The organism is Cupriavidus sp. 01L45 (genome assembly GCF_056399885.1).
Genome location: NZ_JBFTSG010000069.1, coordinates 1 through 42,786 on the forward strand (window position 1 = coordinate 1; position 42,786 = coordinate 42,786).

Below are 42,786 nucleotides of genomic sequence, written 5' to 3' on the forward strand. Positions count from 1 at the left end.
CAAGCCTCGGGCTGGCGCCGCTGATCGTGAAGGAAATCTTCCACATCATCAACGACCTGCGCAAGACCGGTGTGGCGACACTGCTGATCGAGCAGAACGCACGCGCGGCGCTGCAGGTGGCGGACTATGGGTATGTGATCGAGACGGGGACATGGCGATGGAGGTGGCCTGACGACGCAAATGCCGACAACACGAGTTTGCCAATGACTATCTGGACCGTACCCGACTGGACCACCTACGCAAATGAGAAGGCGCACGGCACATTGAATGCCGCGCTGGGAATCGAACAGACCGAACTGGGGCCCGACTACGTGAAGGCGCGCATGCCGGTGGATCACCGGACCTTCCAGCCGGCAGGAGTTCTGCATGGCGGCGCGTCCGTGGTGCTCGCGGAAACGCTGGCGTCATGGGCCGGGAGCTTTGCGGTGGACCGCAACCGCTTTCACTGCGTGGGGCAGGAGATCAATGCGAACCACGTCAGGCCGGTCAGCGCCGGCTTTGTGGAGGCTGTGGCGATGCCCGAGGCTCTCGGCCGGAGATCTCATGTATGGAGCGTCCGCTTCTACGATGCGCAACGCAAGCTGGCCTGCGTGTCACGCGTCACGCCCGCGGTACTGGAGCGGCCGTCTGAATACCAAGCGCGACGGCCTGCCCAGGGCACGGGGCGGCGCGGGATCGCCGGGTGCGCTCAATGCAAGCGCGTCCCCGCCGCCAGCAGCCGCTCCAGACCCTGCGCCAGCGTCATCCCCAGCGCCCGTCCCCAACCGTGGATGTCGAGCACGTGCCGGCGATAGACGGCATGGTGGAGCAGGGCGGCGAGCCTGCCCTCGATATGCCAGCCGTTGTCCTTGCCTGGCGTAGCGCTCAGGTTGGCGATGGCACTGCTGCCCGCCAGGGAGACCAGGGAACCATAGTCGCGATACCTGAACCCCGGCGGCTGCTTGCCTGCCAGGCGCCGTGGCAAGGCCTCCGAGAGATATAGCGCTTGCTGGTAAGCAACCTGCGCGCGGGTCGGGAGTTCCGCATCGAGGTCCTGCGGCCGGCAGCTGGCGCAGTCGCCGATGGCGTAGATATGCTCGTCATCGATGCTTTGCAGTGTCGGCAACACGCGAATCTGCCCTTTGGCATTCACCGGAAGCTGGAAGGTGCCCAGCAGGGCAGGCGCCGTGATGCCGGCCGCCCACACCACCACATCCGCCTGCATCGGCGCCTGGCCGGCAATGGTCAGGCCGTTTTCGCTGACGGACGTCACCCGTGCGCTGCATTGGACGCCGATATGCAGGCGCGCAAGCTGCTCGCCGACGCGCGCCGCGAGCCGGGCGCCCATGCCAGGGACGACCGCGGCGGACGCTTCAATGACGCAAATATCCACGCCGGTCACCGGGTCCAGCCGGTGTATGCCATAGCGATTCAGCACGCTAGAGGTCCGGCGCAACTGCGCGGCGAGCTGCACGCCGGTCGCACCTGCGCCGACGATGGCCACGCGGACCTTTGCCGGCGATGCCTGCCGCTCGACATCGGCCTGGGCAGTCCTGCGGCGCAGGGCGGTGAACACGCGGTCCCGCACCTGTTCCGCGCTGGCGACGCTGTCCAGCGTCAAGGCGTGCTCGCGCGCACCGGGCACGCCAAAGTACTGGGTGACACCGCCGACGGCAAGAACCAGCTTGTCGTAAGCAATGGACCGGACCTGGTCGCCTTCGCCGTGGCATGTGCCGGCAATCGCCACGGAGACGGTCCGGTTGATGCGATCCGCCGCGAGCAGCTCGCCTTGCACAAAGCGAAAATGATGGCGCTCGGCCTGCAAGGCGAACGAAGTATGGTGAACGACGGGCTCGATCCGGCCCGCGGCCACTTCATGGAGCAGAGGCTTCCACAGATGCGTGGGGCTGCGATCGATCAGGATGATCTCGGCGAGACCGCGCCTGCCAAGGCGCCGGCCCAGGCGAGTGGCCACCTGCAGGCCCGCGGCGCCGCCGCCGACGATAACGATTCTTCTCATGGGAACCTCCGCGATGTGTGTCTGATGCGTGGGTGGCGCCACGGTGGGCGCATCAGTTCGTCACAGGCTCGGCCATGGCGCGGCTTGCGCTGTGGCCACGATGCTGGCCGGCCACGATCGACTCCAGTACGTGGAAGTCCGGCCAGGCCGCCTGCGCTGTGCCCGAAAGCGTTACCGATACATCCGCATGGCGCGGCGTATCGCTGCCCTGCGGCAGTACAGCGGCTGTATGCATGCCGATGCCGCTTGCGGCGCGCAGGCTGCCTTGCGTGGCGCCAACCAGCAAGGCCCGGTGCGCCGGCGCCTCGGCGGTGCGCAGCACCAGGCGGTAGAGATCGGCCTCGGTCTCGCGGGCGGATAGCGCGTCCGCCGTGGCGACCACGGCAAAGCGATCGGTCCAGTCCGGCCCGATGGCGCCATCGAGCAATGCGCACAGCATGCGCGACGAGACCGGGGCGGCCAGCGCCAGGCGCGCACCGCCTGACTCGGCGCTGCGCATGAGTGCCAGGGCCTGGGGGCGGACGGGGATCGCCTGCTGGCCGCAAGCCGTGACGAAAGCGTCTTCGTGCGCGCGGAGAGTGCCGCGTTCCCGCGGTGCCAGATCGATGCCGGCCCGGCGCAGTTCGTCAGTCCGGATAAGCACATCGTCCAGGGTAAGCACCAGCAATTCAAGCGACATTCTCCGTCTCCATTAGCACCGCGTTGCGACACGCGGAGGTGATTGCGTTTCCGATCCAGGCACTATAAGGTAGGCCCTTCATATTGAAAAATTGGTTTATAAAACCGACTGATAGGTTTTCTACTATGAATCGCACCACCACCTTCCGCCAGCTGAACGCCATCGATGCGATCGCCCGCCTGGGCGGTGTTTCCCGCGCGGCGGAGGAGCTGCATATCACCCAGCCAACGGTGTCGCTGCAACTGAAGCTGCTGGAGGAAGCGATCGGGGCGCCACTGGTGCAGCGCGCGGGCAGGGGCACGCAGCTCACGCCGGCGGGCGAGGTGATGGCGGGCTACGCCGGGCAGATCCTGCGGCTCTGGCGCGATGCCACCGAAGAAGTCGCGGCGCTCAAGGGCAACCTGGCGGGAACGCTCCGGGTCGGTGCCATCACGACGGCGGAGTATTTGCTGCCGTCGATGCTGGTGGCATTCACGGCGGACCGGCCGGAGGTCAAGATCAAGCTTCACGTGGGCAACCGCGAGGAGATTGTCCGGATGCTGGCCATGCATGAGATCGATCTGGCCATCATTGGCCGGCCACCCACGGATATGCGCACCCAGGCGACGTCGTTCGCCAAGCACCCCATGGCGTTTATCGCGGCGCCGGACCATCCATTGATGACGCGCCGCCATCTGACGCTGCAAGACCTGGTGGAGGCGAACCTGCTGGTGCGCGAGCGCGGCTCGGGCACGCGCAATACCGTGGAGCGGCTGTTCAGGGAGGCTGGCCTGCGGCTGCCGCTGGGTTCCGAGCTGTCCAGCAACGCGGCGATCAAGCGGATGGTGTCCGCCGGGCTGGGCGTGGCGTTTCTCTCGCTGCACGCCTGCACCCTGGAGTTCCAGGCCGGGCTGATCGGGCTGCTGCCGCTGCAGGGCAATCCCATCGAGCGCGACTGGTACGTGCTGAACTTGCCGGGCGTGCGCCTGCCGCGCGTGGCGGTGGCCTTCCGTGCCTATCTGGTGGAGCAGGGCCAGGCGGAAATCAACCGGCAGCTGGAGTCCTTCGACGTGATATTGCGCCGGCTGCATGCCCGTGCGCGGCGTTTGCGCAAGGCAAAGCCCGACGCGGCGGAGCATTCATGAAGACGAGGCCGGATCGCTGGGAGGCGTTCGTCCCCGGTTGCCCGGCCGTCCGGTTCTAGCTGAGGGCCGTATCGCCGCTGGCCTGCGCCCATTCCCGGAACCTGGCATCGCGCGCCAGCAGCCTGCGCGCGGTGTTGTAGTCCGGCGGATCCACCCGCGTGCCTCCGGCGGGTTTGCCGTCACGGGCCGCCTCGTATCTGCCGATCATGTCCTGCGCTTGCGCGACCTGCTGCGCGGAGGGCGTGAAGGCCGCGTGGATGGCGGCGACCTGATGCGGATACACCGTGCATTTCGCTTTCAGTCCGATCCGGCGTGCCCAGGCCAGGTCGGCCGCCAGCGCCGTTGCGTCCTGGTAATTGAACGGGCAGTCGACCGGCACGCAGCCCGCCGCGATGCATTCGACCAGGAAGCGCGCGCGCACAGGGTGCAGCTCGATGCCATCCGGCCCGCGCACCGCGTCCAGATCCGCGCTCAGGTCTTCGGCCGCCAGCAGGCAGGCACTGACGCGCGTACTGGCCGACAGGATGGCGGCGGTGGCGACGATGCCGCGCGCGGACTCCAGCGTCGGCACGATTTCGGTTTGCCGGGGCGCCAGGCCGAACTCGCGCTCCAGCGCGGTGATTTGCTGGTCGAGCGCCTGGATTTGCGCGGCCGTTTCGGTGTGCGGCAGGAAGATGGCCGCGGGCGCGCCCGGCATGACGCCGCGAAGATCGTCCAGTCCGTCGCCATCCAGCTTGTTGATGCGCACGGCGCCGACAATGCCGCGCGCCCGGCATTCAGCCATCAGCGTGACAATCCGCGCGCGCGCGGCGGGGCGGTCTGCGGGACTGGTGAACTCTTCCAGGTCGGCGACGATGACATCCGGGCCGCTTTCAAGCGCCGCCTGCTGGCGGACGGTGTCCAGTCCTGGCGCGAACATCCAGCTGCGCCGGAGCGCTGGCGGGCGTCTTGAGGCGTGTCGGGGCTGCGTGTTCATCGCATATCTCTCATAGGGGGCCAGTGAGGCAAGGCAATCGATCCGGCTGGCGTCCGGCGCCCTGGAACAGCACCGAGGCAACCGGCTCGCCCGCTTGCAGGCGGGCGAGGATGGCCGGCTCGGCCTCGTCGGAAGCCAGCGCCCGGGCAATGACGCCAGCCGCGGCATCCGCCGACAGGAACAGCACGCCGTTGTCGTCGGCCAGCACGATGTCCCCCGGATTGACGGTGACGCCGCCGCAGATCACCGGCTCGTTGACGGCGCTGCCGCCTTCGTCGATCCGTTTGGTGGTGAGGACGCTGGTGCCGCGTGCAAACACCGGTATCCCCATGGCGCGCAGTTCCAGGATGTCCGTGACCACGCCGTCGACGATGATCCCTTTTGCGCCCGCGCACAAGGCAGCGGTGCCGGTGACGGCGCCGACAGGCGCGTGGGCGTGGTCACCGCAGGCATCGATGACCAGCACATCGCCGGCGGTGAGGCAGGCCAGCGCGCGGTTCACCGCAATGGCGTTGGGCGTGGCCAGCCGCAGCGTGACGGCGCGGCCGGCCACCTTGACGTTGGGGACGAGCGCGCGAATGCCGTGGCTGGCGAAGCCGTCCTCGAGAAAGTGCCCGAGCGTGGGGAAACTCACGCGTTCCAGCTGGCTCAGCAGGGTGGGGTCGATGTTCGTTTGCATGATCGGTATCAGGTATGACGACGTCGTCCCGGGCCGGCAGCAGGCATCAAGGCCGCAACCCGGGACGACGATCTGGCAGTGGCGCGGTATCCGCGGCTCAGGACAGCGAAGCCGTGGCGTTGCCCGCGGCGCTTGCCGCCGGCGCATCCTTGCGCAGGGTTTCTGCCAGCAGCAACAGCGCAACGGCGGAAATCAGCGCGGACCCGATCATGTACCAGGCCACCGACGAACCGCGGCCCGTGGCGGACAGCAGCGCGGTCGTGATGATCGGCGTGGCCGCGCTGCCCAGCAGCCCGGACAGCATGTAGCTGATCGACAGGCCCGAGTAGCGCACCTTGGTGCCGAACAGCTCGGCCAGGAAGGTGGCGATGGGACCGTAGTTTGCCGCGAAGGCGCTCATCATCAGCAGGTAGCCGAGCAGGGCAAAGGCAAACACCTTGGTGTCGAGCAGCCAGAACAGCGGGAAGGCGAGCAGCGCCTCGGCAAGGATCCCGCCGATGATCACCGGCTTGCGGCCGATCTTGTCGGACAGCAGCCCGAACAGCGGCAGCAGCACCACGCACAGCGCGCAGGCGATCAGCGCGATCGACAGCATCTGGTTGCGCGAGAAGCCCAGCGTCTGGGTGCCGTAGGTCAGGCCGAACGCCACGATCAGGTTGAAGGCAGTGCCGGTCGACATCGTCGCGATGCCGCCCAGCAGGACCTGCTTCCAGGATTTGGTCAGCACTTCCGCCAGGGGAATCTTGACCTGCGCGGCACTGGCCTTGACCTTGCTGAACGACGGCGTTTCCGACGTGTTCAGGCGAATATACATGCCCACGCCGACCAGCAATACGCTGGCCAGGAACGGAATGCGCCAGCCCCAGGACAGCAGCGCCTCATTGGACATCACCGCATTGCTGAGCAGGAATGCCAGGTTGGCGATGAGCGTGCCCGCGGGAACGCCGATCTGCACCCACGAGCCGTAGAGGCCGCGCCGGTTGGCCGGTGCATGTTCCACCGCCATCAGTACAGCGCCGCCCCATTCGCCGCCTAGCGCAAGCCCCTGGATGACGCGCAGCGTCAGCAGCAGGATGGGCGCCCAGATGCCGATCGAGCGGTAGTCGGGCAGCAGGCCGATGGCGAACGTGGCCGAGCCCATCATGATGAGCGATACCAGCAGCATGGACTTGCGGCCGACCTTGTCGCCGAAATGCCCGAACAGCGCGGCGCCGACCATGCGGGCGACATAGGCCGATGCAAAGGTGCCGAAGGCGAGCAAGGTCCCGGTCAGGGGATCGAAGGCGGGGAAGAAGACCTTGTTGAAGACCAGGGCCGAAGCCGTGGCGAAGATGAACAGGTCATACCATTCGACTGTTGTGCCGATGACGCTGGCGGCGGCGATCTTCTTCATGTTGCGAGGAGGATGACCGGTTTCCGGCTGGGTAGTGGAGGCGTGGTCAGTGTTCATGAGGCGTTCCTGGATGGCGAGGCGTAGTGCATCTGTGTTCTGGTGGTCAGGCCAATATATCGTAGGCGAGCCCGAATGGCAGTGTAATAGGTAGTTGTTCTAGGTCTGGTGTTCTGGTGGTCAGGCCAATTATGGCAAAAGGCTACGTTCTTTCTCATTCACGCAAGCCGCGTGCCAGCGGAAAGATGCGAATGCGGCACGTCATGTCCGGGTCGATGCGTGGGAATGGTGCGTGCCACTGCCGCTGACGAAGCGGGGGCGGGAACCGGTTTGCACCAGTTGTGTGCGGATGCGCGATGGCAGCCGGCGATGTGGGCGGGGAGGCGGGAGCCGGGACCCGGCCCGCCGGGTGATCTACTCGGCGATTTCCTCTGACAGGCGGGAGACAATTGCCAGCAAGTGGAAGGACATGGCGTGGCGCGCCCGGATCGGGTCCCGGGCCACGATGGCTGTCACGATGCGATCGTGCTCGCCTACCGCAGCGCGCCAGGCCGACGCGCCCACAAAGTGCTTGTCAAGGCGCTTGTACACGGGGCTGGCCTCGCACAAGTCCCAGACATGGGCGACCACCGACGCAAGCGCCGCATTTCCACAGGCCGCGGCAATGGCCTCATGGAAGGCCCGGTCATGGGCGAAATCTCCGGCTTCCGGCGACTGGTCGGGATTCATGCCCCGGTGGGCCTCTTCGATGGCGGCGATCTGCTCCGGCGTCCCGTGCTGGGCCGCCAGGGCAGCGCATTCCGGCTCGAACAGCGTGCGCGTCTCGAGCAGTTCGAACGGGCTGGCTTCCAGGGCCGCGCCAAGGCGGCGGTCGATATCGGCTTCAAGATCGGTTTCGATAGCGGTTCCGATGCCGGGCTCGGCGCCATTGGCTGCGGCAATCCCGTTCTCCTTGGGCTCCAGCACGAAGACGCCGCTGCCGACGCGCACCTCGATGTAGCCGCCGATCTCAAGGGCAATCAACGCCTCGCGCAACGTCGAGCGCGCCACGTTGAGCTGCTCGGCAAGTTCGCGCTCGGCCGGCAGGCGCTCGCCCGGCGCGAATTCCCCGGCGCTGATTTTCTTAGCGATCTGGTCCGCGATCAGGCGGTAGAGGCGCTGCGCTGTAACTGCTTGAAGAGATGACATGGGTAGGCGCCGCTGCAAATTGCAAATTGACTGGTGGTCAGATCAATACCGCAAAACAGGCTCTCAATTCAAGGGTGTAGGCGGGTTTCGCTCTGTCTGCGGATAACCGTGGGCAGTGGTCCGGCCAATATAGTAGCGTATGAGGCGCTTGCATATCGGCCTGGCGAAAAGCGGGGTCTCGGTCCGCCGGCGCCGTTCGGGCTGCCGTCAGGCTCCAGTCTCCTGATGATAAGTATCTTATACGACGCTTATCCGCGAAATGTCTTGTGAAAAACGTAAGCTATTCGCTACTAGTGGCCGGACCACCAGTCAAATAATCGAAATTGCTTGGCATTTTTCTGGCATGAATCATAGAATTGGTCCGGCCACCAGTTGATGCCCAATGATCGCCATGTAAGAAAGCGATCCGGGGAGCGCACGAGACACGGCGGAAAGGGGTCAGGACCCCGCCGCACAAGTAAATCCAAAGGAGGACGCAATGAAGAACGCAGACCTGGTACGCCGCAAGGATGCCGCCACGCCCCGTGGCGTCGGCGTGATGTGCAATTTCTACGCCGAGCGCGCCGAGAACGCGGAGTTGTGGGATGTCGAAGGCCATCGTTATATCGACTTCGCGGCCGGCATTGCCGTGCTCAATACCGGTCACCGTCACCCGCGCCTGATGCAAGCCATGCAGGCGCAGATGGAGCGCTTCACCCACACGGCCTACCAGATCGTGCCTTACGCCAGCTACATCGAGCTGGCCGAGAAGATCAATGCCCGCGCGCCCGGCGCCTTCGCCAAGAAGACCGCCTTCTTTACCACCGGCGCCGAAGCGGTGGAGAACGCCATCAAGATCGCGCGTGCCGCCACCGGGCGCCCCGGCGTGATCGCCTTCGCGGGCGGCTTCCACGGGCGCACCATGATGGGCATGGCCCTGACCGGCAAGGTCGTGCCGTACAAGGTGGGATTCGGCCCGTTCCCGGCCGATGTGTTCCACGCCCCATATCCGAATGCCCTGCATGGCGTGAGCGTGCAGGAGTCGATCAACGCGCTGCAGCAGCTGTTCAAGACGGATATCGATCCGAGGCGCGTTGCCGCCATCATCTTCGAACCGGTCCAGGGGGAGGGCGGCTTCAACGTAGCGCCCGCGGAATTCGTGCGCGCGCTGCGCGGCATCTGCGACGAGCACGGCATCCTGCTGATCGCCGACGAAGTGCAGACCGGATTCGGCCGCACCGGCAAGCTCTTCGCCATGGAGCACTATGACGCGGCGCCGGACCTGACCACCATGGCCAAGAGCCTGGCGGGCGGCATGCCGCTGTCGGCCGTGTGCGGGCGGGCCGAGATCATGGATGCACCAGCCCCCGGCGGCCTGGGTGGCACCTATGCCGGCAATCCGCTGGCGGTGGCGTCGGCGCTGGCGGTACTGGACGTGCTGGAGAGCGAGAAGCTGATCGAGCGAGGCGCGGCGCTGGGCCGCCGGCTACAGGACAAGCTCGAAGGCCTGAAGTCGCGCGTGACGGCGATCGGCGAAGTCCGGGGACTTGGCGCGATGATCGCCGTGGAGTTCCGCAAGGCGGATGGCAGCCCAAACCCGGAGTTCACACGGCAAGTGCAGGACCACGCCCTGGAGAAAGGCCTGCTGCTGCTCACCTGCGGCGTGCATGGCAATGTCATTCGCTTCCTGTTCCCCCTGACCATCCAGGACGCCGTGATGGACGAGGGCCTGGGCATCCTGGAAGCCGCGCTGCTGCAGTGACCGCCAGGCAGCAAGCCAGTCGACATCGAATTCAAGCAAATGAAGGATTGCCGCGGTAGTGCCGCGGCAATCGCGCAACGGAACCCACGACATGAATCATCCCTCGCCCCGTGCCTTGCCGGCGCTGTCAGAGCGCAACGGCGGCCAGATCCTGATCGACCAACTGATTATCCAGGGCGTGAAGCGCGTCTTCCTGGTGCCGGGCGAGAGCTACCTGCCTTGCATCGATGCGCTGTATGACCACCAGGACAAGATCCAGCCCATCGTCTGCCGGCAGGAGAGCGGGGCCGGCTACATGGCGGAAGCGCACGGCAAGCTGACCGGCGAGCCCGGCATCTGCTTCGTCACGCGCGGGCCCGGCGCGACCAATGCCAGCATCGCCGTGCATACCGCCTACCAGGACTCCACGCCCATGATCCTGTTCGTCGGCCAGGTCGGCAACGACTTCTACGAGCGCGAAGCGTTCCAGGAGATCGACTACCGCCGCATGTTCGGCCAGATGACCAAATGGGTGGCGCAGATCGACCGCACCGAGCGCATTCCTGAATTCATTGCGCGCGCCTTCGCGGTGGCGACCAGCGGCCGGCCCGGCCCGGTCGTGCTGGCCCTGCCCGAGGACACGCTGTGGGGCAAGGCCAGCGTGGCCGATGTGCCGCGCTATCGCCGTGCGCATAGCGCGCCGACCCCCGACGCCATGGCCTCGCTCGCGCAGATGCTGGAGCAGGCCGAGCGCCCGTTCCTGCTGGTAGGCGGCTCCGGCTGGACGCCGGCCGCATCCCGGCAGCTGGAAGGCTTTGCTGAGCGCTTCGCGCTGCCGGTCGGGGTGGCCTGGCGGCGCCTGGAATGTTTCGATAACCATCATCCCAATTTTGCCGGGCATGTGGGTTGGGCCATGCCCGACTCCCTGCGCAAGCGCGTGCAGGAAAGCGACCTGCTGATCGCCGTGGGCACGCGCATGGGCGAGGCAACCAGCGAGGGCTATACGGTTGTGGAAAGCCCGCTGCCGAAACAGCGCCTGGTCCATGTGTACCCCGACGCGAACGAACTCGGGCGCGTGTTCCATCCCACGCTGCCGATCGCCGCCGATGTCGTTTCGTTCGCCGCCGCGGTCAGCGCGCTTGCGCCATCTAGCCCCCGTGGCGCGCGCAACGCCGGCCATGAAGCCCATCGGGTCTATCTGTCCGAACAGGAGCCCAAGGCAGCGCCCGGCGCGCTCAACCTCAATGTGGCGGCCTGCCACGTTCGCGACAACGTGCCCGAGGACACCTGCATCACCGTCGGCGCCGGCAACTACGCCTTGTACCCGCACGCCTACTACCGCTTCAAGGGCGTCGGCACGAGCCTGGCGCCGACGGTGGGGTCGATGGGCTACGGCCTGCCCGCCGCCATCGCCGCCAAGCTGGAGAATCCCCAACGCACCGTGATCTGCTATGCGGGCGATGGCTGCTTCCAGATGAACCTGCAGGAACTGGGCGTCGCCATGCAGTACCGGGCGGGCATTGTGGTGCTGGTGTTCAACAACGGCATCTGGGGCACCATCCGCGCCCACCAGGAGCGCGAGTTTCCGGGCCGCACCGTGGCGCTTGGTTTCGATAATCCGGAATTCAGCGAACTGATCCGCGCCTATCGCGGCTACGGCGAGGTTGTCGCCAGCGACGCCGAGTTCGGCCCCGCCTTTGCACGCGCGCTGGCATTCGCCAACAGCCAGCAGCTGCCCGCCTTGCTCGAACTGCGCTATGACGCCGATGGCATCGCGCCGGGCATGACCTTGTCGCAGATCCGGTCGGAAGCCTTCGCCCGGCAGGCCGAGGCCAAGTAAAGCCACGACGGCGCAAGGAGATAAGAGATGACGACACTCGCAATCAATGGCGACCGGCTGTGGAAGTCGCTGATGGATCTCGCCGCGATCGGTGCCACGCCCAAGGGCGGCAACGCGCGCCTGGCGCTGACGGCGCTGGACGGACAAGGCCGCGACCTCGTGACCGGATGGATGCGCGACGCCGGCCTGAGCGTGACGGTGGACAAGCTCGGCAATATCTTTGGCCGCCGGGCAGGGCGCAACAACGGCCTCGCGCCGGTCATGACGGGCAGCCATATCGACACGCAACCCACCGGCGGCAAGTTCGACGGCTGCTATGGCGTGCTGGCGGGGCTGGAAGTCATGCGCACGCTGAACGACCACGGCATCACCACCGAGGCGCCGCTGGAAGTCGCCATCTGGACCAACGAGGAGGGCTCGCGCTTTGTCCCGGTGATGATGGGCTCCGGCGTGTTCGCCGGCGTCTTCCCGCTGGAGACCGCGCTATCGGCCACGGACGTGGCGGGCAAGCGCGTGGCGGATGAACTGGCGGCCATCGGCTACGCCGGCGACACCGAGGTGGGCCGCGAGGTAGGCGCGTATTTCGAGGCCCATATCGAACAGGGGCCGGTGCTGGAAGCCGAAGACAAGGTGATCGGCGTCGTGACCGGGTCGCTGGGTTTGCGCTGGTACGACGTCACCGTGACCGGCATGGAGGCGCATGCCGGCCCCACGCCGATGCCGCTGCGCAAGGATGCGCTCTATGGCGCCACGTTCCTGATGCAGGCCGTGATCCGGATCGCCAACGATTTCGCGCCGCACGGGCGCGGTACGGTGGGCGTGGTCAATGTGCATCCGTCGTCGCGCAATGTCATCCCCGGCGCGGTGAAGTTCACGGTGGATCTGCGCCACCTCGATCCGGCGCGGCTTGCGGAAATGGATGCCCGCTTTCGCGCGGCCTGCGCGGCCGTGGCGGATGGCAGCACCACCGGCGCGGCACTGGATGTGGCGGTGGAGGACGTGCAGTACTTCGCGCCGACGCCGTTCGCCCCCGAACTGATTGGCCACGTGCGCCAGGAAGCCGCCGCGAGGGGCTATACCCACCAGGACATCGTGACGGGCGCCGGCCACGATGCCGTCTATATCGCCGGCATCGCGCCGACAGCGATGATCTTCGTGCCCTGCAAGGACGGCATCAGTCACAACGAAATCGAAGACGCCAAGCCAGAGCACCTGGAAGCAGGGGCCAATGTGCTGCTGGGCGCGATGGTGGCGCAGGCGAACGCCTGAGCGGCCCGGACACAACGAATACAGGAACGCATGATGAGCGATTTGCGAGATCTCGCCTACTGGCGCAAGCAGGCGGAAACGGTGCCCATCCGTACACAGGCCTATATCGGTGGCCGCTGGGCCGACGCCGTCGACGGCGCCACCTTCGAGACCATCAACCCCGCCACCGGCAAGGTGCTGGCCAGCGTCGCGGCTTGCGGTGCCGAAGACGTGGACCGTGCCGTGGCCGCGGCGCGCAAGGCTTTCCAGTCAGGCGTGTGGTCGGACCTGCCGCGCAGCGCCCGCAAGGCCGTGCTGCTCAGGCTGTCGCACCTGATCGACGCGCATCGCGAAGAGCTGGCGTTGCTGGAAACGCTGGACATGGGCAAGCCCATCGCCGAAACGCTGCAATACGATATTCCCGAAGCCGGGCGCACTTACGCGTGGTACGGCGAAGCCATCGACAAGATCTATGACGAGATCGCGCCGACGGCGCCCGGCGTACTGGCCACCATCACGCGCGAACCGCTCGGCGTGGTCGCGGCGGTGGTTCCCTGGAACTATCCGCTGCTGATGGCCAGCTGGAAGGTGGCGCCCGCGCTGGCCGCGGGCAACAGCGTGGTGCTGAAGCCGGCGGAGCAGTCCCCGCTTACCGCGCTGCGGCTGGCGGAGCTCGCCGAGGAGGCCGGCATTCCGGCGGGTGTCTTCAACGTGGTGCCGGGACTTGGCGCCGCCGCGGGCCAGGCGCTGGGCCGCCATCCGGACGTGGACTGCATCGCCTTCACCGGGTCCACCGCGACGGGCAAGCGCTTCATGGAATATTCCGGCCAGTCGAACCTCAAGCGCGTCTGGCTGGAGTGCGGCGGCAAGTCCCCGCACATCGTCTTCGACGACTGCCCGGACCTGGACCGCGCCGCGCAGGCGGCGGCCATCGGCATCTTCAGCAACCAGGGCGAGATCTGCATCGCCGGCTCGCGTCTCTATGTGCAGAGCGGCGTCTACGATGCGTTCCTGGAAAAGCTGGAAGCGCACGCCGCGCGGATGCAGCCGGGCGACCCGCTGGATCCGGCGTCCGCCATGGGCGCCATCGTCGACGGCGYGCAATTGCAGCGGGTGATGTCCTACGTGCGGAGCGGCGAGGACGAAGGCGCAAGGCTGCTTGCCGGCGGCAAGCGCGCGCATTCGGACAGCGGCGGCTTTTACATGCAGCCGACCATCTTCGAATGCCAGACGCAGTCGCTGACCATCGTGCGGGAAGAGATCTTCGGCCCGGTGCTGGCGGTGACCCGCTTCGATACGGAGGAGGAGGCCATCCGCATGGCTAACGATTCCCCCTATGGACTTGGCTCGGGGCTCTGGACATCCAGTCTCTCCCGTGCCCACCGGGTCTCGCGCAAGCTGCAGGCAGGGCTGGTATGGGTCAACTGCTATATGGACAGCGACGTGACGGTACCCTTTGGCGGCGTGAAGCAGTCGGGTTCGGGGCGAGACAAGTCATTGCACGCACTGGACAAGTACACGGACCTGAAGACGACGTGGATCAGCCTGGCATGACAGGGCGGCGCGCGTACCGCAGGCTTCCCCCGCGCTGACCGGGTGCGAGGCCCGGTTCAGATCAGGTCCTCCTGCCGCATGGTGGGGGCGTTGCCGCCGGCCAGGGCCAGCGGTGCTGCGCCACCGCGCGGCGTGCTGCCACCGCCTGCCCCCCGTGCCAGGTTAAGGCCCCGCTCCCGTGCCTTGTAGACGGCTTCTTCCTTCCCGCCCGCCTGCAGGTGCTTGTAGATGGTGCGGGCGTGGGTCTTGACGGTGGGCACGGAGATATTCAGCAAGCGGCCCACGGTCTTGAACGCATGGCCCCGGGCAATCAATACCAGCACATCGTACTGGCGCTGGGTCAGTCCCAGCATCATGGCCTCTGCACCGGGCCGTTCACTGCCAACGGCGGGTTGCGATGCCTGCTTCGCCGCGGGCAGGGCCGGGAACAGTGGCAGCTGGCCAATGCCGGAATGCCTCGCATGACCGGTGGCGATGCGCCGCACAGCCGACTCGATCACGTCGAGCGGCGCCGATTTCGCGAGACAGCCGCAAAAACCCGTCGTGATCCCGCCCTGGGGCAATTCCAGGGGAACGGTATCGGATAGCAACAGCAAGCGCGGTGCCGGCCATATCCTGCGTACCATGCCGAGCCACTGCCAGCCCGTGTCCGGATTGCCGGGCATGCCGAAGACAATCAGGTCAACGTCGCCTCCGGCATGACAAGCGGCGGGGAATTCCGTGGGGTCGATGGCAAGGACATGATCGATGCCCGCAACACGCTGCAACAGCGTGAGCATGGCGATGCGGAGCAACGGATGGCTTTCGACGAGCAGCGCGTTCATGCCTTACCTCCCCGTACAGATGCAATGGAGCAGGCTGAACCCGCAGGCATGGCGCGGCGCCGCCAGCGCGGACCAGCGCTATGGCAGCACCCACCACCTTCGGATTTCGACCCCCATCCTGGCTGTGCCGCCAGGGTGGTTCGGCGTCATGGACGCCCGCCCGGATATTTGATGTTTTTTCTTGTTCCGGGTGATCTTATGTGCGGAATATAACGAAATCAAGAAATTGTTGTTGCGGTAGTGAAACAACAACCTGTCCCGCGGTATCCGTTTCGCGCCGGTGCCGCCTCCTCGCACCGCGTCGCGATCTTGCTGAGGGCGTTGCCCCAGCCGACGCGCAGGTCCGGATTCCCGTACCTGCGGCGGACTCCGGGCTTAGCCTCCGCTCTCCTTTTCCAGCACCTCGCCCAGCGCGTCATCCACCGTTTCCAACATCACGAAACGCAACTGGCTGCGCGCGTCCGCCGGCAGGTCGTCAAGGTCGGGGGCGTTGCGCGCGGGCAGCAGCACGGTCTTGATACCGCCGCGCAGGGCAGCCAGCACCTTCTCCTTGATGCCGCCGACCGGCAGCACGATGCCGCGCAGGCTGATCTCGCCGGTCATGGCGCAGTCGCTGCGCACCGGCCGGCCCATCAGCAGCGAGGCCGTGGCGATGAACATGGCTACGCCGGCGCTGGGCCCATCCTTGGGAACGGCGCCGGCGGGCACGTGGACATGAATGTCGTGCTTGTCGAAGCTGCCGCAATCGATGTGCAGGGACGCGCAGCGCGACTTGACCAGCGTCAGCGCCGCCTGCGCGCTTTCCTTCATCACGTCGCCAAGCTGGCCGGTCAGCAGCAGCCTGCCGCCGCCCGGCGTGCTGCCCGCTTCAATGAAGAGCAGGTCGCCGCCAACCGGGGTCCATGCCAGGCCGGTTGCCACACCAGGCAGGCTGGTACGCAAAGCCGATTCGCTCTCGAAGCGGCGATGCCCCAGGATGGACGGCAGGTCGTCAGGCCCGATGCGCTTGCGGATGGCCGGATCCTCGGCCACCAGCATTGCCACATGGCGCAGGACCGCGCCGATCTGCCGTTCGAGACTGCGCACGCCGGCCTCGCGCGTGTAGTCGCGGATGATGGCGGCCAAGGCCTCCTCGGTCAGTTCGCATTGCGCCGGCGCCAGGCCGCACGCTTCGAGCTGGCGGGGCAGCAGGTAGCGCCGCGCGATCTGCGCCTTCTCGGCCTCTGTGTAGCCGGCCAGTTCCAGCATTTCCATGCGATCGCGCAGGGGGCCCGGGATGCTTTCCAACTGGTTCGCGGTGGCAATGAAGACAATGGCCGACAGGTCGAAGGTCACGCCCAGGTAGTTATCGCGAAAACTCGCGTTCTGGCCGGGATCCAGGATTTCGAGCATGGCGGCTGCCGGATCGCCGTGCACGCCCTGGCCAAGCTTGTCGAGTTCGTCGAGCAGCATCACGCAGTTGCGCGCGCCGGCCTTGCGGATTGCCTGGATGATGTTGCCTGGCATGGCACCGATATAAGTGCGCCGATGGCCGCGCAGTTCCGACTCGTCATGCAGGCCGCCCAGGCTCACCCGCACGAAAGGCCGCTCCATCGCCCGAGCGATGCTCTGACCAAGCGAGGTCTTGCCCACGCCGGGTGGCCCGACGAAGCAAAGGATCGGGCCCTTGCCGTGCGGATTCAGCTTCCTGACGCCGAGATACTCCAGGATGCGGCGCTTGATCTTGTTCAGCCCGTAGTGTTCGTCGTCAAGGATCTGGCGCGCCCGCGCGATATCGATGGGCTTCTCATCGGGAAGGCGCCACGGCATCTCGGTCAGCCATTCAAGGTAGCTGATGCTGATCGAGTACTCGCCGGAGGCTTCCGGCATCCGTTCCAGCCGGGCCAGTTCCTTGCGCGCATGCGATTCGACCTCGGGCGGCATGCCGGCGGCGGCGATCGCTTCGGCCAGCTTGCGGATCTCCTCGTGGCTCTCCGTGTTCTCGCCCAGTTCGTGCTGGATGGTCTTGAGCTGTTCGCGCAGCATCATCTCGCGCTGGCGCTGGTCCAGCCTGCCGCGGGTTTGTTCCGCGATCTCGCGGGACAGGCGCAGCACTTCGATGCGCGCCGCCACGGCATCCGTCACCCGGTCCAGCCGCTTGCACAGCTCAAGCGTTTCGAGGATCTCCTGCTTGCGCTCCAGCGCGATGTCGACCAACCCGGCCAGCGTGTCCGCCAGCAAGCCGGGCGACTCGATCGCCTGCAGGGAACCGGTCAATTCCGCCGGAGTGCCTGGCAGCAGCGCGAACATGTCCGCCGCGCGTTCCTTCAGGACCAGCGCGCGTGCTTCGATGTTCGGGTCGCGCTGCGTGGGTTCGGCAAGCATCTCCACCCTGGCGGCCAGAAAGGGGTAGCCGGTCAGCGGTTCGAGCAGCCGGAAGCGCTGGGCGCCCTGGCAAACCAGGTGGTGGGTCCCATCCGGGCTGGTCACATAGCGCAGCACATTGGCCACGGTACCCATGCCATAGAGCGCATCGAGTTCCGGATCTTCGGCCTGCGGGTCACGCTGGAGCACCAACCCGAGCGGGAGCTGACCCAGTACGGCCGCGCTCACGCCTGCCTTCGCGCGCTCGCGTCCAATTGCCAGCGGGATTGCCAGGCCGGGGAAGAGGACGATATCGCGGACCGGGAGCAGGATGAGTCCATCGGGTGGCAGGGCGGACGCCGTGCCGCCGTCGGCCACTTCGGTAGCTTGCGCAACGCTGCCCTGTTCCACGCTTTGCGCAATCTGCCCACTCTCCCTGGTCAAGGCGGATTCGCCTCCGATATAGGTGCTCATGGTGGTGTCTCCTGCGGGCCTGGCGCGTGTAGCCAGGTCTTCGCGAAAAAATTCGGCAGCGCGCAAAGTCGGCTTCGCGCAGGTCCCGCCTACTCCGATCTCTCGAGGATCAGCACGAGACAGCCATCCACGGATTCGCTCTGCTGCATGCCGTAGCGCCCGGGAGGAAGCTGGATGTGCCGCTCAAAGCGGCCATAGGGAATCTCAAGGCAGTGCACGGTACCGCCGGCGAAGGCGCGGTGCAGCGCGCGTTCGGCACGGATGCTGAGCGTGTTGGCATCCAGCCCGATGTCGATGCACTCTGGCTTCACGCCGGGCAGCGCCACCACGACGGCGATCTGCTTGCCCTGCTCGAAGATTTCCACGGGCGGCTCCCACACCGGGCGCAGGCCAAGCTGGCCGGCCGGGCGAAAGAACTGGCGATGCAAGCGCTCGGCACGCTCGACCGCCTGTAGCGCGGTTTCCCACGTCGTCATGTTGCGGCCGCTTGGCATAGCCGGGCTCCTCGCTCACCCTTGGAACAGGCATGGCTGACGCTTCATCAAATGCCACGGGGGCGGCATTGTCAATTGGCTTTTTGGGGCGAGTTCCGAGGGCGGCCTGCCGGCTGGATCACTATCCGGGCATCGGGTGCAAGCGCCGCAATCCGGCTTGCTTGCAGTGTCCGGAAGCGGCGTCACCCGCTGAGCGGAAACTACGGCCGCTTGTCGCTGGCCGGGCTCGTCGGGCGCTGCGCAGGCAGGCTGTTGATGATGCAGTCCACCGCGCGCGTGTCCGACTTGCCTTGCCCCAGCCCGCCGATGACCGAGTCGCGGTACTGCGCGGGTGTAATGCGGTGGTAGTAGAGGCGCGAGGTCTGGTCGAGCCAGTAGACATAGTCGCTGTCGCCCTGGCTGCCGTCGGTGCGCAGCCAYTCGCTCACATTGTTATTGCCGATCATCAGGTTCGGGCAACGCCGGTTCAGGCTATCCAGGTACGCGTCGAAGCCTTGCGCCTCGATGTTGCGGACCGAGTCCGGCGTGCAGCCGGCTGTCAGCGCTAGCGCTGCCGCCCAACTTGCCAAGGCAATCCTGTGTCCGGCATGGCGGGACCACCGGTTGGCGCACTTGGCAAAGGTAGGGAAATGCATATGGATCCTGGAATGGCCCGGCAGGGCGGACACAGAGGTGGCACCAGAGCGCATTGTCCGCCCCCGGTTCCGGTATTTCGAGTGAGCATACCGGGGAACCGTTTCCTCCCCACCCCCGGGTGAAAGATTTCATATGCCGCCGGGAAGCCCTTGAATTCGCTGCCTGCCAGCCGGAACGAAGCCCATTCAGCCTTGGACGTCACAAAGCAGTATTCCTGCTTGACTAGGACCGGTCTCCATCCTATAACCATCCCATTGGATGGTATTTGGATGGCGGGTCACAATGAACGAGCAACAAAGAGCACTTGCAGCACCTCCCCGGCCCAAAGGCGGCGAGACCGAGAAGATCACGATCAACCTTGGCCCTGTCGACCTCGGCCAGATCGACCTGCTGGTCGAGGAAGGCTTTTACTCGAACCGCACCGACCTGATCCGTACCGCGATCCGCAACCAGCTTGCGATCCATGCGCAGGCCGTCAGCGAGACCGTGACGCGGCGCGCGCTGGTACTCGGCCTGCAGCATTTTTCCCGGCAGGACCTGGAGGCCGCGCAAGCGGCACGGCAGCGTCTGGACATTCATGTGCTGGGCCTTGCCAGCATCGCCGCCGACGTCACGCCCGAACTGGCCCTGGCCACGATCCAGTCGATTGTCGTACTGGGCGCTTTCCATGCCTCCGCCGCGGTCAAGGCGGCACTGGCCGGGCGCATCCGCTGAGCCCGGCAATCACCTGAGGCCCCGCTGCAGGTTCTCCTGCAGGCCCCTCGAAGGACACCATGATGAAAATGAACGAAGCATTCCTGGCTTCCATGCACGAAGCCATGGCGCTGTTGCGCACGGCCGGTCCGCTGGAGGCCACCGAAGTCATACAGCGCGCGCTGCGCGATAGCGGCGCCGCCGCCGGTTTCCAGCCTGCGCAAGTCGTCGAGGCGCTGCTGCCGCGCACGGCGCCGGCAGCGGACGCGGACGCGGAAGGTCCCGCCGCCAAAGCCGGCGAGGCGCGCACGCAGCCCCGGCGGGAACCAAAGCCGGCGCCGCGGCCCGGCGTGCAGGACACCGGGCACTTCACTACAAGGCATTACGCCAGTCACGCCGGCGAGCGCGCCTACAAGCTCTACGTGCCTGGCGGCTACGATGGCCAGCCGCTGCCGCTGGTCGTGATGCTGCACGGGTGCACGCAGGACGCTGATGATTTCGCGGCGGGCACGCGCATGAATGCGCTGGCCGGGCGGCACGGCTTCCTGGTTGCGTATCCCATCCAGCCAATGACGGCCAACCCGTCCAAATGCTGGAACTGGTTCAAGCCGGGCGACCAGCAGCGCAGCCAGGGCGAGCCAGCGCTGATCGCGGGCATCACGCGGGAAGTCATGGCGAACCACCCGGTTGACGCGGATCGCGTGTACGTGGCCGGCTTGTCCGCCGGCGGCGCCATGGCTGCCGTGATGGTGCAGACGCATCCGGAGCTGTATGCCGCGGCGGGGATTCATTCCGGCTTGCCTTGTGGCAGCGCGCACGACCTGCCATCGGCACTGGCTGCGATGAAGGGCGGGAACCTGGCCGCGAAGCTGATGGAGAAAGCGCGGACCGCGCCCCGGGGCAACGGTGCTGTCTCGCAGTCGCGGCCCCTCATCGTATTTCACGGCGATGCCGACGCCACGGTGCATGTGTCCAACGGCGAGCGCCTGCTGCGTGATTTCCAGGGTGGTACGCACCGGGACAAGCAGCAGCGCAGCCGGGGCGGGCGCACCTTCACACACCGGCAACTGACATCGCCCGAAGGCGTCGACGCGGAATACTGGCTCATCCACGGGGCGCCTCACGCATGGGCGGGGGGCAGTTCGCGCGGGACGTACACCGATGACAGCGGGCCCGACGCCAGCGCCGAGATGGTGCGCTTCTTTCTCGCACATCCGCTGCGGCCGTAGTCCGGCGGCATCGCCGCGCGTCCGGCCCGCGCGGTCATTCGCCACACGCTAGCGTCAGGACAATCTCCGGGAAAAGCCCGCGCCGCCCCCGGCGCTAGCCGATCCTTGCCTCGCCGGGCCATAACGGCGAACTCACTGAAAAATCCGCCTCTTCCATCGTGACCGTCCTCAGTGACCGGACCACGGCACGCGTGTCGCCCGTGCGCCACTGGAAATAGTAGGACAGGTTGTGCGGAGCCGGCTGGCTTGCCAGCTCCGCCAGCTTGCCGGCGCGCACGAGAGGCGCCACATAGGATCGCGGAAAGAGGCTGATCCCCACGCCGGCAATCACCAGCGCAATCAAGGCCGACAGGCTGTTGCAAACCAGCGCCCTGGGAATCTCGAGTTTCTGCTCCGCCGCCCATTTCTCGAAGGCGAGCGTCAGGCCCGCTTCGGCGCTGAGCGTGATCACCGGATGCTCCGCGAAGTGCCGGGCTGTCAGGACAGTGCCGGATGCCAGCCGCTCTGGCGATGCCATCCACTGGTATGCGAGCTCACCGACCTTTTCCTGCGAGAGGTTGGAGGAGGAGGACGGGCCGGGAATGATCGCGAAGTCGAGTTCGCCGCGCTCCAGCTTGCGTTCGAGGTTCAGCGTCAGGTCGACCTGCGGTTGCAGCACGAGATGCGGATGCAGCTCGCGAACGCGGGCGACTAGTCCCGGGAACCAGGTGGATGCCACCAGTTCGCTGATGCCGAACCGGCAACTCCCGCGCAGTGCGCCGGACATGTCCAGGTCCGAGCGGATACGGCTTTCAATCTCGAGAATCTGGGCAGCATGCTCAAGCAGTCGCTCGCCGGCGTCGGTGATGACCGAGCGTTGCCCGGTACGGTCGAAGAGCGCCTTTCCCAGGTCGTCCTCCAACTCCGCGATGCGCTTCGACAGCGATGACTGCGTGACATGCAGGCGTGCAGCCGCCACGGAAAAGCTGCCAAGTTTTGCGGCCCAGTAGAAGGCTTCCAGTTGCTTGAGGGTCATGGCGCCGCCCCTGTCCCGCGATGGGGGCCTGGCGCCGCCAGCGCGCTGCCATTCCAAATTCTCACCGGGGGCAGTGAAGATTTCTCGCTTTCTTCCGGAGCGGGAGCTACGTATCGTTCGGCCATTGTCAATATCGGTTCGGAAAGGGGGAGGCCATGCGGCACAGCTTCAAGACACGCAACAAGACACGCGGGACGTTCAACGTGCTCACCACAGTGCTCCTGTCGCTCGGGTTGGCGGCGACCGCGGCGCGGGCGGAGTGGCCCGCCGATCATCCGATCCAGGTCTTCGTCGGTTTTGCCGCCGGCGGAGGCACCGATACCATGGCGCGCACGATGGCGCCGTTCATCCAGCGCTACCTTGGCGCAAACGCCAGCCTGGTGGTGCAGAACAAGCCGGGCGCCGCCAGCGAGATCTCGAACATCGGCCTGATGCGCTCGGCCCCGGATGGCTACACCATCGGCGTGGTCAACCTGCCTGCCATGGCGTTCGCGCCGCTCTACAAGAAGACGAATTTCGATCCGGCCGGGCTGCAACTGGTAGCGCGCGTGCTGAGCGACCCGACCATCCTGGTGGCCAGGAAGGAGAGTCCGTACAACAACCTGAAGGACGTGGTTTCGGCATTGAAGAAGAAGCCTGCCTCCTTGTCTTTTGGTCACAACGGGGTCGGGACGAACGGGCACCTGGCGCTATTGCAATTGCAGAATGTGGCGGGCGTGAAGGTCAACGACATCCCGTATAACGGCACGGCGCAGTCCAAGACGGCGTTGTTTGGCGGGCATATCGACTTCGCGGCGGTCACTACGGGTGAACTGCAGGATGCGGGCAAGGAGGCTGTGCCGCTGAAGATTATCGCGCAAATGGGGGAGAAGCGGGCCGCTTCGCTACCCGATGTGCCGACGGCCAGGGAGCAGGGGTTCGACGACGTAATGCCTGCCGAGCGGGGGATTGCCGTGCCCGCGGGTGTGCCGCCCGCCATCGTGGAGAAACTGCGAGTAGCTGTCAGGGCGACGCTCAGGGATCCCGAGTACCTGAAGAAGGCCGGCAACGACGCACCGGTCCTGGCCTACCTGCCCGGCGACGACTGGGCCAGGGAAATCGCGGCCCGCAAGCCGATGATGCGCAAGCTGGCCGACGGCATGCCGAAGGAGTGAACGGCGTGATGACTTCTTTTCCTCGTTGCGAGCCCAAGTCCATGCAAAGACCCGCCACGTCTCAAAAGACGGCATCCCTGCGCGCGCTGTTGCGCACGGAGCCGTTTGTCGTGGCGCCGGCCGTGCACGATATCTTCAGTCTCCGGCTGGTGGAGCAGGCGGGCTACCAGAGCGCGTGCATCAGCGGCGCCATGCTCTCCTACAGCTTGCTCGGCGTCCCGGACATCGGCCTGCTCACGCTGACGGAATGCGTGGAGCACTGCCGCCGCCTGACGCGCGTGTCATCCATCCCCATCACCGCGGACGCGGACGCGGGCTATGGCAATCCACGCGGCGTGCACTATGCCGTCGAGTTGTTCGAAGAGGCCGGCGCCGCCGGCCTGAACATAGAGGACCAGGTGGTGCCAAGGCGCTGGGCCTCGCCGGGCGGCAAGGAGGTGGTGCCGGTCGGCGAGATGATCGCCAAGATCGATGCCGCGCAGCGTGCCAGGCGCGACAGCAACTTCATGATCATCGCCCGCACGGACGCGTTTGCGTGCGAGTCCACCGAGCAGGTCATTCAACGGGCCCGGGCCTATCAGGCGGCGGGCGCCGATATGCTGCTGCCCATCGCGCCGCGGACCGAGAACGACATCACTCGCCTGGTGCGCGCGCTAGATATCCCGGTGACGCTCAGCGCCGGCACCGGGCTGGTGCCCAGCCCATCCGCCGCAAGCCTGCCATTGGAACGGCTGCGCGGCCTGGGCGTCCGGCGGGTCAGCCTTACCACGCTGCTGCCGGGCGCAGCGGTCGCGGGCATGAGGCGGAGCCTGGACGCCATGCGGGGTGGGGCGGGCAGCGGCGACGATGGCGGGATGGCGGCAGAGGGCGCGGCGAGCCTTGGGGCGTTGTTCCATGCGCAAGACCAGATGGACTTTGAGGAGGCGTTGCTTCTGTAACTTGCTCGGTCCCTTGCCGCAAGCCGTATAGGCTGGCGGCGCATGGCGCGGCCTCGGGAGGCCTTCCTCTGACGAATCCCGACCACCACTACACCGGCATCCTGTTCTGTGGCGCCGAAGCAGGTCGTTGTTCCAGCACAGAACATCGCGCCGATCTCTCATCATGTCGTCATGACTTCCCAGTGTATGGCTGTGAGCGACGCCGTTCCCCCCTCGGAGCGGGGGGGAGGCGACGCATGTTGCGATACATGCCCATCGTTGGAATCAATCGTTTTTTTCGATAAATATCAGCGGGAAAAACCGTTTTAGGTAGTTATCGCGCCGGCCTTAAGCTTCGCCTCTGGAAATTTCGGCACCGTGCTGCCGGCGTGAGCCCAATCGATCCTCGCAGCGCCTTTCCTCGGGCATCGCGCTCACCTCACCCCAGGCCTCGAAGATGGAAACCCATATTGCCAAGGACCGAGGCTGCGAAGCCCCGGTAGCGCATGTGCGTCCCTGCGAGCTTGTCACTGCCAGGGCGAGACGGATTCAACTACTACCAGGAAACGTAATGAACGCACTGAATGGCTATGACTATGAAGACCTGGAGCTCGGGATGAGCGCCACCTTCGACAGAACCATCACCGAAGCGGATATCGCACTGTTTGCGGCCGCTTCTGGCGACAACAATGCCGTGCACCTCGACGAGGAATTTGCCCGCACGACCCAGTTCGGCGGATGCATCGCCCACGGCATGCTGACCGCCAGCGTGATCTCGGCAGCCATTGCCGGACGCTTGCCGGGGCCTGGGACGATCTATCTGAGCCAGAACGTTCGCTTCAGAGCGCCCGTAAGGCCAGGGGAAACAGTCAAGGTTACCGTGACCGTCAAGGAGTTGCAGCCAGGGAAGCAGCGCGTCTCGCTGACTACGGTCTGTACGGTGCAAGACAAGGTCGTGGTGGACGGGGACGCGCTGGTGATGCCGACGTCGTTGGCGCGCAGGGTCCAGTAATGCCGCGGAGCTGGCTGGTTAGCCAGCTCCAATCTCAAATTCGACTAACTTTACGGAGAACGGCGTGTCTCTTCCATTGGCATTTTCAGATAAGTTGCTCCAAGTATATTCTGCTCCATTTAAAAAAACGGCCGAGTATATGGCCGGGCAGAGGTTCTTGTCCTGCAGCATGGATTTTTCTGGCCTGCTGCGCTCCAATCTGCGCCATCTGGAAGGGCAGGCAGCCGTGATGAGGTCGGTATGGAGCGAAGAGACGGGTGGGGAAAATCCGGATCGACGCTTCGCCGCGGACGAGTGGAATCGCAATCCGTGGTACCGCTTTCTCAAGAAAAGCTACCTGAATAACGCCAGAACTCTCTCGGAGATCACTGAAGCAATCGGTCTCGAGGAAGACGACAAGAGCAGGCTGAGATTCCTTGTCGGCCAGTATATTGAATCCTTGAGCCCCGCCAATTTTCTTGGCACGAATCCGGAAGCCATTCAGCTGGCATTGGAATCCCAGGGCGGAAGCCTCGTTTCCGGACTTGCCAACTACGTTGAAGACGCGCGGCGAGGCCGCATCGCAATCACGGACGAATCCGCCTTTGAGGTAGGCCGCAATGTGGCCACGTCCGAGGGGGCCGTTGTCTTCGAGTGTGAATTGATGCAGCTGATCCAGTACAAGCCGCTGACCGATAAGGTTGCCTCGCGGCCGCTGGTCATCGTGCCACCGTGCATCAACAAGTTCTACATACTGGACCTCCAGCCGGAGAACTCATTCGTGCGCTTTGCCTGCGAGCAGGGGCATACCGTGTTCCTGGTATCGTGGCGCAATCCGCAAGCGGATATGAGCGAGACCACATGGGACGACTATGTTGAGCACGGCGTATTGAAGGCGCTGGAAGTCAGCCAGGCCATCAGTGGCGCGGCTCAGGTGAACGCGCTGGGCTGGTGCGTCGGAGGTACGTTGCTGACTTCAGCCTTGGGCGTGCAGCAGGCCCGCGGTAAAAAGACGGTAGCCAGCATGACGCTGCTGACGACCATGCTGGATTTCAGCGAGCCAGGCGAACTTGGCGTGTTCATCGACGAGCCGACGGTTGCGCAACGCGAGCAGACTATCGGGCGCAGTGGCATCTATCCCGGCAAGGAGTTGGCGTTTGTCTTCCAGATGCTGCGCCCGAATGACCTGATCTGGCCCTATTTCGTCGGCAACTACCTGAAAGGGCAATCGCCGGGAGCCTTCGACCTGCTTTACTGGAACGCCGACGCCACGAACCTGGCCGGGCCGATGTATGCATGGTACTTGCGCAATATGTACCTGGAGAACAAGCTGCGCGAGCCGGGGCAATTGACCGTTTGCAGGCATCCGATGGACCTGGGCAGCATCGACGTGCCCAACTATATCCTTGCCACGAAGGACGATCACATCGTTCCCTGGCGGTCGGCCTATCGCAGCGTTCAGCTACTGGGCGGAAAGTCGGAGTTTGTTCTTGGCGAGAGCGGACATATTGCAGGTGTTATCAATCCGGCATCGAAGCAAAAGCGTGGCTACTGGCGTGCCGGCGAGCGATGCGATGATGCAGACGGCTGGCTGGCTTCGGCGACGTCCACGCCGGGGAGCTGGTGGGTTCATTGGGCTGCCTGGCTGAAACGCCATGCCGGCAAGCAGGTCGCAGCGCCGTCCAGATTGGGGAACGACACGTTCGAGCCAATCGAGCCCGCTCCTGGCCGTTATGTCGGGGTGCGCGCCGACTGACCGGGAAACCGGCGGCGCCCAGGTTCGCTAAATTCGCACGACGATATTTCCGGGGCCCGCCGCGGTGGCTTCGGAGCTGCAGAAAACCTGGCGCCGGGACGATGCCATGCAGTGGGCCGAGATCTACACCAAGATCTTCCCGGCGTACCAATTGCTGATCGAGAGCTATACCAAGGCCCAGAACGTCGTGAAGGACAGCGAGGTGCTGGACTCGGCTCGCTGATCGTCCGTGCTGCCGCTGTGTGAGAGATCGTCATGTCTTTCACGCAGTTGGTCGCCAATTAGCTCAGGCACCAGGCCGGCACCGGATATTTGGCCCATATTTGGCCCATTACCCGTGCCGGCCTTCAACAATTCACTCGCTTTACGAACGAGTCCTCCGCAGTCAACCCCAAAAGCACCTTTCCAGCGTGCCGGTGCCCAGCTTGATTGCAGGCGCCACGCCGCCGGCGACCTGTCGACTCGCGCCATGTTCGCCCCCTCGTTGGCCATACATCGGGAAGCTTCCTGAAACCACCTTCCACGCGACCAACGACGCGTCTTCTTCCACGGACAGTATTCCATGCGATCACGTCGTTCCAAATGTGGAACGCAGATATGCGCTGGCGGCATCTATTCGACCGCTTGCGCTGAAAGCATACTTCCGGATTTTCGCGCGGAGCCCGCCCTGGAGGTGCGCGAACCTGGGGCGTGTTCGGCACGGCGATGAAATCCTCATGGCTCGTGCTCACTTTCAGCGCCGTGCAACGTGTCACCAAAAGCAAGAATTACTTTTCACAAGGCCTTAGTCATGCTTCGATCCGTCATCTCCATCATTCTGCTTTCCAGTGCGTTTGCCAGCGGCGCCGCGGGTGCCGCGCCCACCAGCGAGGACGCCTCGTGGTTCGATCCGGTTCGTCTCGGGGTCGCATTGGGTGCGGGAGACGCGGCTTCGATTGCACGCCTGGAGGCGCGATGGAACTTGAAGAACGACCTTTGGGCGACGAGCTCGCAGTCGGTGCGGGTTCGCCTGGGTCTCGAGGCTTCCGTGGGTGGCTGGAATCCACATGGCGGCAACAGCAGCGTGATGGGCGATATCGGCTTTACGCCCATCTTCCGGATCCAGGGCTCGGGCCGCTCGGGTGCTTTCGCGGAGATTGGCGCAGGCATGCACCTGCTGTCGCGGACGCACATCTCGGACTCCAAGGGTTTCTCGACGGCGTTCCAGTTTGGCGATCGCATTGCCGCGGGCTACCGGTTTGGCGATCCGTTCGACTCGGAACTGGCGGTGCGTTTCCAGCACTACTCCAACGCAGGCATTAAGGAGCCCAATCCCGGCATCAACTTCTACATGCTCCAGTACTCGGGGCGTTTCTAAGCGTATTGCCGTTGCCGTTGCGCTCGCGTACGACGACACAACGAATGCGGCAGGCGTGGCAAACTCGGTCGGCTCCGGTCTGGCGGGCTCCATTTGTCCGCGAGAACGGCTGGTTGGCCGGGCCGAGGAACGCGGGGGCCAAGCCCGACAATTGTTCCGCCGCCGCACGCAGGGCCGGCAGGATCTCCCTGACAGCCTGCTCCGGCCGACCTCACCGGACAGCAGGTTGGCGCTGATGGCCGCCACCACGTTGCGCTGCTCGTCGCGCACTGGCCGACCAGCGACAGGCCGCGCGCGATCAGCGGATCGAGGCCCATGGCTGCCACCACCGCAGCGATGGCGCCCACAGCGTTAAGCGGCAGCGGCTTGTTCTGCTCCTTGGTTGGTACTTCGCCGATGGCGTCCATCAGGCGCCAGTGCATGCGAAAGTAGCCGATTCGCTGAGCCCGAGCCGGCTGACGTCAGTCAGTCTTTGTAGCCGGGGTCGATGCGCTCCACCAGGCGCAGCAGCGCCGGCCATTCACGTGTGCCGAAGGTGTTCGCACGTGCATCCATCACGGCCCGCGTTTCGTCGATGACACGCGGCGTCGGCATGATCAGCTCGGTGCCCGACGTCATGGCATCGACCTGGGTCCGGCAGGCCATCTCCAGCCAGTACATGCGGCTGAACGTTTCGGCCACGCTGGGGCCCACAGCCAGCAGCCCGTGGTTGCGCAGCACCACGACTTCATGATTGCCGAGAGAGCGGACCAGGCCCGCCTGCTGGTTCATTTCCACCACCGGGCTGTCGAAGTCGTGGTAGCCGGTTTTCTCGTGGAACCTGAGCGCCGTCTGCGTCATCGGTAGCAGACCCGTCTTCATGGCGGACAACGCCATCCCGGCCCGGGTATGGGTGTGAATCACGCAACTCACGTCAGGCCTTGCCTTGTGGACAGCGGTGTGAATCACCATGCCGGCCCGGTTCACCTGGTAGCCGTGCTCGTTCTGGGGGCTCAGGAGCACGTTGCCCTCCAGGTCGATCTTGATCAGGTTCGACGCGCAGATCTCCGAATACAGGTAGCCGTAGGCGTTGATGAGCAGATGCTCCGTGCCCGGGATCTTGAGCGTGATGTGGTTGTAGATCAGGTCGGTCATGCCGAACCGGTCCATCAGCCGGTAGCAGGCAGCGAGCTGCACGCGGGCTGTCCACTCCGCTTCGCTGACTTGGGCCCGCACGGTTTCGCGCGGAACGGACATTGCGTTGGTCATCTGTACTCCTCACTCCACTCGAATATTGCCGGCCTTGACTACCTTGCTCCAACGCTTGCTTTCCGAGTCGAAGTACCGGTTGAGCTGTGCGGGCGTCATGGGGTCCGGCTCCATGCCGTAGTCGGCGATCTGCTTGCGGACGTCGGGTTCCTGCAGCACATCGCCAACGGTGCGCGCCAGCTTGTCGATCACACTTTGAGGCGTCTTGCTCGGCGCGACAATGGCAAGCCAGGAATTGGCAACCACGTCCGGATAACCGGATTCCGCCAGCGTGGGCACATTCGGCAAGGCAGGCATGCGCGTTGCGCCGGTGAAGGCAATGGCGCGCAACTTGCCTGCCTTGATGTAGGGCGAAAACAGTTGCAACGTGTCGATCATGATTTCAAGCCGGCCGGCCAGCAGGTCCGGCAGGACGGCTGCGGCACCCTTGTACGGGATGTGCTCCAGCTTGAGACCGGCGTTCATGGAGAACAGCTCGCCGACGAGATTTGCGCTGGAGCCCGTGCCTGAACTGCCATATCTCAGGCGGTCCGGGTGTGCCTTGCCCCATGCGATCAGCTCGGGAACCGAGTGGATAGGCAGGTCGCCATTCACTACAAGGAGCAGCGGCACCTTGGCCATCATGGCCACGCCGGTCAGGTCCTTGACGGGATCGTAGGACAGCTTGCCGTACAGCAGCGGATTGATGATGTGGGCCGGTGCCGTGGTCAGCAGCGTGTAGCCGTCCGGATCGGACTTCGCCACATAGTTGGTGCCGATCTGCACATTGCCGCCGGGCTTGTTCTCGACAATGAAGCTCGTGCCAAGGCGCGTCGACAGTTTGTTGCTGACCAACCGCGACACGGCATCAATCGGGCCGCCCGGCACGGAAGGCACCACGACCTTGACCGGGTGGGAGGGATAGGCGGGCTCCGCGGCATGGGAAAAACCAACGCCACACGCGGCAATTGCCGCGGCGGCCAGGCTCCCGGCGAAGCGCCTGAGTCCATTGACTGAAATCATTGTTTGTCTCCTTCTGTAATTAGGTCTTCTGTATATTCTCGAAGCGCTTCGCGGACGCCATCGAGCATCGAGCATCGAGGTGCGAGAAAGCCCGAGTGAGCTCAATGAAGGAGATTTGGCGAACAACTCGCCCCTTCCTTGGTATGCCGGCACGCCGCGGGCGCTACTTCACCGCTGCAACGCGCCGCTTCCGCCCTGTCGCCTCGCCTTTAGTCGAGCAGGGCGACCTGCACGTCACGCGGACCCTCATACGCATCGCGGCCGTGCCATACCTGCAGGTTATCCAGGATCATCACGTCGCCGTCGCGCCATTGCCAGCGAAGGGTCGCCTTGTCGCAAATCGCGTTGATATGGTCGACCTCCGCCGGTTCGAGGCGCTGCTCCTTGCCCAGGAACATCCCGGTCGGATACTTCTGGTTCTTGCGAATGTCGGTGCTCAGGACCAGGGTCGCGGTGTGCGACCTGTGCAGCCCCGAGCGATAGAGCTTCTTTCCGGTCACTGGATGGCACATGAACGGCTCGAGCGTCGTGAAGACAGTCAGCGAGCCGTCGTCATGCCACAGCGGTTCGAGGCCGCGGGCGGCGCACAGCGCCTCTACCTCCGCCGGGTCTTCGGTATTGAAAGCATGGTTCCAGCCGTGCCGGTCCATGTCGGCATACGACTTCTCGACAGCCGCGGACTTCGGGCCGTAACTCAGCGCGGAGCGGATGCCGAGTTCAGTGATCTTGGCAACCAGTTCCGGTGCCATGTCGTACGCAAAGTTGCGCGCATCGGCGATGGTAGTCGCACCGCCCACGGGAGCCGTGACTCGCGAGAAGAAGGCGATACGCTTCGGATAATGGCGCCGGTATGCCATTTCCGAATGCACGCCAAGCCCGGCGCTGGCTTCCAGCCTTGTGGCCTCCATGACTTTGCCGCTGATTTGCGTGCGCGGGGCGCGTCCGCCCACATAGCCGTCCTCAAATGGCGGATATTGATTGACGATGTCAGCAAAATCATCGGTTTCCGGCGTCGGGAAGCCTCGCAGCACAATGCCGCCATGCTTTGTGATGAGCTGTTCCAGGACCGGCTTCACGCGCCGCGTCCAGGCGCGAAATTGGGCACGGTCCAGCAACTCGCCTCCCTTCGGCTCGATGAACAGCGGCGGCCGTCCGGTTTGGAGCTCATGGCATTGCACGTCCTTGCCAAGCGCATCGATGAGGTGCGGATCGAGGGGTTCCGAATTCGTATTCATAGCAGTCTCCAAGTTGTCTGAGTCGGTGAAGCCTGTCGCATCGGGGGTCAACTCTATCCGCCGCAAGGTCTGGCAGTGATTCCCCGGTTGGGTTAAGCGATTCCATTCAGGCATACTTCGCGGAGACTTCAATACAGGCCGGAGGTGCCATGCGAATCGACGACCTGCGGGTGTTCCTGCTTGTGGCGCAACACGGAAGCCTGCACCGGGCGACGGAACACATTGGGGTGACGCAATCGGCCTTGTCGAAGGCGTTGGCACGGCTTGAGGCCGATGCGGGGATGCGCCTGTTCGAGCGCACGGCTCGCGGCGTCACGCTCACGCCGGTTGGACAGACGCTGCTGGAGCGGGCAAGAAACGTGGTGCTGGCAGCCAACGATCTCCAGGGGGAAGTGGAGGCACAGGCCGCGGCGCGCGCAGGAAAAATCAGGCTTGCGGCGACGCCCTACCTCTTTTCCTGGTTGCTGTCCCCCGTGGTCGCACGCTTCCTTGCCAGGCGGCCGCTGGCGACTTTTTCCATTGAGACGCGGCTGACGCAGGGAGCCATACTATCCCTGCAGTCGGGGGATGCGGACCTCGCTTGTGGCGGGATGACCGCCAATGTGCCGCGCGATGTCAGCCACATTCCGTTACGGCCGCTGAGGTTGCAAGTGGTCGCTCGGTCAGGCCATCCCAGACTCGGCGCTTTCAAGACCCTGGCGGACCTGGCGCAAGAGCGCTGGGCGCTGCCGCAGGCGTCGTCCAGCTTGTACCAGGTGCTGGCAGATGAGTTTGCCAACAATGGCTTGCCTGCGCCGCTCGTTGCCGTGGAATGGACTGGATCCGGCATTTCCATTGCCGAACTCCTTCGGGATACCGATCTGCTCGGCCTTGTACCGCAGCGCACGCTTATGCAACCCGAAGGCCGGGATCTCAGCGTGATCGGCGAGCCGGACATGTTGCGGCAGCCGGAAATCGCCATGTTCTGGCGCGCCGATGGCTATCTCTCTCCGCTTTGCATTGAATTCCGCGATGAGCTGGTTGCCTTTTGCAAGGAAGACGACGCAACTGGCGGCAGGGTTGAGCACGCGCTCCGGCTTTGACCGCGCCGGACTGCCGCGGCAGCGGTGGCTTCATGTACGGCGAAATGACCTTCCACTTGCCATCGCGGATCTGTGAAAGCGGCCTTCAGCGTAAGTCAGCGGGGCGACCGTGGCACGGAGCAAGGGGGAGCGCTTTTAATGATGAAGAGGACGCCGCAATGCGTAGGCCGCCGATTTCTATGCGTCGTGGGCAGCTCAGGTGTCAGCCATCAGCGAATCACGGACTTCGCGCATGGCCGTCAAATAGGCCTCCTGGTTCTTTCTCATGCGCTCCGCGGGCCCGGCCAGGGAAATGCCGACCGGCTGGCCGCCCAACCATCCGGACACCGCCAGCCCGTGGACGCCCTCGCTGCCTTCTTCCCGCGCCTCGTATCGGCCAAGGTCGCGGCCGTGCGCCACTTGCGCCATCAGTTCGTCAACGTCAACCACTGTGTGCTCGGTGAAAGGACGAAGCTTGCTCTTGCCAAGTATTGCGCGGGCTTCGTCTTCCGGCAGGAGTCCCAGCAGCGCCTTGCCCAGTGCGGAGGCGTGCAAGGCCGCCCGTGAGCCGACCTCGATGATATAGCGCAACGGCATCCGGCTCGGCTGCACGGCAACGACCTTGACAGCGGTGGTATCGAGTACACCGAAGAAGACGGTCTCATTGGTTTTTGCGCCCACTTGCTCGACGGCTTCCTGCGCTAGTGTCGTCAGGGGATCGTTTTCGGAGATCTGGCGCGCGGTTTCCAACAGACGGGCGGTCGGGTAGAAGCGCCGCGTGCGGGATGTGCGCATCAGGTAGCCGAGCGAATGCAGCGTATGCAATAGGTCAAGGGAACTGCTCTCGGCAACCGAAAGCAGACGAGCCACATCGGAATTTGACAGCTCGCGTTTTTCCCTGGCAAACAATTCAAAAACTGCCATGGTGCGGCTGGCTGCGGGGATCAGGGTGGGCATGCTGGTTTCAAGAAGTGCTGGCTGGAGATACAGTGGCGAGTAGCACTATACGATATTTCGTAGTATAGGGGAGCAGCCAAAGGCGGGGTGTGTTGCGGAGCTGTGAGCGAATGCCACGGCCATCGCTTCCCCAATCGCCGTCGCACAGCGTTTAACCGAACCATGGCGAACGCTAACTATTGTCAGTTTCCACATTGTCGACCCCGGCTTTGCCTCCTTGCGCGCTTCCGTGATACTGTACAAACATACAGTAATCAGAAATTTCCACCCGGTCCCCAAGCCGGGGCGCAAGCATCACATGACCACCCATCTCTCCCCAGCCTCGCCCGCCGCCGACCGGCAGGGTGCGCTGGACGCACTGGAACGACGCTATCCCGGCCTGTGGCGGGCGGGGCAGCTCGGCCATCTGGGCCGCGCGGGCAGCGTGCCGGCCTTGCCCACCGGCCATGCGGCGCTCTCGGCCGAGTTGCCAGGCGGCGGCTGGCCGATGGGGGCGCTGACGGAACTGCTGCTGGCCGACGCCGGCGTGGGCGAGTTGCGCCTGCTGCGCCCGGCGTTGCTGGCGCTGGCGGCGGCACAGCGCCGGGTGGCGCTGGTGGGGCCGCCGTACCTGCCCAATGCGATGTGCCTGGCCGAATGGGGTTTGCCGGCAAGCCAGCTGTTCTGGGTGCGTCCGCCCGCTGGCGCGGGCCGGGCCGCGGCCCAGGCGGATGTGCTGTGGGCGGCGGAGCAGGTGCTGCGCAGCCAGGCTTTTGGCGGGGTGATGGTGTGGCTGCCAACGGCGCGTCCCGAGGCGCTGCGGCGCCTGCAGGTGCTGGCGCAGGCGGGCGACGCGGTGGTCTGGGCGTGCCGCCCGGCCGGCGTGCTGCACGAGTCGTCGCCGGCGGTGCTGCGGCTGCTGTTGTCTCCGGCACCCGGCAATGTCTTGTCGATCACTTTTCACAAGCGGCGCGGCCCGGTGCGCGATGCGCCGCTGGTGCTGCCGCTGGGCGAGATGATGGCGGTGCCGGCCAGGACCGCTTCGCCGTCCGCGCCGCCGCCGGTCCCTTTCAATTTCCCGGTTTCCCAAGCCGTTGCGGGAGAGCAAGCCCATGTCGTACTGGATCGCGGTGCATCTGCCGCGCCTGTCGCTGGACGCGTTGCAGCCGAACTGGCCTGAGCCCGCCGCGCTCCCGGCTTCCTCCGGCCTGCTGCACCACCGGGTGCCGGTGGCGGTGATGGAGCGCGAGCGGGTGGTGCTGGCCAACGGGCCGGCGGTGGCACTGGGGGTGCAGGCCGGGATGCGGCGTGGCGGCGTGCAGGCCTTGTCGGCGCAGGTGGTGCAACTGGAGCGCGAGCCGGCCGCCGAGGCGCAGCTGATGACGGCGCTGGCGCTGGCGCTGCTGCACTTCACACCGCATGTGACGGGCCATCCCGATCCCGATGCGGCTACCGTGATGATCGATGCCGGCGCCAGCCTGCGGCTGTTCGGCGGCCATCTGGCGCTGTGCCGCGCGGTGTATGCGCGGGTGCGCCGGCTAGGTGTGTTTCCGCAGCTTGGCTGCGGGCCCACGGCCTTCGGGGCGGCGTGGCTGGCGGCGCAGCCGCTGCGGCGGGACCGCCGTGGCGCGATGGTGCGGCCGGCGCGGCGCGCGGTGCGGGCTGCTCGCATGGCGCGGCTGCTGGACCGGCTGCCGGTGGCCATGCTGCAAGGCGTGGCCGACGACGGCTGGCTCGACGGCATCGGCTGCCGGACCGTGGGCGAGGTGCGGGGCCTGCCGCGTGCCGGCCTGCGGCGCCGGCTGGGGCCGGATCTGCTGGCGCGGCTGGACCAGGCCTATGGCGAGGTGCCGGTGCGCTTTACCTGGTTCAGCGCGCCGGCAGCCTTCGCGCAGCGCATGGAGCTGCCGGGCCGTACCGAGTCCGTGCAGGGCGTGATGGCGGGCGCGCAGCGCCTGCTGCTGGCGCTGGCCGGCTGGCTGGCGGTACAGCAGGCGGGCGTGACGCGGCTGGTGCTGCGGCTCGAACACGAGCGCTACCGGCTCGGCACCGAGACCCCGTCTACGCCGGTGACGGTCAGCCTGGCGCAGCCCAGCCGCGATCCGGTCCATCTGTCCAGGCTGCTGCAGGAGCGGCTGGACAAGGTGCAGTTCAGCGTGCCGGCGGTGGGCCTGATGCTGGTGGTGGAGTCCATGGAGACCTGCCTGCCGCAGAGCGATTCGCTGTTTCCGGAACCAGGCGGCACGCCGGCCGAACTGGGCCGCCTGCTCGATACGCTGATGGCGCGGCTCGGCCGCGAAAACGTGTTGCAACCCCAGCCGTTGCCCGACCACCGGCCCGAGCGCGCCAATCGCTGGTGCCCCGTCGACGAAATGCCGGCGCGCGCGCCGCAGCCGGCCCCGGCAGGCGCCATGCCGGAGCGCCCGGCGTGGCTGCTGGACAAGCCGATGCCGCTCACCGTGCAGCGTCACCGGCCCTGTCATGGCGGCCCGCTGACCTTGCTCTCGCGGCCGGAGCGCATCGAGAGCGGCTGGTGGGATGGCGCGCTGGCCACGCGCGATTATTTCGTCGCCGAACGTGCGGATGGCCTGCGTTGCTGGGTCTATCGCCAGCGTCCCGGGCACGAGGAGAGCGGTGAATACCGCTGGTTCCTGCACGGCCTGTTCGCCTGAGATTCGCCTGAGCCTTTGCCTCCCTGTCATGTCCAGCAAGCCCGCCATGCCCTCGTTTTCCGCTTTGCCGCCGGCGCTTTCCGCGTTGCTGCCGGTATTGCCGGATTATGTGGAGCTGCACTGCATTTCCAATTTCACGTTCCTGGATGGGGCGTCGCATCCGGTCGAGCTGATCGAGCGCGCCTTTGCGCTGGGCTATCGCGGGCTGGCGCTGACCGATGAATGTTCGGTGGCCGGCACGGCGCGCGCGCATCATGCGCTGAAGGACCTGCGTGAGCGCATCGGCGACGCCGCGGCGCGCAGCGCGGCGCGATTGGCCGCGGGGCTGGATGAGGATGGCGACGATGACGATCTCATCGAGGACGACGGCGAAGAGGGCGATCAGCATGACGGCGGGCATGGGGTGGATGATGAATCCCTCGCCGTGCCGGATGCCACGCCCGCCGCCGGCGACGCCTTGGCCCCTGGCGAAGCCACCCAGGCCCGCCTGCGCCGCCATGAACGACTGGACGCGCTGGCCCGCGCCGCGCAGGATTTCCGCCTGCTGGTCGGCAGCCGCTTCACGCTGACGGACTCCGCCGGCCAGCCGGTGCTGCGGCTGGTGCTGCTGGCGCAGGACCGGGAAGGCTTTGGCAACCTGAGCGAACTGATCACCCTGGGGCGCATGCGCTCGGAGAAGGGCAGCTACCGGCTCCACCCCGACGACCTGGCCGCGCCGCCGCAGCCGGAACAGGCTCACCTGCGCGGCATGCCCAACTGCCTGGCGCTGCTGCTGCCGTCTTATTGCCCCGAGCCCGAGGCGTTGCTGCAGCAAGCGCAATGGATGCGGCAGACCTTTGGCGCGCGCGGCTGGATCGCGCTCGAACAGTTGCAGGGCCATGCCGATGCCTTGCACCGGCTGCGTCTTGCGGACGCATCGGTGCAATCCGGCGTGCCGCTGGCGGCGGCCGGCGCGGTGACCATGCATGTGCGTTCGCGCAAGCCGCTGTCCGATGTGCTGAGCGCGATTCGCGTGGGCCAGCCGCTGTCCGGGTGCGGCATGACGCTGGCGCCCAATGCCGAGCAGCACCTGCGCATGCGGCAGCGCTTGTCCCGGCTGTACCCGCGCGAGGCACTGGCGCAGACGGTGCGGATCGCCTCGCTGTGCGATTTCTCGCTCGATACGCTGCGCTACGAGTATCCGGAAGAGCTGGTGCCCCCCGGTGAGACCCCCTTCAGCTACCTGCGCCGCGAGACCATGAAGGGTGTGCTGCGGCGCTTCCCCGGCGGACTCAAGCCCGAGTGGCGCAAGCAGTTGAAGGAGGAGTTCGAACTGATCCGGGAGAAGCAATACGAGCCCTTCTTCCTCACCGTGCACGACATCGTGCGCTTTGCCCGCGGGCGCGGCATCCTGTGCCAGGGGCGCGGCTCGGCGGCCAATTCGCTGGTCTGCTATTGCCTGTTCATCACCGAGGTGGATCCCGGCGATGCCAACATGCTGTTCGGCCGCTTCCTGTCGCGCGAGCGCGATGAGCCGCCCGATATCGATGTCGATTTCGAGCACCAGCGGCGCGAGGAAGTCATCCAGTACATCTACGGGAAATACGGCCGCCACCGCGCCGCTCTGGCCGCCTCGCTGATCACCTACCGCTCGCGCAGCGCGCTGCGCGACGTGGGCCGCGCGCTGGGCATCGACGCCAGCGTGATCGAGCAGGTGGTCAAGGGCCAGGCCTGGTGGGACGGCGGCAAGACCTTTCTCGACCGCATTGCCCAGTACGGGCTGGACCCGGAATCACCGGCGGTGCGGCAGTGGGCCAGCCTGACCGCGCAACTGCGCGGCTTTCCGCGGCATCTGTCGCAGCACGTGGGCGGTTTCGTGATCGCGCGGCACAAGCTGTCGCGGCTGGTGCCGATCGAGAACGCGGCCATGGAAGACCGCAGCGTGATCCAGTGGGACAAGGACGATCTGGAATCGCTCGGCCTGCTGAAAGTGGACGTGCTGGCGCTGGGCATGCTGTCGGCCATCCGCCGCGCGCTGGCGACGATCCCGAGCCGCTCGGGCGCGCCGTACCGCATGGAGGACATCCCCGGCAAGGACGCGCAGACCTACGACATGATCTGCGCCGCCGATACCATCGGCGTGTTCCAGGTGGAGTCGCGCGCGCAGCAGTCGATGCTGCCGCGGCTGCAGCCGCGCACCTTCTACGACCTGGTGGTGGAGGTGGCCATCGTGCGGCCCGGGCCGATCCAGGGTGGCATGGTGCATCCCTACCTGAAGCGGCGCGAGCAGGTGCGGCGCACCGGCAAGCCGCCGGCGTATCACAACGACGTCATCGAGAAGGTGCTGGGCCGGACCCTGGGCGTGCCGATCTTCCAGGAACAGGTGATGCAACTGGCCATCGACGCCGCCGGTTTCACTCCAGGCCAGGCCGATCAGCTGCGCCGCTCGATGGCGGCCTGGCGGCGCAAGGGCGATCTGAAGCAGCACCAGGATGCGCTGGTCAGCGCGCTGACCCGCAACAAGTATCCGGAAGCCTTCGCGCTGGCCATCTGCAAGCAGATCGAAGGCTTCGGTGAATATGGCTTCCCGGAAAGCCATGCCGCCAGCTTCGCCAAGCTGGTCTATGTCAGCGCGTGGATCAAGTGCCATCATCCGGCGGCTTTCCTGTGCGCCTTGCTCAACAGCCAGCCGATGGGTTTTTACACACCTTCGCAACTGGTGCAGGATGCGCGGCGCCACCACGTACGTACGTCGCCCGTGGATGTCACGGTGAGCTGCTGGGAAAGCACGCTGGAGCTGGAAGCGGACGGGCGGGCGGCGCGAGGACGCGAGCGCGCCCAACCCGCGGTGCGGCTCGGGCTCAACCGCGTGAGCGGCATGCGCGAGGCGGCTGCCGGTCGCATCGAGCAGGCACGCGCCAGGCAGCCTTTTGCCAGCGTCGAGGACCTTGTGCTGCGGGCGCGGCTCGATCGCCACGACATCGACGCGCTGGCCGCCGCCGATGCGCTGGCCAGCCTCGCCGGGCATCGTCGCCAGGCGCGCTGGCAGGCCCGCGCCGCCGCGCTGCAGGCCGCCCATCATGACCTGCTCTACGAGGCACCGCCGGCCGAGAGCAAGCTGTCGCTGCCGGCGCCGCGCCTGGGCGAGGACGTGGCCGCTGATTACGCCAGCATGGGCCTGTCGCTCAAGTCGCATCCGCTTGCGCTGCTGCGGCCGCGGCTGGCGGCCATGAAGTACGCCACCGCGCAGGATCTGGCCCATTGCGGCAACGGCCGGCGTGTGCGGGCCTGCGGCATCGTCACGGTGCGGCAGCGGCCGGCGACCGCCAGCGGCACGATCTTCACGTCGATCGAGGATGAGACGGGTGCCGTCAATGTGATTCTCTGGCCGGACCTGATCGAGCGCCAGCGCAAGGAAGTGCTGGGCGCCACGCTGCTGGGCGTGATCGGCATGTGGCAGCGCCAGGGCGAGGTGAGGCACCTGGTGGCGCAGGAACTGGTGGACCTGAGTCCGCTGCTGGGCCGTCTGATGGTGTCCAGCCGCGACTTTCATTGAGCCGCGAGGACGCGGCGAGACCACCTTGCCGCTTTACCGCGCGGATGCTTCCTGCCCGCGTGACGCGCCATGCCGCACCCTGGCCATATCGCCCTGCCAGCCCATCGCCCTGAGCAAGGCGAAACCATGCGGCGTGACATGCGGGCACCAATGGCCGGCCCCGCATTCCTCCAGCGACACAAGGCCGCGTTCCAGCAACGCCTCCAGATCCACGGGATCCAGTTCCAGGCGGTCCTGCGTATCGTGGACCAGCATCAAGGTAGCAAATTCGTGCGGACTCAGCATCGGCATCTCCTGGGTTGGGAATCCTGGTCTCGCGGGCCAGCAGGGGCGCAAGCGCCCAAGAAGGACACTGCTTACGCGCATTGGCCCGGGTGTTTCCCACATCGGAACCCGCCCGGCGCGCTGACATCGCAATGCCTACCGTTCTACGTTTGATTTGCGTCTGTTTTGTGTCGGCTTTCTTATCCGCTCTTTCGTGATCGTCTTGTGCCTGTTCTACACGCGGTTTGTGCCTGTTTTTCGCCCGAATTACGGGCATTCTGCACCCGTCTTGTGCTGTTTCCGCCCCGCAGTTGTGCATGAAAAAAAAGCTGGAAAACTGCGCTCCAGTACGCCTTGATGCGGCCGATACAAGGCACATGCGAGTGCTTTTTCTGGGGTCTTTCGTGGTGACTTTCCTTTCTCCTGCCATGCGCCTGATGGCGCGCCTGACGATCACGCGCAAGCTGCTCTTGCTTGCGATCCTGTTCCTGATCCCGCTGAGCGGCTCGCTTTATGCGGTGCTGAGCCTCTCGGCGCAGTCGATCCGCGCCAGCCAGGACGAACTGCGCGGCCTCGCCATCGTCGACCGCGCGCTCGACTTCATGCGCGAGACACAGGTCAGGCGCGGTGCGGCCAACGCCGTGCTGGCGGGTAACGCGGCATTTCGCGCCACGTTCGATGGCGCGGATGCGAAGGCCGCTGCACACCTCGACGGACTGATGCAGCAAGCCGGGGCGGCGGCGGGCTTCGACGTTATGCCCGATGCGAAAAAACTCGGGGAGTCGTGGCGACGCATGCATGAAACGGGCCTGAACACGACGGCCGGGCCGCTGTTCGACATGCACAGCGCGCTGGTCAAGCAGACCCGCTTGTTTATCGGCGATGTGGCGGATCGCTCATCGCTCGCGCTCGACCCCGATAGCGGTTCGTACTACCTGGTCACGCTGATGGTCGGGCCGATGCCAAGGCTGGCCGAGCTGAGCGCGCTGGCGCGTGGCAGGGGGGCCGCCATCATCAGCCAGGGCGGCTATTCCGATGCGGCGCAACAGGCTGAGCTGGCCGCGCTCGGGGAGCAGATCCAGGACGGACTGGAATCGGTGCGGCGCGACATCGGCCGCGTGACGCGCGGCGCGCCGGCGTATCGCACACGGGTGGAAAACGCACAGGCGCAACTGTCCGCCGTGGATGCTTTCTACCGCACGCTGAAGGAGAGGATGCTGGGCAGCAGCGGCATCAACATCGAGGCCAAGGCCTATTTCGACGAAGCGACCGCCGCCATCAACGCGGTCTCCTCGGTCAACAAGGAGTTCTCCGCACTTGCCCGCGCCATGCTGGAGCAGCGCATCGCAGCCGACAAGCTGGAACTGGAAGTGCTCGGCGGCGTGGCCCTGCTGGCGGTGGGCGCGGCGTTCTACCTGTTCGCCGGTTTCAGCTGCGGCATGCGCGAGGACGTGCGGCAAGTGGCGGACATGGTGGGCCGGATCAACGCCGGCGACCTTGGCATCCGGCTGGAGGTTCATGGCAGCGACGAACTCAGCCATGTGAAGCGGCACCTGCTGTCGCTGGTGGATACCTGGCGCGTGCTGATCGGCGATACCAAGGAGGGCGCGCAGAACGTGCTGGTGGCCGCGGGCGAGATCGCGCAAGGCAACCTGGACCTGTCGCAGCGGACGGAAGAGCAGGCATCGTCGCTGCAGCAGACCGCCGCCAGCATGGAGCAGCTCACCGCGATCGTGCAACAGAATGCCGGCAGCGCGGACCAGGCCAGCGCGCTGGCCAGCGCGGCTTCCGACATCGCGGTGGCCGGCGGAGCCTCGGTGGGGCGCGTGCTACAGACCATGGGCGAGATCGAGGCCGACTCGAAACGCATCGTCGACATCATCGCGGTGATCGACGGGATTGCCTTCCAGACCAATATCCTGGCGCTCAATGCGGCGGTGGAAGCGGCGCGTGCCGGCGAGTACGGGCGCGGGTTTGCCGTGGTGGCTGCCGAAGTGCGCAACCTGGCGCAGCGCGCCGGCAGTTCCGCCAAGGAGATCCGCACGCTGATCTCGCAATCGGTCCAGCGCGTGGAGGCGGGCTCGGCGCTGGCCGGCGACGCTACCACGACCATGGAGAGCATCGTGGGCGCGGTCGGGCGGGTGACGGCGATGATGGATGAGATCAGCCGGGCGTCGCGCGAGCAGAGCAGCGGGATTGCGCAGGTGAATCAGGCGGTGACGCAGATGGATCAGGTTACGCAGCAGAATGCGGCGTTGGTGGAGCAGGCGGCGGCGGCGGCTGATGCTTTGCGGGAGCAGGCGCAGAGGATGGAGAGGTCGGTTGCTGTTTTTCGGTTGGAGGTGGTTTGATTGGGGGGGCGCATCTCTTTGGCACGGTTTTAGCGTTTTTTGGCGGGGTTTTGTTGCTTCTAGCTGCTGTCGCGGCTGTACGGGGTTGGCCGTTTACGCACACGGAGGTGTCACTTTTCTTTACTCGCCCTCCATGTCAGGATACTTGTCGCCTCCGTTTCCTTAGTGAAGCAAAATGGAGGGCGGTGTGCGAATAGGTGAT

At 65.6% G+C, this 42,786-nt stretch carries 35 protein-coding genes and 2 pseudogenes; 21 read left to right on the forward strand and 16 right to left on the reverse strand.

Annotated elements, in window-relative coordinates:
* Together AC1DT6_RS34815 and AC1DT6_RS34820 are read left to right on the forward strand one after the other, a co-directional pair.
* A pseudogene (locus tag AC1DT6_RS34815) lies at positions 1-170 on the forward strand (ABC transporter ATP-binding protein); the annotation flags it as partial.
* 153 nt (positions 171-323) lie between these two features.
* On the forward strand, positions 324-794 hold the full coding sequence (locus AC1DT6_RS34820) for a hotdog fold thioesterase (protein WP_441634232.1): 471 nt from the start codon (positions 324-326) through the stop codon (positions 792-794).
* Here the strand turns inward: AC1DT6_RS34820 and AC1DT6_RS34825 are convergent.
* Both AC1DT6_RS34825 and AC1DT6_RS34830 read right to left on the reverse strand, forming a co-directional pair.
* Positions 689-1,999, reverse strand: coding sequence for an NAD(P)/FAD-dependent oxidoreductase (locus AC1DT6_RS34825; RefSeq protein ID WP_441634179.1), 1,311 nt, complete (start codon positions 1,997-1,999; stop codon positions 689-691). The two genes, AC1DT6_RS34820 and AC1DT6_RS34825, sit on opposite strands and share 106 nt — an antisense overlap.
* A 52-nt stretch (positions 2,000-2,051) precedes the next feature.
* Positions 2,052-2,678, reverse strand: a complete 627-nt coding sequence (locus tag AC1DT6_RS34830; RefSeq protein WP_441634181.1) for an HAD family hydrolase — start codon at positions 2,676-2,678, stop codon at positions 2,052-2,054.
* Between the two features lie 125 nt (positions 2,679-2,803).
* Here AC1DT6_RS34830 and AC1DT6_RS34835 point away from each other — a divergent pair, with 125 nt between their 5' ends.
* A complete protein-coding gene (locus tag AC1DT6_RS34835) occupies positions 2,804-3,802 on the forward strand; it encodes a LysR family transcriptional regulator (protein WP_441634183.1) in 999 nt (332 codons plus the stop codon).
* 55 nt (positions 3,803-3,857) lie between these two features.
* Here AC1DT6_RS34835 and AC1DT6_RS34840 read toward each other — a convergent pair whose 3' ends face one another.
* From AC1DT6_RS34840 to AC1DT6_RS34855, 4 genes are all read right to left on the reverse strand, one after another.
* Positions 3,858-4,721, reverse strand: coding sequence for an HpcH/HpaI aldolase/citrate lyase family protein (locus AC1DT6_RS34840; protein ID WP_441634185.1), 864 nt, complete (start codon positions 4,719-4,721; stop codon positions 3,858-3,860).
* A 67-nt stretch (positions 4,722-4,788) separates the two neighbouring features.
* On the reverse strand, positions 4,789-5,457 hold the full coding sequence (locus AC1DT6_RS34845; protein WP_441634187.1) for an RraA family protein: 669 nt from the start codon (positions 5,455-5,457) through the stop codon (positions 4,789-4,791).
* Between the two features lie 97 nt (positions 5,458-5,554).
* The gene (locus tag AC1DT6_RS34850) at positions 5,555-6,907 is read right to left on the reverse strand and encodes an MFS transporter (RefSeq protein ID WP_441634189.1); all 1,353 of its coding nucleotides are present in this window, start codon (positions 6,905-6,907) and stop codon (positions 5,555-5,557) included.
* A gap of 354 nt (positions 6,908-7,261) precedes the next feature.
* Entirely contained in the window at positions 7,262-8,035 is a 774-nt protein-coding gene (locus AC1DT6_RS34855) for a FadR/GntR family transcriptional regulator (RefSeq protein ID WP_045242741.1), read from the reverse strand.
* Between the two features lie 478 nt (positions 8,036-8,513).
* Between AC1DT6_RS34855 and gabT the strand changes: the two genes are divergently transcribed.
* The 4 genes from gabT (at position 8,514) to AC1DT6_RS34875 (ending at position 14,397) form a co-directional block, all read left to right on the forward strand.
* Positions 8,514-9,776: a 4-aminobutyrate--2-oxoglutarate transaminase gene (gene gabT / locus AC1DT6_RS34860; protein WP_441634191.1), complete on the forward strand. Its 1,263-nt coding sequence runs from the start codon at positions 8,514-8,516 to the stop codon at positions 9,774-9,776.
* Between the two features lie 91 nt (positions 9,777-9,867).
* The gene (locus AC1DT6_RS34865; protein ID WP_477115342.1) at positions 9,868-11,595 is read left to right on the forward strand and encodes a thiamine pyrophosphate-binding protein; all 1,728 of its coding nucleotides are present in this window, start codon (positions 9,868-9,870) and stop codon (positions 11,593-11,595) included.
* A gap of 27 nt (positions 11,596-11,622) precedes the next feature.
* The gene (locus tag AC1DT6_RS34870) at positions 11,623-12,864 is read left to right on the forward strand and encodes a Zn-dependent hydrolase (RefSeq protein ID WP_441634195.1); all 1,242 of its coding nucleotides are present in this window, start codon (positions 11,623-11,625) and stop codon (positions 12,862-12,864) included.
* A 33-nt stretch (positions 12,865-12,897) separates the two neighbouring features.
* Positions 12,898-14,397 (forward strand): aldehyde dehydrogenase, encoded by a 1,500-nt coding sequence (locus AC1DT6_RS34875; RefSeq protein ID WP_477115343.1) that lies wholly within the window; start codon positions 12,898-12,900, stop codon positions 14,395-14,397.
* Between the two features lie 56 nt (positions 14,398-14,453).
* On the opposite strand, the gene AC1DT6_RS34880 is transcribed toward AC1DT6_RS34875, so the two are convergent.
* Positions 14,454-15,221: a response regulator transcription factor gene (locus AC1DT6_RS34880; RefSeq protein ID WP_441634199.1), complete on the reverse strand. Its 768-nt coding sequence runs from the start codon at positions 15,219-15,221 to the stop codon at positions 14,454-14,456.
* Between AC1DT6_RS34880 and AC1DT6_RS34885 the strand changes: the two genes are divergently transcribed.
* Positions 15,220-15,393: a hypothetical protein gene (locus AC1DT6_RS34885; RefSeq protein WP_441634201.1), complete on the forward strand. Its 174-nt coding sequence runs from the start codon at positions 15,220-15,222 to the stop codon at positions 15,391-15,393. The two genes, AC1DT6_RS34880 and AC1DT6_RS34885, sit on opposite strands and share 2 nt — an antisense overlap.
* A gap of 203 nt (positions 15,394-15,596) precedes the next feature.
* On the opposite strand, the gene lon is transcribed toward AC1DT6_RS34885, so the two are convergent.
* From lon to AC1DT6_RS34900, 3 genes are all read right to left on the reverse strand, one after another.
* Positions 15,597-18,038 (reverse strand): endopeptidase La, encoded by a 2,442-nt coding sequence (gene lon, locus AC1DT6_RS34890; protein WP_441634203.1) that lies wholly within the window; start codon positions 18,036-18,038, stop codon positions 15,597-15,599.
* 89 nt (positions 18,039-18,127) lie between these two features.
* Positions 18,128-18,532 carry an Hsp20/alpha crystallin family protein gene (locus AC1DT6_RS34895; protein ID WP_035869573.1) on the reverse strand — a complete coding sequence of 135 codons (405 nt, stop codon included), beginning with the start codon at positions 18,530-18,532 and terminating at the stop codon, positions 18,128-18,130.
* A 200-nt stretch (positions 18,533-18,732) separates the two neighbouring features.
* The gene (locus tag AC1DT6_RS34900; RefSeq protein ID WP_477111958.1) at positions 18,733-19,167 is read right to left on the reverse strand and encodes a hypothetical protein; all 435 of its coding nucleotides are present in this window, start codon (positions 19,165-19,167) and stop codon (positions 18,733-18,735) included.
* A 283-nt stretch (positions 19,168-19,450) separates the two neighbouring features.
* Here AC1DT6_RS34900 and AC1DT6_RS34905 point away from each other — a divergent pair, with 283 nt between their 5' ends.
* The gene (locus AC1DT6_RS34905; RefSeq protein WP_045242757.1) at positions 19,451-19,882 is read left to right on the forward strand and encodes a CopG family transcriptional regulator; all 432 of its coding nucleotides are present in this window, start codon (positions 19,451-19,453) and stop codon (positions 19,880-19,882) included.
* Positions 19,883-19,944: 62 nt separating this feature from the next.
* A complete protein-coding gene (locus AC1DT6_RS34910) occupies positions 19,945-21,090 on the forward strand; it encodes an extracellular catalytic domain type 1 short-chain-length polyhydroxyalkanoate depolymerase (RefSeq protein ID WP_441634234.1) in 1,146 nt (381 codons plus the stop codon).
* A gap of 94 nt (positions 21,091-21,184) precedes the next feature.
* Here AC1DT6_RS34910 and AC1DT6_RS34915 read toward each other — a convergent pair whose 3' ends face one another.
* Complete coding sequence (locus AC1DT6_RS34915; protein ID WP_441634208.1) at positions 21,185-22,105, reverse strand: LysR family transcriptional regulator; 921 nt, start codon at positions 22,103-22,105, stop codon at positions 21,185-21,187.
* A 155-nt stretch (positions 22,106-22,260) separates the two neighbouring features.
* On the opposite strand from AC1DT6_RS34915, the gene AC1DT6_RS34920 reads away from it, so the two are divergent.
* From AC1DT6_RS34920 to AC1DT6_RS34945, 6 genes and pseudogenes are all read left to right on the forward strand, one after another.
* Positions 22,261-23,259 carry a tripartite tricarboxylate transporter substrate binding protein gene (locus AC1DT6_RS34920; protein WP_441634210.1) on the forward strand — a complete coding sequence of 333 codons (999 nt, stop codon included), beginning with the start codon at positions 22,261-22,263 and terminating at the stop codon, positions 23,257-23,259.
* A gap of 41 nt (positions 23,260-23,300) precedes the next feature.
* The gene (locus AC1DT6_RS34925; RefSeq protein ID WP_441634212.1) at positions 23,301-24,197 is read left to right on the forward strand and encodes an isocitrate lyase/PEP mutase family protein; all 897 of its coding nucleotides are present in this window, start codon (positions 23,301-23,303) and stop codon (positions 24,195-24,197) included.
* Positions 24,198-24,747: 550 nt separating this feature from the next.
* Entirely contained in the window at positions 24,748-25,188 is a 441-nt protein-coding gene (locus AC1DT6_RS34930) for a MaoC family dehydratase (RefSeq protein WP_035869587.1), read from the forward strand.
* 64 nt (positions 25,189-25,252) lie between these two features.
* Complete coding sequence (locus AC1DT6_RS34935) at positions 25,253-26,923, forward strand: PHA/PHB synthase family protein (protein ID WP_477111959.1); 1,671 nt, start codon at positions 25,253-25,255, stop codon at positions 26,921-26,923.
* 58 nt (positions 26,924-26,981) lie between these two features.
* Positions 26,982-27,146: pseudogene (locus AC1DT6_RS34940) on the forward strand (hydrolase); the annotation flags it as partial.
* A 567-nt stretch (positions 27,147-27,713) separates the two neighbouring features.
* Positions 27,714-28,280 carry an acyloxyacyl hydrolase gene (locus AC1DT6_RS34945; protein WP_441634216.1) on the forward strand — a complete coding sequence of 189 codons (567 nt, stop codon included), beginning with the start codon at positions 27,714-27,716 and terminating at the stop codon, positions 28,278-28,280.
* 465 nt (positions 28,281-28,745) lie between these two features.
* Here AC1DT6_RS34945 and AC1DT6_RS34950 read toward each other — a convergent pair whose 3' ends face one another.
* The 3 genes from AC1DT6_RS34950 to AC1DT6_RS34960 all read right to left on the reverse strand — a co-directional run bounded on the left by AC1DT6_RS34950 (position 28,746) and on the right by AC1DT6_RS34960 (position 31,765).
* Positions 28,746-29,528, reverse strand: a complete 783-nt coding sequence (locus AC1DT6_RS34950; RefSeq protein WP_441634218.1) for a class II aldolase/adducin family protein — start codon at positions 29,526-29,528, stop codon at positions 28,746-28,748.
* A gap of 9 nt (positions 29,529-29,537) precedes the next feature.
* On the reverse strand, positions 29,538-30,530 hold the full coding sequence (locus tag AC1DT6_RS34955) for a Bug family tripartite tricarboxylate transporter substrate binding protein (RefSeq protein ID WP_441634220.1): 993 nt from the start codon (positions 30,528-30,530) through the stop codon (positions 29,538-29,540).
* A 209-nt stretch (positions 30,531-30,739) separates the two neighbouring features.
* A complete protein-coding gene (locus AC1DT6_RS34960; RefSeq protein ID WP_441634222.1) occupies positions 30,740-31,765 on the reverse strand; it encodes a TauD/TfdA family dioxygenase in 1,026 nt (341 codons plus the stop codon).
* Positions 31,766-31,914: 149 nt separating this feature from the next.
* Between AC1DT6_RS34960 and AC1DT6_RS34965 the strand changes: the two genes are divergently transcribed.
* Complete coding sequence (locus tag AC1DT6_RS34965) at positions 31,915-32,847, forward strand: LysR family transcriptional regulator (protein WP_441634224.1); 933 nt, start codon at positions 31,915-31,917, stop codon at positions 32,845-32,847.
* A gap of 195 nt (positions 32,848-33,042) precedes the next feature.
* Here AC1DT6_RS34965 and AC1DT6_RS34970 read toward each other — a convergent pair whose 3' ends face one another.
* Positions 33,043-33,783, reverse strand: a complete 741-nt coding sequence (locus AC1DT6_RS34970; protein WP_477104335.1) for an IclR family transcriptional regulator — start codon at positions 33,781-33,783, stop codon at positions 33,043-33,045.
* Between the two features lie 298 nt (positions 33,784-34,081).
* On the opposite strand from AC1DT6_RS34970, the gene imuA reads away from it, so the two are divergent.
* Genes imuA through AC1DT6_RS34985 form a run of 3 tightly spaced genes read left to right on the forward strand, consistent with a single transcriptional unit; the run spans position 34,082 to position 39,969 of the window.
* Positions 34,082-34,942: a translesion DNA synthesis-associated protein ImuA gene (imuA, locus tag AC1DT6_RS34975; RefSeq protein ID WP_441634228.1), complete on the forward strand. Its 861-nt coding sequence runs from the start codon at positions 34,082-34,084 to the stop codon at positions 34,940-34,942.
* On the forward strand, positions 34,875-36,434 hold the full coding sequence (locus tag AC1DT6_RS34980) for a Y-family DNA polymerase (RefSeq protein ID WP_477104333.1): 1,560 nt from the start codon (positions 34,875-34,877) through the stop codon (positions 36,432-36,434). The genes imuA and AC1DT6_RS34980 overlap by 68 nt, the downstream gene beginning before the upstream one ends.
* 46 nt (positions 36,435-36,480) lie before the next feature.
* Positions 36,481-39,969 (forward strand): error-prone DNA polymerase, encoded by a 3,489-nt coding sequence (locus AC1DT6_RS34985; RefSeq protein WP_441637320.1) that lies wholly within the window; start codon positions 36,481-36,483, stop codon positions 39,967-39,969.
* Positions 39,970-40,002: 33 nt separating this feature from the next.
* Here the strand turns inward: AC1DT6_RS34985 and AC1DT6_RS34990 are convergent, their stop codons facing one another.
* Positions 40,003-40,254 (reverse strand): hypothetical protein, encoded by a 252-nt coding sequence (locus AC1DT6_RS34990; RefSeq protein WP_441637318.1) that lies wholly within the window; start codon positions 40,252-40,254, stop codon positions 40,003-40,005.
* Positions 40,255-40,610: 356 nt separating this feature from the next.
* Here AC1DT6_RS34990 and AC1DT6_RS34995 point away from each other — a divergent pair, with 356 nt between their 5' ends.
* On the forward strand, positions 40,611-42,584 hold the full coding sequence (locus AC1DT6_RS34995) for a methyl-accepting chemotaxis protein (RefSeq protein ID WP_441637316.1): 1,974 nt from the start codon (positions 40,611-40,613) through the stop codon (positions 42,582-42,584).
* Positions 42,585-42,786: the final 202 nt, after the last annotated feature.

What these genes read in the sequence shown, in the direction of transcription:
- AC1DT6_RS34950 (WP_441634218.1), bottom strand. Translation starts at nt 29,528, where the DNA reads ATGACCAACGCAATGTCCGTTCCGCGCGAAACCGTGCGGGCCCAAGTC.
- AC1DT6_RS34820 (WP_441634232.1), top strand. Translation starts at nt 324, where the DNA reads ATGCCGGTGGATCACCGGACCTTCCAGCCGGCAGGAGTTCTGCATGGC.
- AC1DT6_RS34895 (WP_035869573.1), bottom strand. Translation starts at nt 18,532, where the DNA reads ATGCCAAGCGGCCGCAACATGACGACGTGGGAAACCGCGCTACAGGCG.
- AC1DT6_RS34925 (WP_441634212.1), top strand. Translation starts at nt 23,301, where the DNA reads ATGCAAAGACCCGCCACGTCTCAAAAGACGGCATCCCTGCGCGCGCTG.
- lon (WP_441634203.1), bottom strand. Translation starts at nt 18,038, where the DNA reads ATGAGCACCTATATCGGAGGCGAATCCGCCTTGACCAGGGAGAGTGGG.
- AC1DT6_RS34880 (WP_441634199.1), bottom strand. Translation starts at nt 15,221, where the DNA reads ATGAACGCGCTGCTCGTCGAAAGCCATCCGTTGCTCCGCATCGCCATG.
- AC1DT6_RS34915 (WP_441634208.1), bottom strand. Translation starts at nt 22,105, where the DNA reads ATGACCCTCAAGCAACTGGAAGCCTTCTACTGGGCCGCAAAACTTGGC.
- AC1DT6_RS34985 (WP_441637320.1), top strand. Translation starts at nt 36,481, where the DNA reads ATGCCCTCGTTTTCCGCTTTGCCGCCGGCGCTTTCCGCGTTGCTGCCG.
- AC1DT6_RS34945 (WP_441634216.1), top strand. Translation starts at nt 27,714, where the DNA reads ATGCTTCGATCCGTCATCTCCATCATTCTGCTTTCCAGTGCGTTTGCC.
- gabT (WP_441634191.1), top strand. Translation starts at nt 8,514, where the DNA reads ATGAAGAACGCAGACCTGGTACGCCGCAAGGATGCCGCCACGCCCCGT.
- AC1DT6_RS34965 (WP_441634224.1), top strand. Translation starts at nt 31,915, where the DNA reads ATGCGAATCGACGACCTGCGGGTGTTCCTGCTTGTGGCGCAACACGGA.
- AC1DT6_RS34930 (WP_035869587.1), top strand. Translation starts at nt 24,748, where the DNA reads ATGAACGCACTGAATGGCTATGACTATGAAGACCTGGAGCTCGGGATG.
- AC1DT6_RS34865 (WP_477115342.1), top strand. Translation starts at nt 9,868, where the DNA reads ATGAATCATCCCTCGCCCCGTGCCTTGCCGGCGCTGTCAGAGCGCAAC.
- AC1DT6_RS34960 (WP_441634222.1), bottom strand. Translation starts at nt 31,765, where the DNA reads ATGAATACGAATTCGGAACCCCTCGATCCGCACCTCATCGATGCGCTT.
- AC1DT6_RS34840 (WP_441634185.1), bottom strand. Translation starts at nt 4,721, where the DNA reads ATGTTCGCGCCAGGACTGGACACCGTCCGCCAGCAGGCGGCGCTTGAA.
- imuA (WP_441634228.1), top strand. Translation starts at nt 34,082, where the DNA reads ATGACCACCCATCTCTCCCCAGCCTCGCCCGCCGCCGACCGGCAGGGT.
- AC1DT6_RS34885 (WP_441634201.1), top strand. Translation starts at nt 15,220, where the DNA reads ATGCCTTACCTCCCCGTACAGATGCAATGGAGCAGGCTGAACCCGCAG.
- AC1DT6_RS34955 (WP_441634220.1), bottom strand. Translation starts at nt 30,530, where the DNA reads ATGATTTCAGTCAATGGACTCAGGCGCTTCGCCGGGAGCCTGGCCGCC.
- AC1DT6_RS34830 (WP_441634181.1), bottom strand. Translation starts at nt 2,678, where the DNA reads ATGTCGCTTGAATTGCTGGTGCTTACCCTGGACGATGTGCTTATCCGG.
- AC1DT6_RS34835 (WP_441634183.1), top strand. Translation starts at nt 2,804, where the DNA reads ATGAATCGCACCACCACCTTCCGCCAGCTGAACGCCATCGATGCGATC.
- AC1DT6_RS34980 (WP_477104333.1), top strand. Translation starts at nt 34,875, where the DNA reads ATGTCGTACTGGATCGCGGTGCATCTGCCGCGCCTGTCGCTGGACGCG.
- AC1DT6_RS34825 (WP_441634179.1), bottom strand. Translation starts at nt 1,999, where the DNA reads ATGAGAAGAATCGTTATCGTCGGCGGCGGCGCCGCGGGCCTGCAGGTG.
- AC1DT6_RS34990 (WP_441637318.1), bottom strand. Translation starts at nt 40,254, where the DNA reads ATGCTGAGTCCGCACGAATTTGCTACCTTGATGCTGGTCCACGATACG.
- AC1DT6_RS34850 (WP_441634189.1), bottom strand. Translation starts at nt 6,907, where the DNA reads ATGAACACTGACCACGCCTCCACTACCCAGCCGGAAACCGGTCATCCT.
- AC1DT6_RS34995 (WP_441637316.1), top strand. Translation starts at nt 40,611, where the DNA reads ATGCGAGTGCTTTTTCTGGGGTCTTTCGTGGTGACTTTCCTTTCTCCT.
- AC1DT6_RS34855 (WP_045242741.1), bottom strand. Translation starts at nt 8,035, where the DNA reads ATGTCATCTCTTCAAGCAGTTACAGCGCAGCGCCTCTACCGCCTGATC.
- AC1DT6_RS34905 (WP_045242757.1), top strand. Translation starts at nt 19,451, where the DNA reads ATGAACGAGCAACAAAGAGCACTTGCAGCACCTCCCCGGCCCAAAGGC.
- AC1DT6_RS34970 (WP_477104335.1), bottom strand. Translation starts at nt 33,783, where the DNA reads ATGCCCACCCTGATCCCCGCAGCCAGCCGCACCATGGCAGTTTTTGAA.
- AC1DT6_RS34845 (WP_441634187.1), bottom strand. Translation starts at nt 5,457, where the DNA reads ATGCAAACGAACATCGACCCCACCCTGCTGAGCCAGCTGGAACGCGTG.
- AC1DT6_RS34920 (WP_441634210.1), top strand. Translation starts at nt 22,261, where the DNA reads ATGCGGCACAGCTTCAAGACACGCAACAAGACACGCGGGACGTTCAAC.
- AC1DT6_RS34870 (WP_441634195.1), top strand. Translation starts at nt 11,623, where the DNA reads ATGACGACACTCGCAATCAATGGCGACCGGCTGTGGAAGTCGCTGATG.
- AC1DT6_RS34910 (WP_441634234.1), top strand. Translation starts at nt 19,945, where the DNA reads ATGAAAATGAACGAAGCATTCCTGGCTTCCATGCACGAAGCCATGGCG.